The organism is Acinetobacter sp. V104_13 (genome assembly GCF_031798995.1).
GTDB lineage: Bacteria > Pseudomonadota > Gammaproteobacteria > Pseudomonadales > Moraxellaceae > Acinetobacter > Acinetobacter pittii.
The window spans coordinates 1-54,907 of record NZ_JAVQNP010000013.1; the positions used below are offsets into that span (position 1 = coordinate 1).

Annotated in this window: 52 protein-coding genes, 3 tRNA genes and 1 pseudogene; 17 read left to right on the forward strand and 39 right to left on the reverse strand. The window is 39.7% G+C overall.

All coding sequences use genetic code 11. The features are described 5' to 3' along the window. From RMB06_RS03160 to tpiA, 4 genes are all read right to left on the reverse strand, one after another. A tRNA-Met gene (locus RMB06_RS03160) sits at window positions 1–72 on the reverse strand. A 39-nt stretch (window positions 73–111) separates the two neighbouring features. Next, window positions 112–196, reverse strand: a tRNA-Leu gene (locus RMB06_RS03165). Between the two features lie 56 nt (window positions 197–252). Further along, window positions 253–582, reverse strand: a complete 330-nt coding sequence (gene secG / locus RMB06_RS03170; protein WP_016142373.1) for a preprotein translocase subunit SecG — start codon at window positions 580–582, stop codon at window positions 253–255. A 12-nt stretch (window positions 583–594) separates the two neighbouring features. After that, window positions 595–1,389, reverse strand: a complete 795-nt coding sequence (gene tpiA / locus RMB06_RS03175) for a triose-phosphate isomerase (protein ID WP_104080647.1) — start codon at window positions 1,387–1,389, stop codon at window positions 595–597. Window positions 1,390–1,680: 291 nt separating this feature from the next. Between tpiA and pilB the strand changes: the two genes are divergently transcribed. From pilB to coaE, 4 genes are read left to right on the forward strand one after another with little or no spacing between them, the layout of a single operon-like run. Further along, window positions 1,681–3,393: a type IV-A pilus assembly ATPase PilB gene (gene pilB, locus RMB06_RS03180; RefSeq protein ID WP_311078287.1), complete on the forward strand. Its 1,713-nt coding sequence runs from the start codon at window positions 1,681–1,683 to the stop codon at window positions 3,391–3,393. A gap of 26 nt (window positions 3,394–3,419) precedes the next feature. Then, entirely contained in the window at window positions 3,420–4,646 is a 1,227-nt protein-coding gene (locus RMB06_RS03185; protein WP_002114869.1) for a type II secretion system F family protein, read from the forward strand. Next, window positions 4,646–5,506, forward strand: a complete 861-nt coding sequence (locus RMB06_RS03190) for an A24 family peptidase (protein WP_311078290.1) — start codon at window positions 4,646–4,648, stop codon at window positions 5,504–5,506. Before RMB06_RS03185 ends, RMB06_RS03190 begins: the two co-directional genes overlap by 1 nt. A 1-nt stretch (window position 5,507) precedes the next feature. Then, on the forward strand, window positions 5,508–6,104 hold the full coding sequence (gene coaE / locus RMB06_RS03195) for a dephospho-CoA kinase (RefSeq protein ID WP_311078292.1): 597 nt from the start codon (window positions 5,508–5,510) through the stop codon (window positions 6,102–6,104). Here coaE and RMB06_RS03200 read toward each other — a convergent pair. From RMB06_RS03200 to RMB06_RS03215, 4 genes are all read right to left on the reverse strand, one after another. Then, window positions 6,101–7,015, reverse strand: a complete 915-nt coding sequence (locus RMB06_RS03200; protein WP_005079347.1) for a DMT family transporter — start codon at window positions 7,013–7,015, stop codon at window positions 6,101–6,103. The genes coaE and RMB06_RS03200 overlap by 4 nt on opposite strands. A gap of 35 nt (window positions 7,016–7,050) precedes the next feature. After that, a complete protein-coding gene (gene rlmB / locus RMB06_RS03205; RefSeq protein ID WP_005079348.1) occupies window positions 7,051–7,800 on the reverse strand; it encodes a 23S rRNA (guanosine(2251)-2'-O)-methyltransferase RlmB in 750 nt (249 codons plus the stop codon). A 102-nt stretch (window positions 7,801–7,902) separates the two neighbouring features. Next, window positions 7,903–8,229 carry a pyrimidine/purine nucleoside phosphorylase gene (locus RMB06_RS03210; RefSeq protein ID WP_002115102.1) on the reverse strand — a complete coding sequence of 109 codons (327 nt, stop codon included), beginning with the start codon at window positions 8,227–8,229 and terminating at the stop codon, window positions 7,903–7,905. A 76-nt stretch (window positions 8,230–8,305) separates the two neighbouring features. After that, window positions 8,306–9,616, reverse strand: a complete 1,311-nt coding sequence (locus RMB06_RS03215; protein WP_311078298.1) for a tetratricopeptide repeat protein — start codon at window positions 9,614–9,616, stop codon at window positions 8,306–8,308. A gap of 114 nt (window positions 9,617–9,730) precedes the next feature. On the opposite strand from RMB06_RS03215, the gene recN reads away from it, so the two are divergent. From recN to ruvX, 3 genes are all read left to right on the forward strand, one after another. Next, window positions 9,731–11,398 (forward strand): DNA repair protein RecN, encoded by a 1,668-nt coding sequence (gene recN / locus RMB06_RS03220; RefSeq protein ID WP_069122154.1) that lies wholly within the window; start codon window positions 9,731–9,733, stop codon window positions 11,396–11,398. Window positions 11,399–11,521: 123 nt separating this feature from the next. Beyond that, a complete protein-coding gene (locus RMB06_RS03225) occupies window positions 11,522–12,076 on the forward strand; it encodes a YqgE/AlgH family protein (RefSeq protein WP_002114753.1) in 555 nt (184 codons plus the stop codon). Continuing rightward, window positions 12,076–12,516, forward strand: a complete 441-nt coding sequence (gene ruvX, locus RMB06_RS03230; RefSeq protein WP_311078304.1) for a Holliday junction resolvase RuvX — start codon at window positions 12,076–12,078, stop codon at window positions 12,514–12,516. Before RMB06_RS03225 ends, ruvX begins: the two co-directional genes overlap by 1 nt. A 45-nt stretch (window positions 12,517–12,561) precedes the next feature. Here ruvX and RMB06_RS03235 read toward each other — a convergent pair whose 3' ends face one another. From RMB06_RS03235 to RMB06_RS03250, 4 genes are read right to left on the reverse strand one after another with little or no spacing between them, the layout of a single operon-like run. Then, window positions 12,562–13,563 carry an HlyD family secretion protein gene (locus RMB06_RS03235; protein WP_002114928.1) on the reverse strand — a complete coding sequence of 334 codons (1,002 nt, stop codon included), beginning with the start codon at window positions 13,561–13,563 and terminating at the stop codon, window positions 12,562–12,564. Window positions 13,564–13,602: 39 nt separating this feature from the next. Continuing rightward, complete coding sequence (locus RMB06_RS03240) at window positions 13,603–13,809, reverse strand: DUF1656 domain-containing protein (RefSeq protein ID WP_311078306.1); 207 nt, start codon at window positions 13,807–13,809, stop codon at window positions 13,603–13,605. After that, complete coding sequence (locus tag RMB06_RS03245) at window positions 13,802–15,901, reverse strand: FUSC family protein (RefSeq protein WP_311078308.1); 2,100 nt, start codon at window positions 15,899–15,901, stop codon at window positions 13,802–13,804. The genes RMB06_RS03240 and RMB06_RS03245 overlap by 8 nt, the downstream gene beginning before the upstream one ends. Then, window positions 15,892–16,023, reverse strand: a complete 132-nt coding sequence (locus RMB06_RS03250) for a hypothetical protein (RefSeq protein WP_014208220.1) — start codon at window positions 16,021–16,023, stop codon at window positions 15,892–15,894. Before RMB06_RS03250 ends, RMB06_RS03245 begins: the two co-directional genes overlap by 10 nt. 367 nt (window positions 16,024–16,390) lie before the next feature. Here RMB06_RS03250 and RMB06_RS03255 point away from each other — a divergent pair, with 367 nt between their 5' ends. Next, window positions 16,391–17,164 carry an IclR family transcriptional regulator gene (locus tag RMB06_RS03255; RefSeq protein ID WP_304396333.1) on the forward strand — a complete coding sequence of 258 codons (774 nt, stop codon included), beginning with the start codon at window positions 16,391–16,393 and terminating at the stop codon, window positions 17,162–17,164. Between the two features lie 194 nt (window positions 17,165–17,358). Here the strand turns inward: RMB06_RS03255 and RMB06_RS03260 are convergent, their stop codons facing one another. The 6 genes from RMB06_RS03260 to RMB06_RS03290 all read right to left on the reverse strand — a co-directional run bounded on the left by RMB06_RS03260 (window position 17,359) and on the right by RMB06_RS03290 (window position 23,033). Next, window positions 17,359–17,970: an alpha-ketoglutarate-dependent dioxygenase AlkB gene (locus RMB06_RS03260; RefSeq protein WP_017402599.1), complete on the reverse strand. Its 612-nt coding sequence runs from the start codon at window positions 17,968–17,970 to the stop codon at window positions 17,359–17,361. Further along, window positions 17,967–18,821, reverse strand: coding sequence for a methylated-DNA--[protein]-cysteine S-methyltransferase (locus RMB06_RS03265; protein WP_068527236.1), 855 nt, complete (start codon window positions 18,819–18,821; stop codon window positions 17,967–17,969). Before RMB06_RS03265 ends, RMB06_RS03260 begins: the two co-directional genes overlap by 4 nt. 126 nt (window positions 18,822–18,947) lie before the next feature. Next, window positions 18,948–19,535, reverse strand: a complete 588-nt coding sequence (gene pgsA, locus RMB06_RS03275; RefSeq protein ID WP_002114808.1) for a CDP-diacylglycerol--glycerol-3-phosphate 3-phosphatidyltransferase — start codon at window positions 19,533–19,535, stop codon at window positions 18,948–18,950. Between the two features lie 118 nt (window positions 19,536–19,653). Further along, entirely contained in the window at window positions 19,654–20,448 is a 795-nt protein-coding gene (locus RMB06_RS03280; RefSeq protein ID WP_311078314.1) for a thioesterase family protein, read from the reverse strand. A 121-nt stretch (window positions 20,449–20,569) separates the two neighbouring features. Then, window positions 20,570–22,369 carry an excinuclease ABC subunit UvrC gene (gene uvrC / locus RMB06_RS03285; RefSeq protein ID WP_304396453.1) on the reverse strand — a complete coding sequence of 600 codons (1,800 nt, stop codon included), beginning with the start codon at window positions 22,367–22,369 and terminating at the stop codon, window positions 20,570–20,572. Between the two features lie 133 nt (window positions 22,370–22,502). Continuing rightward, entirely contained in the window at window positions 22,503–23,033 is a 531-nt protein-coding gene (locus RMB06_RS03290) for a CHAP domain-containing protein (RefSeq protein WP_304396330.1), read from the reverse strand. Window positions 23,034–23,172: 139 nt separating this feature from the next. Between RMB06_RS03290 and RMB06_RS03295 the strand changes: the two genes are divergently transcribed. Continuing rightward, entirely contained in the window at window positions 23,173–23,544 is a 372-nt protein-coding gene (locus RMB06_RS03295; RefSeq protein ID WP_304396329.1) for a transposase, read from the forward strand. 347 nt (window positions 23,545–23,891) lie between these two features. On the opposite strand, the gene lpxO is transcribed toward RMB06_RS03295, so the two are convergent. Next, entirely contained in the window at window positions 23,892–24,806 is a 915-nt protein-coding gene (gene lpxO / locus RMB06_RS03300) for a lipid A hydroxylase LpxO (protein ID WP_101664196.1), read from the reverse strand. Between the two features lie 306 nt (window positions 24,807–25,112). Here lpxO and RMB06_RS03305 point away from each other — a divergent pair, with 306 nt between their 5' ends. From RMB06_RS03305 to fadA, 3 genes are all read left to right on the forward strand, one after another. Further along, window positions 25,113–25,229 carry a hypothetical protein gene (locus tag RMB06_RS03305; RefSeq protein ID WP_078210141.1) on the forward strand — a complete coding sequence of 39 codons (117 nt, stop codon included), beginning with the start codon at window positions 25,113–25,115 and terminating at the stop codon, window positions 25,227–25,229. Between the two features lie 150 nt (window positions 25,230–25,379). Further along, window positions 25,380–27,533: a fatty acid oxidation complex subunit alpha FadB gene (gene fadB, locus RMB06_RS03310; protein WP_017398716.1), complete on the forward strand. Its 2,154-nt coding sequence runs from the start codon at window positions 25,380–25,382 to the stop codon at window positions 27,531–27,533. Between the two features lie 12 nt (window positions 27,534–27,545). Then, on the forward strand, window positions 27,546–28,718 hold the full coding sequence (gene fadA, locus RMB06_RS03315) for an acetyl-CoA C-acyltransferase FadA (RefSeq protein WP_005065826.1): 1,173 nt from the start codon (window positions 27,546–27,548) through the stop codon (window positions 28,716–28,718). 47 nt (window positions 28,719–28,765) lie between these two features. Here fadA and RMB06_RS03320 read toward each other — a convergent pair whose 3' ends face one another. Both RMB06_RS03320 and RMB06_RS03325 read right to left on the reverse strand, forming a co-directional pair. Further along, entirely contained in the window at window positions 28,766–29,257 is a 492-nt protein-coding gene (locus tag RMB06_RS03320) for a hypothetical protein (RefSeq protein ID WP_311078322.1), read from the reverse strand. Window positions 29,258–29,507: 250 nt separating this feature from the next. Beyond that, a complete protein-coding gene (locus RMB06_RS03325; RefSeq protein ID WP_311078324.1) occupies window positions 29,508–30,155 on the reverse strand; it encodes an alpha/beta hydrolase in 648 nt (215 codons plus the stop codon). A 71-nt stretch (window positions 30,156–30,226) separates the two neighbouring features. Between RMB06_RS03325 and RMB06_RS03330 the strand changes: the two genes are divergently transcribed. Beyond that, the gene (locus RMB06_RS03330) at window positions 30,227–30,592 is read left to right on the forward strand and encodes a MerR family transcriptional regulator (RefSeq protein WP_044424736.1); all 366 of its coding nucleotides are present in this window, start codon (window positions 30,227–30,229) and stop codon (window positions 30,590–30,592) included. Window positions 30,593–30,613: 21 nt separating this feature from the next. Here the strand turns inward: RMB06_RS03330 and RMB06_RS03335 are convergent, their stop codons facing one another. Continuing rightward, window positions 30,614–31,372: a hypothetical protein gene (locus tag RMB06_RS03335; RefSeq protein ID WP_086354652.1), complete on the reverse strand. Its 759-nt coding sequence runs from the start codon at window positions 31,370–31,372 to the stop codon at window positions 30,614–30,616. Window positions 31,373–31,549: 177 nt separating this feature from the next. Here RMB06_RS03335 and RMB06_RS03340 point away from each other — a divergent pair, with 177 nt between their 5' ends. The 3 genes from RMB06_RS03340 (at window position 31,550) to RMB06_RS03350 (ending at window position 34,773) form a co-directional block, all read left to right on the forward strand. Further along, window positions 31,550–32,251: a DsbA family oxidoreductase gene (locus tag RMB06_RS03340; protein WP_005079385.1), complete on the forward strand. Its 702-nt coding sequence runs from the start codon at window positions 31,550–31,552 to the stop codon at window positions 32,249–32,251. A 358-nt stretch (window positions 32,252–32,609) separates the two neighbouring features. Continuing rightward, window positions 32,610–33,752, forward strand: coding sequence for a hypothetical protein (locus RMB06_RS03345; protein WP_032038100.1), 1,143 nt, complete (start codon window positions 32,610–32,612; stop codon window positions 33,750–33,752). Window positions 33,753–33,876: 124 nt separating this feature from the next. Beyond that, entirely contained in the window at window positions 33,877–34,773 is an 897-nt protein-coding gene (locus RMB06_RS03350; protein WP_311078330.1) for a selenocysteine synthase, read from the forward strand. Window positions 34,774–34,857: 84 nt separating this feature from the next. Here the strand turns inward: RMB06_RS03350 and htpG are convergent, their stop codons facing one another. From htpG to RMB06_RS03375, 5 genes are all read right to left on the reverse strand, one after another. Further along, on the reverse strand, window positions 34,858–36,777 hold the full coding sequence (gene htpG / locus RMB06_RS03355; protein WP_032005078.1) for a molecular chaperone HtpG: 1,920 nt from the start codon (window positions 36,775–36,777) through the stop codon (window positions 34,858–34,860). 101 nt (window positions 36,778–36,878) lie between these two features. Then, window positions 36,879–37,232 (reverse strand): lysozyme inhibitor LprI family protein, encoded by a 354-nt coding sequence (locus RMB06_RS03360; RefSeq protein ID WP_001060531.1) that lies wholly within the window; start codon window positions 37,230–37,232, stop codon window positions 36,879–36,881. Window positions 37,233–37,419: 187 nt separating this feature from the next. Beyond that, window positions 37,420–38,010: an OmpW family protein gene (locus RMB06_RS03365; protein WP_005065804.1), complete on the reverse strand. Its 591-nt coding sequence runs from the start codon at window positions 38,008–38,010 to the stop codon at window positions 37,420–37,422. A gap of 329 nt (window positions 38,011–38,339) precedes the next feature. Then, window positions 38,340–39,764, reverse strand: a complete 1,425-nt coding sequence (locus tag RMB06_RS03370) for a Na+/H+ antiporter family protein (protein ID WP_002114813.1) — start codon at window positions 39,762–39,764, stop codon at window positions 38,340–38,342. 101 nt (window positions 39,765–39,865) lie between these two features. Continuing rightward, complete coding sequence (locus RMB06_RS03375) at window positions 39,866–40,744, reverse strand: alpha/beta fold hydrolase (protein WP_284088175.1); 879 nt, start codon at window positions 40,742–40,744, stop codon at window positions 39,866–39,868. Between the two features lie 117 nt (window positions 40,745–40,861). On the opposite strand from RMB06_RS03375, the gene RMB06_RS03380 reads away from it, so the two are divergent. Further along, window positions 40,862–41,347 (forward strand): DUF4442 domain-containing protein, encoded by a 486-nt coding sequence (locus RMB06_RS03380; RefSeq protein WP_005079397.1) that lies wholly within the window; start codon window positions 40,862–40,864, stop codon window positions 41,345–41,347. 40 nt (window positions 41,348–41,387) lie between these two features. Here RMB06_RS03380 and RMB06_RS03385 read toward each other — a convergent pair whose 3' ends face one another. The 12 genes and pseudogenes from RMB06_RS03385 to RMB06_RS03440 all read right to left on the reverse strand — a co-directional run. Further along, complete coding sequence (locus RMB06_RS03385; protein ID WP_002115127.1) at window positions 41,388–41,744, reverse strand: hypothetical protein; 357 nt, start codon at window positions 41,742–41,744, stop codon at window positions 41,388–41,390. 206 nt (window positions 41,745–41,950) lie between these two features. Next, entirely contained in the window at window positions 41,951–42,316 is a 366-nt protein-coding gene (locus RMB06_RS03390; protein ID WP_005065793.1) for a hypothetical protein, read from the reverse strand. A gap of 180 nt (window positions 42,317–42,496) precedes the next feature. Beyond that, window positions 42,497–46,690, reverse strand: a complete 4,194-nt coding sequence (rpoC, locus tag RMB06_RS03395; protein WP_002114988.1) for a DNA-directed RNA polymerase subunit beta' — start codon at window positions 46,688–46,690, stop codon at window positions 42,497–42,499. 86 nt (window positions 46,691–46,776) lie between these two features. Then, the gene (rpoB, locus tag RMB06_RS03400) at window positions 46,777–50,865 is read right to left on the reverse strand and encodes a DNA-directed RNA polymerase subunit beta (protein ID WP_311078342.1); all 4,089 of its coding nucleotides are present in this window, start codon (window positions 50,863–50,865) and stop codon (window positions 46,777–46,779) included. A 304-nt stretch (window positions 50,866–51,169) separates the two neighbouring features. Beyond that, window positions 51,170–51,541, reverse strand: a complete 372-nt coding sequence (gene rplL, locus RMB06_RS03405; protein ID WP_001229360.1) for a 50S ribosomal protein L7/L12 — start codon at window positions 51,539–51,541, stop codon at window positions 51,170–51,172. A gap of 42 nt (window positions 51,542–51,583) precedes the next feature. Continuing rightward, the gene (gene rplJ / locus RMB06_RS03410; protein WP_002115099.1) at window positions 51,584–52,090 is read right to left on the reverse strand and encodes a 50S ribosomal protein L10; all 507 of its coding nucleotides are present in this window, start codon (window positions 52,088–52,090) and stop codon (window positions 51,584–51,586) included. A 310-nt stretch (window positions 52,091–52,400) separates the two neighbouring features. Then, window positions 52,401–53,096 (reverse strand): 50S ribosomal protein L1, encoded by a 696-nt coding sequence (rplA, locus tag RMB06_RS03415; protein ID WP_005065788.1) that lies wholly within the window; start codon window positions 53,094–53,096, stop codon window positions 52,401–52,403. Between the two features lie 3 nt (window positions 53,097–53,099). Further along, window positions 53,100–53,528 (reverse strand): 50S ribosomal protein L11, encoded by a 429-nt coding sequence (rplK, locus tag RMB06_RS03420; RefSeq protein WP_001074682.1) that lies wholly within the window; start codon window positions 53,526–53,528, stop codon window positions 53,100–53,102. 109 nt (window positions 53,529–53,637) lie between these two features. Beyond that, window positions 53,638–54,171 carry a transcription termination/antitermination protein NusG gene (gene nusG, locus RMB06_RS03425; protein ID WP_002115092.1) on the reverse strand — a complete coding sequence of 178 codons (534 nt, stop codon included), beginning with the start codon at window positions 54,169–54,171 and terminating at the stop codon, window positions 53,638–53,640. Window positions 54,172–54,178: 7 nt separating this feature from the next. After that, window positions 54,179–54,619, reverse strand: a complete 441-nt coding sequence (secE, locus tag RMB06_RS03430) for a preprotein translocase subunit SecE (protein WP_002114837.1) — start codon at window positions 54,617–54,619, stop codon at window positions 54,179–54,181. A gap of 75 nt (window positions 54,620–54,694) precedes the next feature. Continuing rightward, window positions 54,695–54,770: transfer RNA gene (locus tag RMB06_RS03435), tRNA-Trp, on the reverse strand. A gap of 60 nt (window positions 54,771–54,830) precedes the next feature. Then, window positions 54,831–54,907 (reverse strand): annotated as a pseudogene (locus RMB06_RS03440) (elongation factor Tu); the annotation flags it as partial.

Below are 54,907 nucleotides of genomic sequence, written 5' to 3' on the forward strand. Positions count from 1 at the left end.
AGCGGGAGCTGGATTTGAACCAACGACCTTCGGGTTATGAGCCCGACGAGCTACCAGACTGCTCCATCCCGCATCAATAAACTGCTTGCACTCAACTTTCTGGTTCAAAGTTGGTGCGGAAGGGGGGACTTGAACCCCCACGCCCGAAGGCACTACCACCTCAAGGTAGCGTGTCTACCAATTCCACCACCACCGCAGCTTGTGGGACGCATTCTAGTCCTTCCAACTGCAAAAGGAAAGCCTTATTTCGAATTATTGACTCGATTTTGGTGCATTTGGTGAAGTTTCAGGCGATGTCGTTTGAACAGGTGCTGTAGTTTGTACAGTTTTCAAGCTATATGCATCCGTAGTCTGTTTTTTTGCAAAAACAGCTAGAGTTAAACTCGTCACAAAAAACAAGGCTGTTAAAACTGCAGTAAGGCGAGTAAGGAAGTTACCTGAACCCGATGCACCGAATACAGTTGCTGCTCCGCCACCGCCGAAAGAAGCACCAGCATCAGCACCTTTACCGTGTTGCACTAGAATCAAGGCAATCATCAGTACCGCTAAAATAATATGTACGATCAGTACAAAAGAGTGCATACCCTATCCTCGTTATTTACTTTGTGCAAAGGCTTGTACAATTTGATAAAAAGATGCTGCATTTAGTGAAGCGCCACCTACCAACGCACCATTAATATCTGGACATGCTGCCAATTCGACTGCATTTTCAGCTTTTACACTACCGCCATATAAAATCGCAATGTCTGAACCCGCTGAGGTAATCTGACTTAAACCTTCACGAATCTTAGCATGCATTGCCTGTGCATCTTGTGGAGAAGCAGTTTTACCTGTCCCAATTGCCCAGATTGGCTCATAGGCAATTACAATTTGCTTTTGCCACTGCTCAGCAGTAACTACAGGAGCAATATCACAAATTTGTTGCAATACAACTTGCTCTGCCAAACCTTGTTCACGTTGTTCGAGGCTTTCACCAACACAATAAATGGCAGTCAAGCCTGCATTTAAAGCATTTTGGAGTTTAGCTTTCAAAATTTCAACGTTGTCACCAAAAATATCACGGCGTTCAGAATGACCCACCAATACAAAGTTAATTTGGCTATCTTTTAATAATTCTGCACTGACTTCGCCAGTATAAGCGCCAGTACCTGCTACACGTGATACGTCTTGTGCAACTGTATATACTGTTCTTGCAGCATCCTGCAATTGTGTTTGTACCATTGCAAGTGCAATAGAAACCGGAGCAACCCCTACATGACAGCTTTCATCTGCAATTTGGTCTTGTTGCAATAGTTGTTTAAATTCTTCTATAAGTTGTTTGGCATTGGCACGCATTGGGTTCATTTTCCAGTTGCCAACTACCCAAGGCGTAATCGTCGAACCCGACATACGGCTCACCTTTCATCAAAAATGCAGCACATTCTACACGCATTTATACAAATTTCAGATACTTTTCTTTAACAGCTTTGCCCATATCTTTTCTACTCATTGAAAACAGTTATAAAAGTTTATTGAATCTAAAGAATCATCTTTCAAAAATTAATGAATAAAAACTTCGACTAGTTCAAGCTTTGGCGAATGGATCAAGACCAGAGCATCATTTTCTCAGGTAGTAATTTTCGATAACAAAAGTATAATTTTTTATATACCAATTATAAACATATGACCACAGGTAGGCAGATGTCAGTCATACATACATCTCCAAAATTTTCGGGGTTTTTTCGACGATTAGTCGAAGAAAAACATGTGTCGGCAGCGACCATGCAAACAGCATTAGATGCAGCAAAAAGAGCTAAGCGGGATACGGTTGCGTACCTGATTGAAGAGGTTAATCTCTCCCCTTCTTTATTAGCTGAAACAATTTCTATTGAATTTGCTGAACCATATTTTGATCTGGATGTTTACGATACTAGCCAAATTCCCAAAGATTTGGTCGATCAGAAACTGATTTTAAAACATCGGGTCTTACCTCTTATACAAAGAGGGCAGATTTTATATGTCGCGACCAGCAATCCAAGTAATATTGAAGCGATCGATGCTATTCGCTTTAATAGCAAGCTGATGGTTGAGCCAGTTATTGTCGAGCACCATAAGCTTGAGAAAATTCTGACGCAGCAATTTACCGAAGAAAGCAGTTTCGAGTTTAGTGATGAAGAGTTTGATCTTGATGTAGACCTTGAAGCTCCACCCTCACAAGAGGATGAGGAAGAAACACCTCAAGGCGATGAAGCACCTATTGTTAAATATATTAATAAATTACTCATCGATGCGATTCGTATGGGAGCTTCAGACTTGCATTTTGAACCCTATGAAAAATCATATCGGGTCCGTTATCGAGTCGATGGTGTATTGCGTCAGATTGCAAATCCTCCTTTGCAATTGGCTAACCGTTTAGCTTCACGCTTAAAAGTCATGTCCCAAATGGATATTTCCGAAAAGCGAGTCCCTCAAGATGGTCGTATTAAGCTCAAGCTATCGAAATCTAAAGCAATTGATTTTCGTGTGAACTCTCTTCCGACCTTATTTGGTGAAAAACTGGTTCTGCGTATTCTCGATCCATCTAGCGCGATGCTCGGAATTGATGCTTTAGGATATGAAGAAGATCAGAAAGCTCTTTTTTTAGAAGCACTCGATAAACCACAAGGTATGCTTCTAATTACAGGCCCTACTGGCTCTGGTAAAACGGTATCTTTATATACAGGCTTAAATATTTTAAATACTGAAAGTTCGAATATTTCCACAGCCGAAGATCCAGTTGAAATTAACCTTGAAGGAATTAATCAGGTTAACGTCAACCCGAAAGTAGGTCTGACTTTTTCTGCTGCACTTAAATCATTTTTACGTCAAGATCCAGACATTATTATGGTCGGTGAGATTCGTGATTTAGAAACGGCTGAAATTGCGATTAAAGCTGCGCAAACTGGTCACATGGTCATGTCCACACTACATACCAATAGTGCTCCAGAAACACTGACTCGCCTACGCAATATGGGCGTTCCATCCTTTAATATCGCAACATCAGTCAACTTGGTTATTGCACAGCGTTTAGCACGTCGGCTATGCCCGCAGTGTAAAATACCTACTGACATTCCTAAACAGAGCCTATTAGAAATGGGCTTTACCGAACAAGATCTGACTCATCCCGATTTTCAAGTTTTCCAGCCTGTCGGTTGTACTGAGTGTCGTGAAGGCTACAAAGGCCGTGTCGGTATTTACGAGGTAATGAAAGTTACACCTGAAATTTCCAAGATTATTATGGAAGATGGCAATGCTTTAGAAATCGCTGCTGCTTCTGAAAAACTGGGGTTTAATAATCTGCGTCGTTCAGGATTAAAGAAAGTCATGCAAGGTGTAACTTCCTTACAAGAAGTTAACCGCGTGACCAGTGAATAAAAGACAATTTAAAATAAGGATAATTCATGACTGTCAAAAAGGCACAAATGATGCCGACTTTTGCTTATGAAGGGGTTGACCGTAAGGGCATAAAAATTAAGGGCGAACTTCCAGCTAAGAATATGGCCTTAGCCAAAGTCACCCTACGCAAACAAGGTGTAACTGTCCGTAATATTCGAGAAAAGCGTAAAAATATTCTTGAGGGTTTGTTCAAAAAGAAAGTATCAACGCTCGATATCACGATTTTCACGCGACAACTTGCAACCATGATGAAAGCTGGTGTCCCACTGGTACAAGGCTTTGAAATTGTAGCGGAGGGTCTAGAAAACCCAGCCATGCGCGAGGTGGTACTCGGGATTAAAGGTGAAGTTGAAGGCGGTAGTACCTTTGCTTCAGCTTTAAGGAAGTATCCTCAACACTTCGATAACTTGTTTTGTTCTCTTGTAGAGTCTGGTGAACAATCTGGTGCGCTTGAAACCATGTTGGACCGTGTGGCAATTTACAAAGAAAAAAGTGAATTACTTAAGCAGAAAATTAAGAAGGCTATGAAATATCCAGCAACGGTTATTGTAGTTGCTGTGGTTGTTACCATTATTTTGATGGTTAAAGTAGTGCCTGTTTTCCAAGACCTGTTTTCTTCTTTTGGTGCAGATTTACCTGCATTCACCCAAATGGTCGTAAATATGTCGAAATGGATGCAGGAATACTGGTTCATTATGATTATTGTGATTGGAGCAGTGATTGCTGCCTTTCTGGAAGCCAAGAAGCGCAGTAAAAAATTCCGTGATGGATTAGATAAACTTACACTGAAACTACCTATCTTTGGCGATCTGGTTTATAAGGCGATTATTGCCCGTTATAGCCGTACTTTAGCCACCACGTTTGCCGCTGGTGTTCCGCTCATTGATGCGCTTGAGTCAACGGCTGGTGCAACCAACAATGTCATTTATGAAGAAGCCGTCATGAAAATTCGTGAAGATGTTGCTACTGGTCAACAACTCCAATTTGCAATGCGTGTTTCAAATCGTTTTCCATCTATGGCTATACAAATGGTCGCAATTGGTGAAGAATCTGGTGCACTAGACAGCATGCTCGATAAAGTTGCCACTTATTATGAAAATGAAGTTGATAATGCCGTTGATGGTTTAACTTCAATGATGGAACCTTTAATCATGGCAATTTTAGGGGTGCTCGTAGGTGGTCTAGTGATTGCGATGTATCTTCCAATTTTCCAAATGGGCTCAGTCATATAATGCAAGAAATTATTGCTTATTTTATTCAGAACTTAACTGCACTTTATATTGTAGTCGCACTATTGAGCCTATGTATTGGTAGTTTTTTGAATGTGGTGATTTATCGCACCCCGAAAATGATGGAACAAGATTGGCAGCAGGAATGTCAAATGTTGCTTAATCCCGAACAACCCATCATTGAGCATGAAAAGCTGACATTAAGTAAACCTGCTTCATCATGTCCAGAGTGTCATCAACCGATCCGTTGGTATCAAAATATTCCAGTTATAAGCTGGTTAATGTTAAGAGGAAAATGTGGCCATTGCCAACATCCTATTAGCATTCGTTATCCAGCGATTGAATTACTCACGATGCTATGTTCATTAGTAGTCGTCATGGTTTTTGGTCCAACCCTACAAATGCTTTGGGGGCTAGTGCTCACTTGGATTTTGATTGCTTTAACATTTATAGACTTTGATACTCAGCTACTACCTGACCGTTTCACCCTACCTTTGGCTGCTCTCGGCTTAGGTATTAATACCTTTAGTATTTACACCTCGCCTAACTCAGCCATTTGGGGATATTTAATCGGCTTTTTATGTCTTTGGATTGTGTATTACTTATTTAAAGTGATTACAGGTAAAGAAGGTATGGGTTACGGCGACTTTAAACTGCTTGCCGCATTAGGCGCGTGGATGGGGCCATTAATGCTGCCATTAATTGTGCTATTGTCATCTTTACTAGGTGCAATTATTGGCATCATTTTACTAAAATTGCGCAATAATAATCAGCCCTTTGCGTTTGGGCCCTATATTGCCATTGCGGGTTGGGTTGCCTTTTTATGGGGTGACCAGATTATGAAAATTTATTTGGGAGGTTAAGATGGCTTTTATTCTGGGAGTCACAGGTGGTATTGGCAGTGGAAAATCTGCTGCAACACAATGGTTTGAATCCCAAGGAATCCAAGTCGTCGATGCCGATATTGTTGCTCGCGAAGTGGTTGAAAAAGGCCAACCTGCCCTTCAAAAAATCCAACAAACTTTTGGAGATTGGGTACTTCAACCCGACGGCAATCTAGACCGCCGTGCACTACGTGAATATATTTTTCAAAACCCTGAAGCAAGACAAACGCTTGAGAAAATCACGCATCCAGTCATTCGCCAATCTATTATTCAACAGCTACAAAACCCAAAAAGTCCTTATGTGATTTTAGTTTCACCCCTACTTTTTGAAACCAACCAGCATGAATTGGTTAATCACACTCTATTAGTTGATGCGAGTGAACAAACTCAAATTCAGCGTGCAAGCCAGCGAGATGGGCAAAACCAAGAACAAATCCAGAAAATTATTGCAGCACAAATGCCACGCGAGCGTAAACGTGAACTTGCCAATGACATTGTGTTTAATGACGGATTACTCGAACATTTATATCAGCAATTAGAACCTTTACATCAAAGCTATTTGAAGCGCGCTAACTAATCTTGCTTATTTTGCTGCTGAATCTTTTGTGCCAAGCTATCTTGTCGAAACCAGCGCCAAGGTTGTAAGGCACCGATTCCCATTCCCACCAAGCCCACAACAATCGATGGACTTAATGACTCATCAAGTAAAGGTACAGCTAAAATGGCAGCAATAAACGGTGCCAAAGTAACAATACTTCCTGTTTTAAAAGCACCAAGTCGCTGAATCGCTGCTACATAAGTCAAAGTTGCGATAATAACAACAAACACACCGTGGAAAATGCCCTGTATCGCTAGATGAACAGGACTAACTTCCATGAAGTGTTTAGGTAAGAATAAAGCATAGATGGGTAAGTAAATAATTGCAGACCAAATCGCAACACTCGCCATAGAGTGCCATGCGGAAAGTTTCCACTGTTTAAGTAATACAGTGAAAATGCCCCACCAAATCGCACTAATAAAAAGAAGTAAATCCCCCATGCCAAAAGCAGAAGCATTACCTTGCAACATCAACACACTCATGAGAGCCAAGGCAGTGATCATAATTGCAAGACTCACCCATGTATGCTTATCAAATGGTTGTCTAAATAAAATGTATGCTGCAATTGCAGTACAAATAGGAATACAACCATTTAAAAAAATGGCAGCATGTGCAGCGGGAGCATAGAGAAATGCGGTGTAGACGGTAAGACAATAAATGACTCCGCCAATGAGCGCCAAAATAACAGCGTGCTTACTCCATAAAAAAGCGAGATCTTTCTTATAGATCAAAATCGGCATTAAAATTAAGAAGGCGATAGCAAAGCGCAGTGCAGCGATGTCCCAAGCACTGATGTGCCACTGTGCATTTAAACGGGCAAAAAGTGTAAACCCGCCCCAAATGCACATGGTCACCAATACAAAAAAATAACCTTGCTTACGGGGAGACATATCAAGACTGCTTACAAACTAGAAAGGCAGCTAGATTATACCTCAGAACGCTGACGGCAAGCCTCATAAAGTGCCATACCTGTTGCCACACTCACATTTAGACTCTGTAAATTTCCAGACATCGGAATATAAACTTTATGATCACACTGTGCCTGTGTAATTGGGCGTAAACCCGTATCTTCTGCTCCCATCACGATCACGACTGGGCCAGAGAAATCACATTTTTGAATTGGCATTGCACTTTCATCAAGCATAGTGCCAATCACACGTGTATGAGTCGTCTCTTTGAGATGGGCTAATGTACGAGCCAAGTTTGTGACTTGAATAAATTTAACTTTTTCAGCTCCACCCGCTGCAACTTTACGAGCTGTTGGGGTTAAACTTGCTGAACGATCACGAGGTACAATTACTGCTTGCACGCCCATTGCAGCAGCGGTACGGATGCAAGCCCCTAAGTTATGCGGATCTGTCACCTGATCTAATGCCAGCAATAAAGCATCTGGGGTTTCAGCTAAGATCTGATCTAGATCTTTTTCATTTAAAGTCGGATGCGGACGTACTGCTGCAACCACGCCTTGATGAAACGGTAGACCTGCAAGCTTTTCGAGACTATCACGGCTTGCTTTTTGTACACTAATTCCAAAAGGCTCTGCCAATTGCAAAATCTTTTGCAAACGCTGGTCATCCCGTCCTTTTAAAGTAAACAGGGTTAGCACACGTTCCGGTTCAAGTTCTAACAATGACTCCACTGAATGAACGCCATAATAATATTCCGGTTTTGCCATGCATGACCTCTAACAACGTTTGAGCAAAAAAATAAAAATCCTGCAAAGCCAACTTCACAGGATTTCTTTGGGCATAGTGTACCCGATTTGAATAGGAATTTCTTAGCCTTCTAAATGGCACACGTAATCGAGCACTTCATCAGTTTCGATTTTAAAAAGACTATTACCAGGCACATAAAATGATTGGCCTGCACGGAACAACTCACTTTCATTACTGTCCGCAATTGTTACGCGGCATTCACCTGAAATAATTTCCATACGCTCAGGAACATGGGTTTCAAAAGTTAAAGCTTGCTCAGTCGGCAAAATAACACCTAGTGTTTTTTTTGTTCCATCTTCAAATTGCACGGTATGGCTGATACATGCTCCACCAAAATAAACGTTTGATTTTTTGATGACCGTTACATGATCAAATTGGGTTGAACTCATGCACACTCTCCAGATAATGCCGTATTTATATAAATTATGATGAATGTAGTTTAATTGTGCCTAAATAACTAATCAATCAGTTTTCATACGGATAGACTTGTAATTTCCACTGCTGTGCCTGAATTTTTTTGGCAAAAGCATAAGGTAAGTTAATCTCAATATTTCGACTATTCGACACAATTGCATCGTATCTGCAAACTTCGACCTGATTTTCATCTAGAAGTACCCAACACACTCTCTGTGCAGTTGGATGGGCAACTGCTGTAGCAACTACCGGTGAACCGTCATTCATTCCTACATGAAAATTTTCGCTGTCGTTTTGCATTAACGCCAGATCATAAGCTGGAAAATCGATAGCATCTGAATCGAATTGCTGGCTATCGTGTATAAGCACACTTTGTTTTAAAGTCGGCCAAATACAGTAGCGCAAATAATGCTGATCCATCACCCGATTATCCAGATAACGTCCGGTGGCAACATAATCCCTGATATGTGCTTCAATATTATGAAAAATCCCCGTACATCCACCCCACATTCCCGCCAAAATTAACTCGGTATGAGAATAATTGTCTCGCATTAAGTGAAACCATTTATCACTCTTGAGCCAAGCATCTACAGCTACTTTTTCGCGGTGCGAGACAATGGAGTCGGCATCACGTATCAGAAAACGCTTAATTGTCGGATCATCCATTACAAAAAAGCGCCAAAACAAACCAGATAGCTGTTTTTGAGAATCTGTAACTTGAATAACTTGCGCGCCCTTCTCTTTTAAACGCTGTTGCACCAGTACTGGCACAGTATCATCGACATAAAAGCGACACGTCCATTCTGGATAAATTTGTTTGGCTAGCTGAATATTTAAAATAGAGGTTTCACAATAGCGAGGATTTGCCCCAAACAATGAAAAAGCAATAATATTTTCTTGAGGGTTTGCACTAAATGCCGATGGTACCTGATCTGGAATCGCCAAAACAGGTTCGCTCTTCGCTAGTTCTTTTTTGGTTGCAATTGCCAAACGCCCAAATTTGATTGTTTCTTCTTTTTTCTTTAAGTGATGACAAACTTCTGTGAGTCCATCATATAAGTTTGTATTTACGTTAGCTCCACTTGCTTGAATCGCTTGTAAATAATGTTGATAGGCATCGTTATAACGGCCTAAGCGTAATTCGGTATAAGCTAAATCTGATAAGGCACCAGCATGCTTGGGAACCAAATTAACAGCTTGTTTAACATATTGATAAGCTTTGGCATAATCCCCTTGTGCTGCTGCCTGTTTAAATGCATTAAAATGCTGATTTAAAATTTTATTCATTTCCGCAGGATTATTTTTTTTATGGCGGTTGATCATCCCTATTGGTGGTTTCGGTAAGCTTAATGTTTTTTTCATTGTAAATATCCGCAATCTTGCTGTTCTATAATTTCAGTTAGAATAATAGATCACTTGTAGCAAATTCAAAACTTCTCTATCTTTAACCCATAATTTGGCGCGTTGGATGCGTTTATGCTCACACATTTAACTTTAATTAATTTTGCATTAGCTGATCATTTGGCTATTGATATAGAACAAGGATTTAATGTTCTAACAGGCGAAACAGGTGCCGGAAAATCATTATTACTGGATGCACTCTCTGCCTGCCTAGGGGAACGTACAGATACAAATTATGTCCGTTATGGTTCGGACAAAGCGGATATTACCGCTGTTTTTACCTATCAAAATAATAGTCCTGAAGCAAAATGGCTCCAAGACCACGAGCTAGATGATGATTCTGGGGAAATTCATTTACGTCGTGTTATTTTTGCAACTGGCCGTAGTAAAGCATGGGTCAATGGACGCCCAAGTAGTCTATCTGAACTCAAAGAATTAGGCCGTTTGCTCGTTCAGCTCTATAGTCAGCACAGCCAGCAGCAGCTGCTTGAACCACCTTATCCAAAGCATTGGTTAGATCGTTATAACAATTTTTATGCTGAAGCAAATGATGTACGTGAAGCCTATAGCACATGGCAACGTACTATTCGTTTGCATCAAGCAGCCTTAGATGCACAAGCAACCCGACTGCAACGTATTGGTACTTTAGAGCATCAAATTGAAGAGCTCGAAGAGGTCATTCAAACTGACTATAAAGAAATTGAGCAAGAGTTCGATCGCCTTAGTCATCATGAACATATCATGCAAGATTGTAGCTATAGCCTAAATGTGCTTGATGAAGCTGAGCAAAACATTACTCAAGAAATGTCTTCGATTATTCGTAGATTAGAATCCCACGCGGGCCGCAGCGAACAACTTTCCGAGATTTATAATTCTTTACTCAATGCTCAAAGTGAAATAGATGATGCAACGGCAAACTTGCGTCAATTTATTGATCGTCAAAGTTTTGATCCAGAGCGAATGGAAGAGCTCAACTCTAAACTTGAAGTTTTCCATCGTTTAGCACGTAAATACCGCACTCAACCAGAAACGCTTAAAGAAGAATACGAAGCTTGGCAAAGCGAGCTTGAGCAATTGCATCAACTTGAAGACCCAGAGACTCTGGCAGAACAAGTTGAAAAGTCACATGAGGAGTTCTTAGAGAAAGCTCAGCATTTAGACCATATTCGCCGTGAAGCTGCTGCCCCACTTGCTAAACAATTAACCGAACAAGTTAAACCTTTAGCGCTGCCAGAGGCACATTTTGAGTTTAAGTTTGAACCACTAGAGCAACCTACCGCTGAAGGCTTGAGTTTTATTCAACTATTATTTACTGCCAATAAGGGTATTCCTCCACAACCATTAGCACGAGTAGCTTCAGGTGGTGAACTTTCACGTATTGCACTTGTCATGCAAGTTATGAACGCTGAAAAAACCGAAGCAGAAGTGTTAGTGTTTGATGAAATTGATGTTGGTATTAGTGGTGGTACAGCAGAAGTTGTGGGACGTTTACTTGCTGACTTAGCCCAACATGTTCAACTTTTATGTATTACTCACCAAGCACAAGTTGCTGCTCAGTCAGATCAGCATTTATTAGTGAAGAAACAGCAAACTGATCCAGCAAGCAGTACCATTGTACAACTTGATGAAAATCAAATTATTTCTGAGTTAGCACGCATGTCAGGCGGTGTTGAAATTAATGAAACAACCTTGCAACACGCAAAACAATTACGCCAACTTAAATTTCAGGCTTCTTCAAATTAATAAAAAATGAGAGAAAAAGATTGGCGAAATCCGATTAACTCTTGTATGTTGATAAAAAGAACCTATATAGATAAAAGGGTCGAGAGACCCTCTAGTGACATTTTTTGAGGGAGAACCGCTTAGGTGACCAAACAATATCTGACTCACCGTTGTCTGATTGCCCCGCCAGAAATGGCAGATGACTTTTTCGCAAACACTGTAATTTATCTTGCCCGTCATGATGAAGAAGGTGCTCAAGGCATTATTATTAACCGCCCTTCCGGCATTCAAATTAAAGAATTACTCAATGATCTCGACATTGAAGCAGACAATGTAAATCCACATGTGGTTTTACAAGGTGGGCCATTACGTCCCGAGGCTGGATTCGTTCTTCATACTGGACAACCGACATGGCATTCATCTATCGCTGTAGGTGAAAATGTTTGTATTACCACCAGTAAAGATATTCTTGATGCGATTGCCCACAATGAAGGTGTTGGTCGATATCAAATTGCTTTAGGTTATGCGAGCTGGGGTAAAAACCAGCTAGAAGATGAAATTACACGCGGTGACTGGCTCATTTGTGATGCCGATATGGACCTAATTTTTAACCTGCCTTATGACGATCGTTGGGATGCAGCTTATAAAAAAATCGGTGTAGATCGTGCTTGGTTAGCATCTGAAATCGGACATGCTTAATGACCGAAACACAAACAAAATCGATTATGGCTTTTGACTTTGGCACTCAAAAAATGGGAATGGCGATTGGCCAGTCTTCAATTGAAAGTGCCAATCCCCTCCCTCTATTTGTGATGAAAGATGGTATTCCAAACTGGGATCAGCTCTTAAAAATCGTGAAAGAATGGCAACCTGATCTATTTTTGGTTGGTTTGCCTTTGAATATGGATGATAGCGAGTCAGAACTTTCTACACGTGCTCGCAAATTTGCGAGACGTTTACGCCATCAAACCAATATTGAAACATTAATGGTAGATGAGCGTTTAACTACACGTGAAGCACGAGAAGAACTCGGTTTCTACCAAGAGCAAGGTCGAGCAAAAAAGCTTTCGGCAGATAGTTTTGCAGCCGCCTTACTCATTCAGAGTTGGTATCGAAATCCAGTCGGTTTAACACCGTAAGAACTAAAAAAGGAAGGCTAAAGCCTTCCTTTTTTAGTTCTCGTTTTATTTCTCGATAATATGCACAGTTGCCGTACGTCCAGAGACAAAAGCAAGCTGGTTCTTTGGTGTTTCATCCAATACAATTTTCACAGGCACACGCTGCGCTAAACGAACCCAACTGAACGTTGGATTTACATTGGCAAGAAGTTTAGAGCTGCTTGAGCGTTCACGATCTTCAATACCTGATGCAATACCTTGTACATGGCCTTTAATTTTTTGGCTATCACCCATTAACTGTACACTGGCCTGATCGCCGACATGAATACGGTTTAATTTAGTCTCTTCAAAATAGCCCACAACATAGAGTTGTTTACGGTCAAGTAATGCTGCAACAGCCTGCCCAACTTGAACATAGTTACCTGGGCGCATATCAAAGTTAGATAAAGTACCATCAGCTGGAGCAATCACCGCAGCACGATGCATATTAAGCTCGGCCAAATGCAAGTTGCTCGTTGCCGCCTCAATCAGAGCCTGTTGTTGCTTAACAGTTGCTTCCGCTTGTTGAATAGCAGCTTGGAGTTGCTCATGTTCAGCATGAGATTGATCACGTGTTGCGAAAACTTGATCTTGTTCTTGTTTAGAGATAGCGCCATCCATAAGATTTGAGTAGCGGCTTGCGTTTTTCTCGGCTAACTTAATATTCGTATCCGATTTAATCAGGTTCGCTTTTGCTTGTGCTAAACCCGCCTGCGCTTGGGCAAAGGCTGCATTTGCTTTTGCTAAATCAGATTTTGCCTGCTCTACATCTAAAGCTCGGCGGGAAACATCAATTTTAAAGAGCACCTGACCTTTTTTCACAGTCTGGTTATCTTGAACCAATACTTCTGTCACAAGCCCCGCGACATCCGAAGATACTTGAATAACGTCACCACGAACTCGACCATCACGCGTCCACGGCGCTGCATTATAGTAATTCCATAAATGCACAATGGTATAGACCGCCACCATTAATGCGACAATCAAAATTACTGGACGGATGACTTTTTTCAAATCCACCTGATTCATTTCACTCACCTAACTCAATCTTTAATTTCGCAAACATCTCTACGCACCGACCCCAACAAAAATTTGATGTATTACCAAAAGTAATAAGAGGTAAAAACACAAATTAAAAATACTAGGTAATGCAACCCAGCCTTGTGCAATCAACTTATTTGTTAAAGGACTTAACCCACGGAAACAGATATATGCCAAGAGTGCTTGAACGAGCAAAGAAGGCACATAAATACCATAAACATTAAACTCACCCATTTGCTGTGGCTCCTCTCAGGGTGCTATTTTCATTCATTTGCTCTGATGAAACGTGGCACATGCTATAAGCAATATTGTTCAGTGAAATGAGTAGTCTTTGTCGCATAGTCATATCTTCAACATTTGAAGCAAGCTGTTTTAATTCAAATAACGCTCGGTAGATCCGCTCTACTAAAGCTGTCGTATCATTTTCATCGTTTTCTTTAGCTCTAAACAGCTCATCCAGATTTTGTTGCAAATCGCCAATATGCTGAGTGAGTTCAGATGCTTGAGGAAACTGATTGGCTAACTCTTGCAATCGGCTTAAATCAACAATACTACTCGACTCAATCAGGGCCTGATGAATTGAAGTTTTAATCTCGTCTGATTGCACCATTTTGCTGTTTAGAATCCCAATCCGATCTAGCATACTGCGTAGATGAACTTTAAAATCAAGACCATATGGCAGATAGATCGCTTGTCGCATGGCACGGTAATGCAAGGCTAAAATACGGCTTGCACTCGTGTCTGGTGACATGGCGCGAACAACATCAATGACAATCAAAGACACTAAAACACCTAAGATCATGGCAAATGAACTATCAAGATAAGACACTGCATCCATGCTATAAGCATTGTGCAGGTTTAGTCCCATCATGGTATTAATACCCAACACCATACCTACTGGCATCAGCATCTGGTTAGCCATCATAGACACTGCGAATAAGAACATCGGTAATAAAACCAGTCCAAGTTCCCAAAAAGTGGTGACATGCGGGAAAATACCAAATGCATAAACAAAGACTAAAACTGCTGAAGCTATACTGCCCCAGATAAAAATACGCAGAACTGGAACCGGGTTATCTAAGGCTGTTAAAATACAGGCGGTTACTGCGCCCATCTGTGCCATCATAAATCCAGCTTTCCACCCCGAAATAATCCAGACCCCAGTCACAATAAATGTAATAAGGACTGCACTGATACCGCCTCGTATTGCCACACCATGGTCACGGTGCAAACTTGGATATTTGGTCGTCATTGGGGTAATGTTGTCAGGAATTTCTTTATTACCTTGCTGAATTCGCTGCCACAAGACTTTAACGGCTAACACATTGCTAATGAAATGGCGCACATCCATTTTCATGGCTGCAACCAAAACTTGTTGGTGTGTAGAAGCCGACTCCATCAAACTTGCAAAATCACTTTCAAACTCATCAGGCAACTGCAAAATATTTTCATTAATAATCAGGTCTTTTTGCTCTAAAAACTGTACAACATGAGTTGAAAGCTGTTGCAGTTTTTCTGCATGAGTCTCGATAAATCGAAGTTCTTTAAGCTGCTTAATACGCTCAGATAAAGCGACTAGATTAGCGACCACCATTGAGATTTGATGAAGCATTTCCTGCAAGGGTTTGGTCATACCATGCAGCTCACCCTTTTCATAGCTCAAATGTACTGCCAAAGCATGAATATCTGTGGTGTCGCGAGTAATGGCAGCCAAGAGCTGAGTATTGTTCTGCTGCGAATCTATATTTAATAAATTAGCAAACAGATTCTCTGTATCTTTTAGGGTTTTGATCACCCGCTGTTTAATTGCTGAGCCAATATGCATTGGAAGAATCGTGGCAGAAACCACTGCACTTGAAATCACGCCAATCGAGATTTCTATAACCCGAGCTAAAGCAATATCGAATATATTATATTGATCAATATACGTAATCGCATTGAAGACAATCATGGCTGTCGAGTAACCCGCCAGCATAAAAGCGTAACTACGTGGAGTACGATCTAGTAACGACACATAAAGCGCAAAACCCACCCACAACGACAACACCACGGTAAATATCCAAGGTGTATTAATTAAATGTGGTGTTAGAGTTAAGGCAATCACAGCTCCGCCCATTGTCCCTACCACTCGATAGACACATTTAGAGGACACCATTCCTGAATATGGATTGGCAATAATCAGGACCGTACCAATCGACCACATCGGGTTAATCAGATCTAATTCAAACGAAACAAATAGTGCCAACATTCCGGCAATAAATGTTTTTAAGGCAAAGATCAGATCAAGCCTACTCGGGCGGAACGCCAGTATTTGCTTTAATAACATGAACTCATCTCAAATACAGATTTGAACTGATGAGCATGCCCTTCAATATTTGATCGTCTTTCTAAAGACAACACAACTTTGCCATTTGCCTCAAAGCAAATGATATGAGGAGCATCCTTCAATACAATGATTTTTCCACATCTCGCCTGATTGGCAGAGATGATTTCAGTTTGGGCGCCATTTAAACGGCCAAGCTTTGGAAAGAAGAGGTATCAAGAAATCAATCTGGAACCGACCAATTTCTCGATTAGATATTTTGTTTGGCAATTTTTTCAAAATAAAGCGATTTAGTCAACTAAAATATCTCTATTTGATAATTTGATATATTTTTTAATTATCGTATATGATGTATAAGCCCAGAGAAGTTTTCTCTTTGTCAGAGTAAAATACTCAAATCAGGCATTTATTTTAGAATTGAGACAAATCTTCTTTTTTTCTGTTATAAAAACTCAAAGATGACTCGTTGTTAAAGGATACGAACAAGACATTATGGCAATTTCAAGTTTTGGCAAAATTTTAACCGTACTGGACCTATTTTCAGTTTCGCGTCCAATCATTAATGTCGATATTATTTGCGAAGAACTTGGCTTGTCCAAACCAACGAGTTACCGTTACCTCAAAGAGCTAGTCTCAGCTGATCTATTAAAACGCATTAATGGAACCTCTGGCGATTATACCTTAGGCTCAAAAATTGCAGTTCTTGACTATATATCTAGAACAACCGACCCACTGGTTCAAATCAGCACACCGTTTATGCGAAATATTGTAGAGCGCACTGAACTGTGCTGTTTGCTTACCTATTTAAATGATGACTATTGCATTGACATACATCATGAAATATTTAAAGACACTGAGCTACTTTCATATGGGCGAGGCTGCCCAAGACCAATTTATGTTGGATCATCTCCAAAAACAATGGTTTCGCATTTAAGTAAACAACGCATGCAAGACTACTACCACCGTTACCAGCAAGAATTAAAACAATCAGGTTTTGCTGAAGATGAACCGAGCTTTATTCAACGTATGCGTAAAATTAAAAAACAAGGGTTCTATTTCTCACAAGGTGAGATTGACCCAAATGTTTCAGGTCTAGCGGTTCCTATTCGTTTTTCAAACAAAGAAGTACCTTTAGCTTTGACTTTAGTTGCCTCTAAAAATCGTTTTGATTTTTTAAATGTTGAAAAGCTCATCGAAATTTTGCAAGAAAATGCAGCACTTATTGAACAACGTTTTATGGAATTATCTGAAAAAGGTGAAATCTAAAACTCCACCTTATGATAATTTAAACTTTTCTTACACTTTAAAACATTGAATATATCACAATATTCTCATATTATGATTTTAGCTCCTATTGATGATTCTTTTCATCAGCAGCTCATCAGTAGAAGCATCCCCCTCAGAGGAATAAGCTCATGCTGCCATCATGGGCTTTTTTCTTGCCCGCTTTTTAATGAAGGTTATAAAAACTTAAATTGCCGAAAAGTAAGATTAATACGTGGTTGTAAAATCTTTGTTGAGCGATTTAAACGGTGTTGCCAATATTGTTGAGTCTCACCACGCATCACAATGAGTTGGCCTGGCTGTAGCCACAATTCAACTTTCTCTTTACTTTGAATATGTCTAAAAGAAAATTTACGGGTAGCACCAAAGCTTAAAGAAGCGATTGTTGTCGTTCTTGCCAAAGAAACATCCGAGTCACTGTGCCAAGCCATTCCTTGGGTTCCATCTTCATAAAGATTTGCCAAACAAGAATTAAATTTTTCTGAAAGTATTTGTTCTACCTGTTGTTTTAGTTTGGCGAGTGCTTTGTCCCACGGCAAAGAATCACGTGCGACACCCGAATATTTATATTGATAGTAGTCATCTCCATACCATGCAACTTTTCGAGCTGTAATAAAGTGCTTGCCATACAACTTAGCCTCGTCATGTTTCCATGCGAGGTGTTGATAAAGGTAGTGAAAATATTGTTCAGCTTCTTCAGGGCTTAAAATACAACCATAGTCCTGAACTTCACCATCATAGGGTAATAAATTCTCACAAGGCTCTGGAGAAAATAAATCCAAGGTCATACGGTCTCTCCGTGTTGCTTTGACATCTCCCAAGCTAACAATGCCAATTTACGCCCTTTTTGCCAATGATATTCTCCGACCATCCCTGTGGCACGAATCACTCGATGACAGGGAATCAGATATGCAATCGGATTTTGTCCAATTGCTGTAGCAACGGCTCTAACTGCTTTAGGCTTCCCAATTTGCTCTGCAATATCTTGATAAGTACGCAATTGGCCTTCTGGAATGGTGAGTAATGCTTCCCATACTTGTAGCTGAAATGGAGTTCCAGCCAAATTAAGTGGAAGTTTTTGCTGTAAGTGTTCTGAAAAATCCTGTTCAAACCACTTTGCAATTTGTTGATGCCAAATCGGTGACTGATTTTTCAATTGAGCTTTCGGAAAGTACTGTTTAATTAGTTGTTCAATATTGTCGTGAGTTTCGATAAACCGTATAGAACATATTCCTTTTTCACTACTGACCACCAACAACTCACCGAAGGGACTTGTCTCAACCGAATAATTAAGAATAACGCCTTCGCCTTTTTGTTTATATTCCCCAGGCGTCATCCCTTCAAGCTGAATAAACAGATCGTGTAAACGTCCTGTGCCAGATAAACCCGTATTTAAAGCGGTTTCCAATAAACTCCGTTGTTGCAACAGATGATATTTGGCCTGTTGCAAGCTCATATATTGCACAAATTTTTTCGGGCTAATCCCTACCCATTCTTGAAACTGGCGTTGAATATAGCTTGGGCTTAAATTCATATGACTCGCAACATCGTCCAGACTGGGTTGCTGGTCTAGATGTTCATATAAATATTCAATCACAGTGGCAATTACAGCAAATTGCCGAGAAGAAAGCATTTGCATGTGTCACCTCCTTAGCACTTATATCTTACATTAAAGTAGCCAAAGCCCTATGACGACCCGATTCTTGCACTCTTCAAAAATAAAAAAGCCTTTCATTGTAGAAAGGCTTAATCTTTCAATATGCACTTAAGGCTGCTTTAAATAAGGCCAAGCTGCTTTGAGGTAAATAAACATTGACCATAGAGTTAAAATGACCGCTGTATATAACAAAGCATAGGCAAGCATTTCTAAAGGCTGCCAATTAAGTAAGAACACACTAATGGCAATCATCTGAAAGGCTGTTTTATATTTACCTACAGTCGATACTGCCACACTGGTTCGTGCGCCAAGTTCTGCCATCCATTCACGTAAAGCAGAAACTGTAATTTCACGTGAAATAATCACAATTGCTGCAAAAGCCATTGAGATCGTTGGATTCCACTGTACTAAAACAATCAGTGCAGCCGCCACCATGAGCTTATCTGCAACTGGATCTAAAAAACGGCCAAATGCTGAAGTCTGGTTTAAAGTTCGTGCCAAATAGCCATCAAACCAATCGGTAATAGCAGCAAACACAAAAATAGCCGTCAAGATAATATGACGACTCATACTTCCTTCGTGCTCACCAATACCCATTGCAGGCGGCCAATACGCGATCACCAAAAATACAGGAATAAGCGCAATACGCGCTAATGTTAGGATATTTGGGATATTCAGGATTCGCCCTGTGGTCATAAACACCGCCAATTAAGTCTTCATGCATCTTGTAACAGACAAAAATACTTTCTTCAATATTGTATCTATCTGTAACAGCCACTTTATACGAAATATATGAATCGAGGAAGTGGACTGCTTAGGTAAATACCGTAACAGTTTGCCGTAAAATTGCAATTAAATGATCATTTTGGTCCCAAAGATAGGCATATTCTGTGGAATAACCTTCACCTGCATATTCAGTTACCACTTTATATTTAAACCAATCACACAATTGATGTTGGAACGGATGGACATAGGTAATGTGCCAAGTTAAAGAACTTGCAGGAGCAACTTGCTTAAACATCGGCAATACACCAGGTGGCCAAATATCCATCAAGACAATTAAATTTGGCAAAGTCATTTGACGATTTTCATACTTATCGGGATTAAACCTTGACCATCCTCCAAAGTCAGCATACTGACTTCCTGTAACAGGATAATGACCTTCTGCCCAGCATACATCAAAATGTTGATAGCATTCTGGCATTTGTCTAGCAAAAGGAATAGGTTGTAACTCTTCAGGTTGCCTATAAACTGGAACGATAGGCTCATGTCGCACTTCAATATTCGACGCACGCGGCACACCAAAGCTCGCAACCAAAATCGTTTGTACCGCACCATCTTGCCATAAACGGGTTTCAAGCGTAGTGACCGACTTTCCTTCCCTTAAAATTTCAATAGTCAATTGGGCAGCTCCCTGCTGTACAGGGCCCACGAAAGTAACACTACAACTTAATAATCTTTTATTTGGATCTTGAATATTGCAGCAGGCTTTTTGCATGAGTAGGCCAGCAACAAGACCACCAAAAACAGTTCGCCCCTGCAACCACCCTTCAGGTATTTCAATCCATTCCTTTTGTTTTATTTCTTCAAATAATTGCAGTAATGACATTCACTTCCCTAAAGCACTCTGACTTTTGATGAAACATTTTTCATCATTTTAAAGGGAAAGTGAATGATCATTCTTGTACTTATATCCCAACTATTTGGTCACTCGGCATAGAAACCTATCTTTATTCATGCAGAATTTTATAAATCGTTCTTGCCATCATTTCACCAAAACCAGGCACAAGAGTAAGCTCTTTTTCAGATGCTTTTAAAACACCTTGAATCCCACCAAAATGGGTTAATAAATCTCGACGGCGCTTTGGCCCTAACCCTGGAATTGCTTCTAAAACTGAGGTACTTCGGCGTTTATCACGTTTAGCACGATGCTTGGTAATCGCAAAACGATGGGCCTCATCACGCACCTGCTGAATTAAATGCAATGCCTTATGGTCTTCTGGTAACTGGATTTTTGTGCCGTCGGTAAAATGCAGGGTTTCAAGTCCGGGTTTACGCCCTTCACCTTTAGATACACCCACCATAAAAGCGTCTAGCCCAAGCTCTTGCATGACCTCCATTGCCATATGGAGCTGGCCTTTACCACCATCAATCAACAGTAAATCAGGCAATATGGCTTTTTTATAACGACGTGTTAAAGCTTGACGCATAGCAGCATAATCATCGCCTGCTGTAATGTCTTGAATGGCAAATTGGCGGTAGTCACGTTTACGCGCCCCGCCTTGGTCAAACACGACACATGAAGCAATTGGAGCTTCACCCATGGTGTGACTAATATCAAAACACTCAATACGATCGATAGGTCTTCCTACCACTTGTTCTAATTGATGGAAACGTTCATTAAGTTCTAAATGATTACTCAATTGCCCTTTAATGGCATGTTGAACATTCATTTCAGCTAACTCTAGCCACTCGGCACGAGTTTCTCGAACATTACTCTTAATCTGAACTTTTTTGCCAAACTGCTGTGCCAGCGCTTCCTCTAATTCTTTACAGTCAGGCAAAGCAATATTTACGATAAGCTCATTGGGAACTTCATCTGCAACTTGAAAGTAAAAGTTCGCCATAAAGTCACTAAGCATTTGCCCAAGATCATCACCGAGCATGTCTGGGAAATAACTTTTTCCACCCAGCATTCGCCCATTGCGTACATACATAATTTGCACGCATGTAACGCCTGCCTGATATGCAATTGCCAGAATATCCGCTTCGCCTTTGACTTTAAATACGGCTTGTTGGGCTTGTACTTCACGCAATAAAGATAAACGATCACGGTAAAAAACAGCTTTTTCAAATTCAAGCTCAGCCGCTGCTTGTTCCATTTTGGCAATGAGCTCTTGATTAAGCTCTTTGGTATCACCTTGCAAAAAGCGAATACTATTATTAACGTCTTCTTTATAATCTTCGGGTGAAATTAAACCTACACACGGGGCCGAACAACGCTTGATTTGATACTGCAAACATGGACGTTTACGCTGTGAGAAATAGCTATTTTCACACTGACGCACATTAAAAAGTTTTTGTAAAACCAGTAATGTATCACGTGCACTATAGGCACTTGGGTACGGGCCAAAAAACTTACCAATTTGGTGTTTTCCTTTGCCACGCCCGCTCGCAAGCCGAGGATAAGGCTTATCAGCCGAAACAAAAATATAGACATAAGACTTATCGTCCCGCAGCATAATGTTATACGGCGGACGATGTTGTTTAATTAAATTTTGTTCTAAGAGTAAAGCTTCAGTTTCTGAACGAGTAACCAAAGTTTCAATATCATAAATTCGTGCAACTAAAGCTTGTGTTTTAGGATGCTCAATCGTTTTAACAAAATAACTCGACACCCGATTTTTTAGGTTTTTTGCTTTGCCGACATATAACAATTCACCCTCCTTCCCTAGCATTTTATAAACACCTGGAAGCTGGGTCATGTTGGCTAAAATTTTTTCAATATGAGGACGAGCGTTTTGATTCACTATTGGCATGCATGGCTTAATACTGAATACCTAATGTGATGTTTTCACCCCTAATTTTCAAGTGCTTTACTGTGCTAGAACATAAATTTGGAAAGCAATTTAAATATGGTCCGACAGATTGTGTCGTACTCGCTTAAGAATCTAGACGATAGTAACTATATTTAACGTCTTTTTCTTTGTAGACCGCATAGGTTTTTTGACGAAAATCCGAGAACCAACCATTGCCCGTATAGCCTGCAATATGACCATAGGTGTGACCACTAGTCCGCTCAATAATGTAAATGTCACCTTCTTGTGGACGGTTAAAAGCAGGTTTAATTTTCTTATAACCATTCTTTTCTAGCGTTTGCCCCCAATCAGAAGCAGCTACAGGATGCTTTGACACATCTGCTCCAGCCGCTTGTAGAGCAATGCGAATATTTTTGGCGCATTTCTCTTTACTATGGTTGGCAGAGATACTTTCAAGCTTACTGGAGAACTTATGCAAATTAATATTTTGGTCTTCAGTTTTATGATTTTTAGTTCTAGATCGCTTAGATTTTTCAGTTGTCGAAGCTGCTTGTCTTAACATCACTTTTGTTTTTAAATCGCCTTGAGAACTTTCTTCTTTTCTCTCTTCGATATGATGAACATGTGCATGAGCTGCGTGATGAGCATGAGCCATTTTAAAACCTACTTCCGCTGACCAGTCTTCGAAAAAACCGCGCCATTGTAGAATCAAAATTGCTTATTGGCTCTTAATAGTTGTAACAAATTACCAGCACTGTGAAATAGGTCACAAAATTTAATAAAGGTTAATTTCTATGAATAATAAAGAATTTGTCAAAGAAATTATAAATACTGTTTCAGATAAATATATCGATACTTATCAACAGATTTATTCATCTACCTTAATCGATAATAAAATTAAAAAAGATCCCTACTGGTTTGATGCTCTCACTTTTTATCAATCTTTATCTCAAAAAGATAAGGAAACCTTATTTAAAATCATTAAACAGACTACTATTGATACTACAAGTACAATTTTAGGGATTATTGATGGTCCTGTGAGCTTAAATCAGATCTCTGGTGACTTTACACTGACATATACAGAAAATGAGAAGACAGTAATTTTAAATGGAGATCTACAAGATGAATTCCTTACCCAAATAACAGAAAGAGACATATCACAATGATATATAAGGAATTATAACAAGGGGAATATAGTTATGAGATTAAAAACAAAAGATTATTTATAAAAACTCAAAAAACGAGAAAATCAAATTAATACTAGAATTTTGGGCAGAAGAATATAATATTGAATCAAATTCTGAAGTAGAGATTATTTTTGAAGGCGATATAGAAAAAGGATATTTAATGATTGAATCAGAGATAAATCGTGTTGTCATCTATGGTTGGTAAGGAAGTCTTATTCAAGTTTTCAAAAATGGTAAACTTATTGACTAATCATTTTATTAAGAATCTATTCCTTATAACAGGCTATTTTAGCTCAAAATAAAAAACGCCCTTTCGGGCGCTTTAATTAAAATACATATGGTCGAACAAAAATCAGGAAGAAAATCCCAAGCATCAAGAACCATTTTAAGAAGTAATACAACTTACGGTTCTTAGCTTTTAAAGCCTTAGCTTTAATACGAATTTGATAGACATAACCAAAAGCTTTATTTAGGCCACCTGTTTGGTCGCCTGTTTCATTCGGTGAACTTGCCGCAGTCATCACATTACGACCAAACCAATGGTTGAAACGCTCCATCCATTTTACTTTCATTGGACGTTCAACGTCTGCAAAGAAAATAATACGGTTTTGATCAGTCTTATTTTCAGCATAGTGAATATAAGTTTCATCAAACACAACACTTTGACCATCACGCCAAGAATATCTTTCGCCATCGACGTCAATAAAACAACGATCATCATTTGGTGTAATTAGACCTAAGTGATAACGCAATGAACCTGCATACGGATCACGGTGTCTTACCAAACGGCTGTCAGGTGCAAGTTCGGTAAACATTGCTGCTTTAATTGTCGGCAATGTTTTAAGAAGTGCTGTAGTTTTTGGGCAAAGCTCAGCAGCAGATGGATGACTCGATTCATACCATTTAAGGTAAAAACGCTTCCAACCTGTTTTAAAGAATGAGTTAAAACCTAAGTCATTATAGGTACTTGAAGCTTTAATTCCGCCTTGGTTATATAATGCCTTCGCTTCATCACGAATCATTTCCCAATTTTCATCCAGCACTTTTAAATCTTTAAAATGCTGTGTGTCGATATAAGGCTGATTCGGCACCTTTGAAAAGATGTACATTAAAAAGTTAATCGGTGCGAGCAAGGTTGAATGGTCAAAAAATTGACGATAAAACGAGTGACGCACTTTGCCGCGATGTTGGATATACAATGCTGATATCACAAAAATCGCTAATATGATCCACTTAATCATATTGCTACTCTTTCAAAAGATTAGGGGCAACTTCACCTTATATTTAAGGAGAGAGAAACCGGAAGTTTATTTAATTGGCGCAAATTTTAACAAAATTGACTTAGAAAAAGCGAATGTAAAAAAATTAAGTCAAATAATAGACAGCGCTGTTGTAATAAAAATTTTAAATATAGTGTATTTTTCCATAAATTTAAGGAAGTTAAAATTTATTACTATTATTACTGTTATTTACAGATGATCCCACTAACAATTGACATTTTTGACAAAAAATTAACTTTTAAAACTTATTCGTTTTTATATAAAAATTTGATAATTCCAATGCTTTATCAAGAAAAAGTTAAATTAAAACAAATGTCTTTCGTTATTAGCTATCTTTATGATTTCTTTTATGCATTTCATATAGATGAATTGAATAATAAATAAGATGACCCTTGCGTCACGGCTTGATACAACTTGTCAGGTTTTTTTTAGATATAGTTATCGTAAGATTAGCGAAGCATAAATGTGTACCTAAGATGTGCACACGCTTCATAACATCAACTTAGAAGTCCTCCAAAACTAAGGAGATCAGGCATGATCCACGCTGGCAATGCCATTACCGTCCAAATGCTTTCGGACGGAATTGCAGAATTCCGCTTTGACTTACAAGGTGAGTCGGTCAATAAATTTAACCGTGCAACAATTGAAGATTTCCAAGCTGCTATTGCTGCGGTAAAAGCAAATAATGATATTAAAGGCTTAGTTGTTACCTCGGGCAAATCGACATTTATTGTTGGGGCAGACATTACCGAATTTGGTGAAAACTTCGCACAAGGCGAAAAAGCAATTGTTGACTGGCTTATGCCTGTTCACGAAATCTTCAATAGCTTTGAAGATTTAGAAATTCCAAAAGTTGTTGCTATTAACGGTATGGCGTTAGGTGGCGGTTTTGAAATGTGTTTAGTTTGTGACTATCGTGTGATGTCAGAAGCTGCACAAGTGGGCTTACCGGAAATTAAACTTGGTATTTACCCAGGTTTCGGCGGTAGCGTACGTTTAAGCCGTCTGATCGGTATCGACAACGCGGTTGAATGGATGGCGATGGCTGCTCCTAAAAAACCGGCTGCTGCCCTAAAAGATGGTGCGGTAGATGCGGTTGTAGCTGCTGATAAATTACTTGAAGCTGCAACTGACTTAGTTAAGCAAGCAATTTCTGGTCGTTTAAACTGGAAAGCAAAACGTCAAGAAAAGCTTGAAGCTGTAAAATTGAACCCACTTGAACAAATGATGGCGTTCAATACTGCAAAAGGTGCAGTACTTGCTAAAGCAAATCCTGCTCAATACCCTGCTCCAAAATTATTACTTGATTCATTACAAGCAGGTGCAAGCCTTGCGCGTGACGAAGCATTAAAAGCTGAAGCGGAAGGTTTTGCAAAAGCTGCGATTACGCCACAAGCTGGTGCATTGATTGGTTTATTCCTCAATGACCAAGTTGTTAAGAAAACTGCTAAAAAATATGAAAAAGGTGCACACCCTGTAAACCAAGCAGCTGTACTTGGTGCTGGTATCATGGGTGGTGGTATTGCTTACCAAGCGGCAAGCAAAGGTACACCAATTATCATGAAAGATATTGGTAATCCACAACTTGCTTTAGGTATGAAAGAAGCGAACAGCTTGTTAACCAAACAAGTTGAACGTAAGAAAATGAAACCTGCGCAAATGGGTGAAACGCTTGCACGTATCCGTCCTACTTTAAGCTACGATGAGTTTAAAGAAGTTGACATCGTGATCGAAGCAGTTACAGAAAATCCAAAAGTAAAAGAAATGGTACTTGCGGATACTGAGAAGAATGTTCGTGAAAATACGATTATTGCTTCTAATACTTCTACGATTTCAATCACGCGTTTAGCAAAAGCATTACAACGTCCTGAAAACTTCGTTGGTATGCACTTCTTCAACCCAGTTCACATGATGCCGCTTGTAGAAGTTATTCGTGGTGAAAAGACTTCTGAAGAAGCGATTGCAACTACTGTTGTTCTTGCTCAAAAAATGGGTAAAACACCGATCGTTGTAAACGACTGCCCAGGATTCTTGGTTAACCGTGTATTGTTCCCTTACTTTGGTGCGTTCGACCTTCTTGTAAAAGATGGCGCAGACTTCCAACAAGTTGACAATGTAATGTCTAAGTTTGGCTGGCCAATGGGTCCTGCTTACCTCATCGATGTTGTTGGTATCGACACAGGTGTACATGGGGCAGAAGTCATGGCTGAAGGTTTCCCAGACCGTATGAAGCCAGACTTTAAAGGTTCAATCCAAGCAATGTACGAAGCTAAACGCCTTGGTCAAAAGAATGACGTTGGTTTCTACAAATACGAACTCGATAAGAAAGGCAAAAAAGCAAAAACTGTTGATCCAACAGCGTATGAAATCATTGCTCCTTTCGTAACGGGTGAGAAACGCGAGTTTGATAACCAAGAAATCATTGACCGCATGATGCTTGCTTTCTGTAACGAAACAGTTCGTTGCTTAGAAGACAACATCGTTGCAACTGCTGCTGAAGCAGACATGGCAATGATTATGGGTGTAGGTTTCCCTCCATTCCGTGGTGGTCCATGTCGTTATATCGACCAGACTGGTGTTGCTGAATACGTTGCACTTTGCGACAAATATGCACACTTAGGTAAGGCTTATGAAGCGCCACAAATGTTGCGCGACATGGCTGCTAACAACAAAAAATTCTACGGTTAAGGAGCAACGTGAATGGCTACTTTAAATCCACGTGACGTTGTCATCGTTGATGGCGTACGTTCTGCAATGGGTAAAACCAAAAACGGTATGTTCCGTAATGTACGTGCTGACAGCTTATCTGCTGAATTGGTTCGTGCACTCGTTGCCCGTAACCAGTTTGATGTAAACGAAGTTGAAGACCTGATCTGGGGCTGTGTAAACCAGACTCTAGAACAAGGTATGAACATTGGCCGTAACATCGGCTTATTGGCTGACTTGCCAAAAACTGTTGCTGGTCAAACAGTAAACCGTCTTTGTGGTTCTTCTATGCAAGCGCTTCATACTGCTGCTGCACAGATTGCAACAAACCAAGGTGATATTTTCATTATTGGTGGTGTAGAGCACATGGGCCACGTAGGTATGATGCATGGCATCGACCTAAACCCAGAAGCATCTAAACACTATGCAAAAGCATCTAACATGATGGGCTTAACTGCTGAAATGTTAGGTCGCATGAATGGCATTAGCCGTGAAGAGCAAGACGCTTTTGGTGTTGAATCTCACCGCCGTGCTTGGGCTGCAACTCAAGAAGGTCGTTTCAAAAATGAAATCGTTGGTGTTGAAGGCCACGATGCTAATGGCTTTAAAATCCTTTGCGACATCGACGAAGTAATTCGTCCAGATGCAAACCTTGAAGCGTTCAAAGCATTACGTCCTGTATTTGACCCGAAAGGCGGTACTGTAACTGCGGCTACATCTTCAGCTTTGTCTGATGGTGCTTCTGCAATGTTACTTATGTCTGCTGAACGTGCCCAAGCGTTAGGTTTAAAACCACGCGCTGTAATTCGCTCTATGGCAGTTGCAGGCTGTGACGCAGCAATCATGGGTTACGGTCCAGTTCCAGCAACTCAAAAAGCGCTTAAACGTGCTGGTTTAACGATGGCTGATATTCAAACTATCGAGTTAAACGAAGCATTTGCTGCTCAAGGCTTATCAGTAATGAAAGGCTTAGGTATTTATGACAAGCAAGACATCATTAACTTAAATGGTGGCGCGATTGCTTTGGGTCACCCACTAGGTTGTTCTGGTGCGCGTATCACCACTACGTTGTTAAACGTAATGGAACAACAAGATACTCAAATCGGTCTTGCGACCATGTGTATCGGCCTTGGTCAAGGTATTGCAACAGTGATCGAACGTGTTTAATTAACACCAAGATAAAAAAATCCCCGCTCAATGCGGGGATTTTTATTTTAACGTCCTTTTAAACCATCTTGAATTTGCTGTTGTAATTTTATGAGGTCGCTAAGGTTAACTTTCATCGTACCCTCACGATAAGCATCGACATTACTTCGATTAATATTCAAATCTTTTAACATTACAAAAATGCCGTTCGTTGGATCAGAAGACTGTATTCCACCCGCTACCGCTAAAATGTATTGTTGTAAGAATGGAGAAAGCTGGGACAAATCGGGCTGTGCCATAACTGGCTGATAATCTACTGTCGTCATGCCTTCAGGGACTAAAGCATTTTGTATATCATAATGCGTTTTATACTCATGATGTTGAAGAGCCTGACGCACTTTTTTATCTTCTTGGAAGGGTACAAATCCTACCTCTTCACGTAGCTCAGATTCAGCCATAACGCGAATTGTTGGTAAAGTCGCTACTTCCTCTGCTTGAACAGTCGGTAAACCCATAAAAGCAAATGCAGCAATGAAGGCTGATTGTTTTAGAAAGTTCATAACTTGCTCCAAAAATCACTCACCTTATTTCAACTAAAAGATGATGATTAAATTAAAAGTATCTATAAATAGGCTACAACAAAGTCGAATTTGATTCAGTAATGCTCAGATAAACGGTAAATATAATTAAAATTTTTAATGTAATAGTAAAAGACTTTATTTATTCAAGAATGAAATTTATATAAAACACTCTATAACTTGGACAAAAGAAAAGTGTTCAGATTATAGAGTGCAATTTAACTTATTGGTTTTATTTGCTCTCTAACATCTCTTTTAAAGAATTCACGACTTGCGGAAATTTCGTATAACCTTCTCTACCCAAAAAATGCCCACCATTAGGAACAGTAATGTACGGTGCATCAATTTCTTTCGCCAATTCAATAGTCAGTTTTGGGGGAACTAAATCATCATTATCGGACAAATACACCAGCTTTTTCTTTATGCCCTTAAAGTAATTTGTATCGACCTTACTCTTCGTTATATAACTATTAAGAACAGAAGAATCTGAAATTAGACCAGAAAATCCGGATACTAAAATCATCCCTCCAATATTTTGATAATCATGTCTTTGCAAAAAGTGCAGTAACGTAATCACCCCTAAACTGTGCGCAACAAAATAGGTATTCTCATCCACCTTAGGGATCTGTTGATCTAAAACTTTCTGCCATGCATCTACGTCCGGATTCTCAGAATCTGGAAATGGAATTAAAGTAACCGTTGTATGATCATCTTCTATTTGATGTTTTAAATCTAGAAACCAATGATCATCTATAGAAGCAGAGTAACCGTGAAGCACAAATATTTGACGCATGTTCTTCTCCTGAAGTTCAAGTGTTTTGGCATTTGCAACAAATGACATTAATCCGAATAACACCAATAAAATGAGTTTTCTGATCATTGAACAAGTACCATTTTGAAAGATAAAAACATGCTAAACTATGACATCACTGTTAAGGTCAACCCCATTTTATGAACTTAGCTAAAGTTGCCGAGCTCACAAAAGTAAGCCCTCGTATGCTGCGTTATTACGAGAGCTTAGGGCTTATACGGCCTCTTCGAGCGAGTAATAATTATCGAAGTTATACGCAAAAAGATATTGAAAATATTAAGAAAATTAAAATATTAAATGATGCAGGGATGCACTTAAAAGATATTCAGGTCTTGCTACCTTGTTTTGATTTAGATGAACGTGTATTTACACTGTGTTCAGTGGTTCGAGAAAAACTGCAAACCGAGCTCATGCATGTCTCTGAGCAGTTAAACAAACTGCAAACTTCTCAAAGTTTATTACAATCTTTTTTAACCAAAGGAAAAGCCGAGAGCACCAAATCATAATATTTGATGCTCATACTCTGCTTATTCTTTTAAATCTCCTTCGAGTGAAGCTACATTCCTTTTCTTAATTTTTTCAATTTTTGCATTTAGCTTTAGAACATCTTGATAAAGCCCATTAAACTTTTTGACCTGAGCATTTTCATGAAAAAGAATCATCTGATCTTTCTTCTGCCATTCATAATTTTTTAAAAGTTTAAACATTTCTTCTGCTTTATCTAAAATTTGTAGCTCAATCATAAAAATTGCATGGTCTTGATCTGCTTTTTGCTGAGTTCCCAATTTCATTTCAAGAAGTTGCCTCATCTCTGCATCAACCGATAGTTCTTGAACCTTTGCTAAGAAAGTCTTATGAATCTTTTCATATTCACTCTGATACTGATCTGATGCTTTACGGACATCGGCTAGCATCTTTTCGGTTTCTGCATACTTCTGTTTTTTATCAATATCTAAACGGTCCACATTTAAGAAAGTATCCCATTTGGCTGCTTTGAGTTCTCTTAAGTATGCATTACGTGCATTAATATTTTGAATCCAATAACTTAAAAGGAATTCTGAAATTTGCTTATAGTGTCCTGCCAAACGCTTATCGTGAATATCAAGCTGGACGGGTTTAGACCAGTCTTGTGCTTGTTCGTAAAGCTGATTCATTTTTTCAGTCATGACGACATCAAACATTTGACTACTGTCTTTGGCTTGCTGCTGTTTGATGTGCTGATAGGTGAAAAAAACAATGCTTGTGATAACAATCAGACTTGCAATCGCAATCAAAACTCGGCGCATACACACCTCCTATTTCCCTTCTTATAGTTTTGCTCTTTATAGTTATAAAATAGAGCTTATTCTTCTTTATATGCCATTTATTTCACAATACGCAACACTGTATTCGCTACTCAAAGCTTTAAATCCTTATCCATCATCCCTATTATGATGGGTAATTAAAATTTATGAGATTCTCCCATGCGTGTTGATGTCTGGTCTGATGTAGTTTGCCCTTTCTGTTATATCGGCAAAAAACGCCTTGAACATGTAGCTGCTGAAGCAGGTATTGATCTTGAAATTCACTGGCATAGTTTTGAATTAGATCCTGATGCGCCAGCAAAACATGACACTTCAAATACTGAGCGTCTGGCTAAAAAATATGGCCGTACCTATGAAGAGATGGAAGAAATGGAGCGCAACATTGCGGCCATGGCTGCTTCTGAAGGTATTGATTTCCAATGGCAAAAGGCGAACTCAGGCAATAGTTTCAATGCACACCGTATTATTCACCTTGCGCAAAGCAAAGGTTTAGGTAATGAAGCTAAAGAAGCTTTTTTCCATGCTTATATGACCGAAGGTCTCGCAATTGGCGAACGTGAAGTTGTAGAAGAAATTGCATCTCGTATTGGTTTAGACAATGCTGAAGTTGAATACGTACTAGATACCAACGAACTATCTGACTTTGTCCGCCATGATGAAAAAATTGCACGTGAGCAGCTTAATGTAACTGGCGTGCCATTTTTTGTATTCGACCAAAGAATTGCGCTTGCTGGCGCTCAACCTCGTGAAGTCTTTTTACAAGTTTTGGAAAAAGCACAAATCAAAGCAAATACTGAAGAAGTCGAGCAAGATGATGCGGCTGTTTGTACCGATGAAACTTGTGATGTTCCAAAGAAATAAATGAACACAATTAAAACGTGATCAAATCGCATGTTTTATCATCATTTTAGCAATAGAGCGTTCTAAAAAAAGAACTATCTAATTGCTAAAAATCAGTTTATTATTGCCGCTTAGAATATTCGCGCTGTAATGTTCTGTTTTTTATGTGTTTAATGATCGGAATTTGAAGTTTCCTTGATCTATCATCCCCCTTCACTGGGGGATTTTTTTGGCTAAAAATAATCGCTAATAGCTTAAACTTTTTCATTTATTTCAAATATGTAAAAAAAGTTAAATTTACTTAACTTTTGTGTCCCCCTCTTGATTTTATTAGAAAAATCAACAAAAGTGGAAACAACAACAAAACATAAAGATAGATATGAAAACATTTCATGTAATGCCGTACCGGCAGCTTTTTGCACTTTTAACGATTGGATTTGGTTCAGTATGCATCGCTCATGCAGAGACCGCCTCTTCTTCTGCAAACCAACAAGTAGGAAGTACATCATCTGGAGTACAAACTGAAGTCACCACGGACGAAAATCTCTTAGATCAAATTCCGCGTTGGGTAGACGCAACCCCAACCATTTTTCCAGAGCAGTCTAATGAGCCTATTGTTCCGCCTACCGAACAAACCGAAGATCAAACCTGGGTTGATCGTAAGCAAAAGAAAATTCGTAATTGGGCCGATCGTACTTCTGAAAAAATTGATAATTGGTTTGGTGAAGTTGATCCACAAAAACCAGCTACTGCAACCATTCGGGTTATGGTTGACAACTATTGGAATGAATACGACAACTTTGAAATTAAGCCCAGAATTCGCGGTAAGATTAAGCTCCCTACGCTAGAAAAACGTTTAAGCGTGGTATTTGGTGATGACTCTTTAGATAATGAATTTAATAACAGCCCAGCCAATATTAACCAAAACCCAAATCAAGACTCTAATAAGAAGTTAGATGGTAAGCAAACTCGAGATGACAACAGCTCAATTGCTTTGCGTTGGTCAAATTTCTCGAAAAAACTGCCTTTTGAAACCGATGCAGACTTAGGTATTCGTTCTGGAGACGATATTTATGTTCGTTTAAAAGCATCGAGAGATTGGCAACTTCGTAATGATTTTAAGTTTTATGCTGAACAAATTTATCGTTACGGCATAGATAGCGAAAACTATTTACGTACTAATCTTGAACTTACCCATGCTAGACCGAATCAACCGATTTTATCCAATCAGTTCAGCCTTACCTATGCCGATGATCAGGATGATGATCTAGCTTGGGAAAACCGAACATTCCGCGAACACAGTTTCTTTGCAAATAACCGTTTTAATTATGGGATTTATACAAGTGGTTATTACAACGACAATGACTTACGTTTAAACAGTTGGGGACCGTTTGTTTCATGGCGCCAGCCCGTTTTACGTGAATGGTTCTTTGTACAAGGCGATGTAAATTACTTTAATGACCACCGCGAAGACCGTAATCATTTTGTCAGCACCTTCTTGCGTTTAGAAGCACTTTTCTAAGCTAGCCAACGTCACCTTGGACCTCATCCAAGGTGATAAATAACAAAATATTTTTAAATAAAATTTTAAGATTAGCCTACTAAAGTACTGTTCTAATTTTATTTTTGATTCCTTATCTTTAAAAATGAATCAATTTTCTTCTTCTCCATTTCAAAATAAATCGGCAGTCTTCATTTGTATTTATAGTTTAGGTCTATTAGCTTTACTTCCCCATTCTCAATTTTTTTATCACTCTCTAAAATATAAAAGGTCACGGCGTTATCCCTACTCTTCTACGAGTTTCGCTCAAGTAAAAGGACAATCGCTTTCACTCTCTCCTTGTGAAGTAGAGACAAACAATACTTTATCTGATGCAGCTTTAATTCAAGAACTTATGGCTGTGTTCGGAAATGATACTTTATGGAAACGTGCGACTCAGCCTGAACATCCTTATAAAGCATTTGGTAAGAAAAAGAAGAAGACCTCATCGGCACAGATTTCGGCTACTAATCCACTGAGTGCAAGCTGGGCCACCATTTCAACTTGGATGCCTTTTGAAAATGACCTTGATTTAGGCTCTAACTCTGAGAGTGATGTGTATGTCCAGTTTCTGGCTAAAAAGAAATGGAATTTGAGACATAACATTAGCTTTGATACAGAGCAGATATTTCGCTACGGATCTACTAGCCGAAATTACACTGAAACCACGCTAAACCTAACGCAAAAAATGCAAGATAACACATTATTTTCTAATAAATTTAATGTAAACAAGAGCGAAAATGAAGATTACAACTGGGGCAATTGGACTTTTCAACAATTTGAGTTTGTAAAAGATAATAGTCTGACTTACGGTATTTATAGCGGTGGCGTATATACCAAAAATGATATTCGACTAAATAGCTGGGGTCCTTATATTTCATGGCGTCAACCGATATGGAGAGATTGGATTTTTATGCAAAATGATCTTAATTTTTTTAACCATATTGATGATGATCCGAAACACCAACTCAGCGTTCAAATAAATCTAGAAGCTAATTTTTAATCAAAAATCATCAAGTTGTGGATAACTCTTTCTTTATCCACAAAAAAAAGCCCCTGATAGTTCAGGGGCTTTTTTAAAGCTAAATTACTTGAGTAATAAACTATTAATACGTTTCACATAAGCTGCTGGGTCTTCAGGTAAACCTCCTTCAGCAATCACAGCCTGATCGAAAATCACGTTTGCCAAATCATCAAACTGTTCTGAACCTTCAAGTTTTTTCACTAAAGGATGCTCAGGGTTAATTTCTAAAATCGGTTTGATTTCTGGCACTGCTTGTCCAGCTTGTTTTAGCATGCGAATAAGTTGAGGAGACAACTCACCTTCACTTGTCACTAAACACGCTGGAGAATCAACTAGACGTGTAGTTACACGTACTTCTTTAGTTTTAGCCTTTAATGAGTCACTTAGTTTCTCAACAACAGGCTTAAACTGTTCAGCTGCTTGCTCAAGTGCTTTCTTCTCTTCAGCATCTTGCAAATCGCCTAAATCAACAGCCCCTTTCGACACATTCTTTAATGGCGTACCGTCAAACTCTTGAACAAAATTCATTGCCCATTCGTCAACACGCTCTGCCATTAATAACACTTCAATGCCTTTTTTCTTAAACAACTCAAGCTGCGGCGAGTTTTTCGCTGCTGCTAGACTGTCAGCAGTCACATAATAGATGGCTTTTTGGCCCTCTTTCATACGTGCCTTATAGTCAGCAAAAGAAGTCGTTACTTCATCATTTGTTGAAGTCGCATAACGTAATAATTTTAAAATACGTTCACGGTTACCAAAGTCTTCGCCCAAGCCTTCTTTAAGTACTGAACCAAACTCACTGTAGAAGGTTTTGAATTTTTCTTGGTCTTTTTCATCTTCCGATTTAGCCAAACCATCAAGTACAGTTAATACACGGCGTGCATTACCTTCACGAATCGTTTTGACATCACGGCTTTCTTGCAACAACTCACGGCTAACATTAAGCGGTAAATCAGCACTATCCACTACACCTTGGACAAAGCGCAAATAGTTTGGAATTAAGTTATCTGCATCGTCCATAATAAAGACGCGTTTTACATATAGCTTAATTCCCGCTTTTGCTTCACGAGTAAAAATGTCATGTGGTGCTTTACTTGGAATATAGAGTAATTGGGTATATTCCGTACTACCTTCAACACGGTTATGTGCCCAAGCCAATGGTGCTTCAAAGTCATGAGTTAAGTTTTTATAGAACTCAATATATTGTTCTTCAGTCACTTCGCTTTTATTACGTGTCCATAAAGCACTTGCCGAGTTAATCGCTTCCCACTCGTCAGTTTTGACCATTTGGCCGCCTTTAGGCTCTTCACCTTCAGCAACCTCTTCTTCTTGCCAAACTTCTTTTTGCATTTCAATTGGCAAGCTAATGTGGTCAGAGTATTTATTAACAATTTGCTTAACTTTATAAGATTCTAAATAATCAAGCGCATCATCACGTAAGTGAAGAATAATGTCGGTACCACGTGAAGTTTTATCAATTTGCTGAACTTCAAACTCGCCTGTGCCACCACTAATCCAGCGCACCCCTTCAGATGCCTCTAGACCCGCACGGCGTGATTCAACCGTAATCTTGTCTGCAACAATAAAACCTGAATAAAAACCAACACCAAATTGACCAATCAACTGAGCATCTGCTTTTTGATCGCCAGTCAATTTTGACATGAAATCTTTAGTGCCTGACTTAGCAATTGTACCTAAGTTATCAATTGCTTCTTGTTGGCTTAAACCAATACCGTTATCAGAAATCGTTAAGGTTTTATCTTCTTTATTTAAGCTGATTCGTACATGTAAGTCTGGATCATTTTCATAATATTCAGGATGATTAATTCCTTCAAAACGTAACTTATCACATGCATCTGATGCATTAGAGATAAGCTCACGTAAGAAAATCTCAGGGTTAGAATAGAGAGAATGCGTCACTAAATGTAAAAGCTGGGCAACTTCTGCTTGGAAACTATAATTTTGTGATGCTTGTTCACTCATAAATCACTCCTTAAATTTTGAAGCTGTTTGTTCTCGAATGCTTTATGAATGGAGTACTTCTAGAATTTTTCAATCCTGAATATTAAAAATTTTTACTCTAATTAAAATGGGCCGTGGCTTAACACCCTATCTTGCAATATCGTATCTAACTGCTTTTGACGTTGTTGGTAAGCTTTGCTAATACAACTGACATTGGCAGCACAAGCATTTCTTTTTTTCAGCCATTGCTGCTGGGTATCTTTCTGGTTATCTCGCCCACCCATAGGTAAAGCATGCAGAACGATTTGATATGTCGTTGCCATTTTTACATCTGCATCATTTAAAGAACGGTTCTTACAAATACTTTTTTCCGTTTTCGTTTTTGCAGCATCGCAAGAAAAACTTGCAGCTTGTAAATTTTGAGTAAAAGCAATACCGCTCAAAAGTGCTAAACAAATCGCTAATTTGTTATTCATGTTTTTATTCCCATGCTTGTAATGAATAGAAATTAGTTTAGAAAAAAACTTGCAGAAAATATGTGTAAAACTGTCTGTTTTATGCTTTTTTTAGTGCAAATAAAATCCATAAAAAAACCTCACATAAAATATATGTGAGGTGCCTGAGTCTAGGTTTATTATTATATTTTTCTATTTATTATTATGCTTAAAATTTATAGCTATAACCCAAAGTATAAACAAAAGGATTAATATCTAAATCAAACTTGTAGTTAGCAATTGATGGATCAATTGTTACTTCCGGACTAATATCAGCATAACGTACATCTACAAATACACCCCAGTTTTTAGCATCAGCAGGTTGGAAATTAAAACCAACTTGACCTGCCAAACCAAAATCTTCTTTAACCTTTACCGCTGCACCTTCTTCATCCCAAGGAATAAATGCTGTAGCACCAATACCAATATACGGTGTGAAACGTGTAGAGTTTTTAAAATGATATTTTGCAGTAATTGTTGGTGGTAATTGTTTTATACGTGCTGCATTTTTACCATCTAGCAATACATCATGATTAATAGGTGTTGCTAATAATAATTCTGCCGAAAATGGAGACTGACCAAAAAAGTATTCTACTGATGGTGTAAATGCATATTCATGATCTGCTTTTACCACGCCTAAAGGTGTTGTTGTATCTTCAGATGGAGCAATAACACTACCACCAAATTTCACTTGCCAGTTACCAGCAAAAGTAAAAGAAGACATCCCCATTAATGCAATAACCAAAGCTTTTTTGAACACTTTAATATCTCCAACCTTATTTATATTTATAATAAACATTTATTTTAAAACCATGCAATACTCATTATAAAATTATTTTATAGTTTATTTTTAAACTACTGTTTTAAATAAAATTATATATTATCCAACTATTTTAATAGGTTTTTATTCCAACCTTATTAATCAAGATTATTTTATATTACCAACTATTTTAATATACTTTTAAATTCCGAGCATTTTAATATAATTTATTTTAAATACATGTTTTATTTAGATAATAAAAAACCTTCTTAATTTAAATCTAAAGATCATGATTAAGAAGGTTTACACTTTAATATTTTATAAAAACTTTATAAAACCATTGCAGCGATCCAGCCAAAAATTAATAGCGGAATATTAAAGTGAATAAAGGTAGGTACGACTGTATCCCAAATATGATCGTGTTGCCCATCCACACCTAAACCAGCTGTTGGCCCTAAGGTTGAGTCAGAGGCTGGCGATCCAGCATCACCTAATGCTGCTGCTGTACCAATAAGTGCAATCGTTGCTAATGGTGAGAAACCAAACTGCACACATAAAGGCACATAAATAACAGCTAATACAGGAACACTTGAGAAAGATGAACCAATACCAATTGTCACAAATAAGCCAATACAAAGCATTAAGAATGCTGCAAGTGCGCGGTTATCTCCAATAATCTCGACTACACCATTTACTAACTGATTAATATCACCAGTATGAGTCATTACTGAGGCGAAACCGGCAGCAGAAATCATGATAAAGCCCACTAAAGCCATCATTCGCATGCCTTGTACAAAAACATCATCTGCATCTTGCCATTTAAAAATTCCGGCAGTAGATAGAACAGCAAAACCGACTAAACCACCCAAAATCATCGAACCTGAATACAGCTGCGCAGCAAGTGTCAAGCCAATCGCGAGTAGTGCCATCAAGATCGTTTTCTTTGCAATAACTGGTGCTTGCTCTGCTTCATGCTTTAACTCTTCAGCATCTGCTTTTAAGTCGGCTGTTTCAACTTGAGTAGTTGCACGAATAGGTTTATCTAAATCAATCGTGGTCACAGGTGTAATCGCACGATCAGCATAAATTCTTGGTTTACGGTAGCTAATAAATACAGCAACCAAGGTGCCTAACACCATACCTAAAACAGGAATGGCCATGCCAATTGGCATCATTGCCCGATCAACATGCAAGCCATACGCTGCCCCAATTTTGTTGATATTTCCCATCAGAATCTGTTCAAGGAAAATTGCACCAAATCCAACCGGAAGAAAAATATAAGTACCAACCAAACCTAGCGTAAGTACACAGGCTGCGGCGCGGCGGTCTAATTTTAAATGGTTCATTACCCGTAGTAGTGGCGGAACTAGTACAGGAATAAAGGCAATATGAACTGGAATAAGGTTTTGAGAGAAAATAGCAGAAATTAATAAAATACCTAAGAGGAGATACTTCACTTTAGTCTGACGGCTTTTCCCAGCTTCCATTCCCAATAGACCAATCAGCTTATGAGCAAGTAAATCAGGTAAACCAGATTTTGATAGAGCCAGAGCAAATGCCCCTAACACTGCATAGGCAAGTGCAACTTCAGCACCATCACCAAGACCAGCGTTAAAAGCTTCAACGGTTTGAGAAAGGCTTAAACCTGCTACGAGGCCTCCCACAATGGCAGAAACCACTAAAGTCAGTACGACAGAAACGCGCGCCAGTGATAATAAGAACATCACTGCAATCGCAATAACGACAGCATTCATGAATAAGTTCAGAGCAAAACAAAAGGCGATATTCTAGCAGATTCATATCTATGAAGCCGAAAATATCGCCGAATTAACAGTTTTATGCAGTTATTTCACTGTTACGCTTGAGCTTTAATAAACTCACGAATATGAGTTGCTATTTTCTCTGGCTCACTCAGAATGGCCCAGTGATTTGCGTTAAGCTCTACATATTCAAATTTTTCAACCCACTTTGGCATAGCTTCAGTGATGTATTCTGGGCTTACAAAAGTATCATATTTTAAAATAACCGCTTTTACTGGGCACTGTGCATAACGTTGACGTGGGCTAGTTAAGCGAGGAATAAAATTGGCACGATATAAATTAATGCCATATTTTCCATCGGCATTAATATTATTATTTAAAGGTAAATTACTTTTCCTCTCTAGTTGAGTAAGAACTTTACCCCATTTTTCTGGGCTAAAAAGAGACCAGACAGTTGGTGCTAATAACGGAAGATGGAATGCCCCGATATACCAAGATTTGGTTAATATTTTTAAGATTTGAGCTGGTGAAGATTTAAATTTATCACGTAAAAATAAAGCGGCATGATCAAGACATGGTCCAGAAATGGTAGTGTATGATAATAAACGACCTTTGAACTTAGGCTCGGTGACAGACTCCCAAGACTGAATTGATCCCCAATCATGTGCAGCCATATGGAATTGACGATTTGGTAATAACTCATCAACAACTTCTTGGAGATCTAGAGATAAACGCTCTAAACGATAATCACGTATACGTTTTGGTATAGATGACAAACCAGCTCCACGTACATCGTAAGTAACAATGTAGAAGTCATTAATCAAATGCTCAATGATTGATTCCCATACTTCTTGATTGTCTGGATAGCCATGTACTAAAACCAAGGGAGTATTTTTTTCGTCACCCCATGTTTTAGCACAAAGCGTTTGTTGATCACTTGTTGTTACTGTATGAACTTTTGGCTGCATAATCATTTCCTATCTTGTTTTTCAATCGATCATGTCGTTAGTCGGATAGAGCATTGCCATCAATATAAAAAAGATGATACTTATCTAGTATGAATACTGTTGCAATAAAAAAAATTGACTATTATGGCTATTTTAAGAAGACTTCAGAACAATCCTACGATTTCAAAATTTCTATTTAATCACTATCCCCCTTATCGTGGCGCAGGGATTTATATTGAAATCATGAATTTAGAACTTTGCCATGTGCGTGTAAAAATGCCGCTGACTTGGAAAAACCAAAATTTAGTCGGTACACATTTTGGTGGAAGCCTTTATTCAATGGTGGACCCATTTTATATGATGATTCTTATGCATCATCTCGGATCAAAATATATTGTTTGGGACAAAGCTGCCGAAATCAATTTTCTTTCTCCAGGACGCAGTACTGTACATGCAGATATTCGAGTTGATTTAGCTGAAATAGAACAAATTCGTGAACTTGCCGAGAACTATGAACCTGTTTTAAGAACTTATCATCTAAACATTTTTGATGAATCTGGAGTAAGAATTGCAGAGGTTCAGAAAACGCTTTATATCAGACGTAAAAAGGCGAAACCTTTCCCTCAATAAAAATAAGCGCTAAAAGCGCTTATTTTTATTTGTTAATTTTTTATCTTTTCTCTTCAATCGCAGCACCAGCACCACCACCGATTGCACCGCCAATTGCAGCACCAGAGTCACCACCAATCAGTGCTTTACCTACGACTGAACCGATACCAGCACCAATCGCACTCTTAGTCGTTGTCTGTTTACTGCCGCCTTGGGTATTAGAACCTACGCCTGCACCTACCGCTGCGCCTAAGCCTGCACCAATACCACCACCTACATGGTTACCTAAACCACCACCAAGTGCTCCACCTGCTGCTGCTGCACCAATACGTTGGTCAGATGGGCTCATATTTTGGCAGCCTGTGAACATAAGTGTAGACAACATTAAAGCAGAAACTAATCCAATTGTTTTTTTCATGACCGTTCTCACAATGATCTGTTCTAGAGAAAAGAATAATCCCCTTTTATGAGGAATTTGATCAGATTGTGTTATCCGTCTGTCCTAATCGATTGATATTTTGTAAAGCTCGGCCTTTTATATTTATTAAGCAAAATTTTAATTATAAAAAAGAAGTCTTTAATGACATAAAGACTTCTATAGTTTAACAATTATTAAGGATACTTTTAGTACTTCCCTTTCTTCTCTTCATAGGCTGCACCGGCACTACCACCCAATGCTCCACCTGTAGCAGCACCAGCGTCACCACCAATAATTGCTCCACCTAATACAGCGCCGACACCAGCACCAATTGCACTATTACGTACGGTTTTACTGCTAGACCCTTTTGCATTAGCCGCAACACCTGCACCGAGTGCCGCTCCTAGACCTGCACCTATATTACCGCCCACGTGTTTTCCTACTGCACCACCTGCACCACCACCAATAGCAGCTGAACCAATACGTTGACTTTCTGGGCTTGCATTCTGACAACCAACAAACAAAGTTGTAGACATCAGGCCAACACTAACAATCATCATCATTTTTTTCATTAGATTTACTCCAGTCTTCATAAGCAGGTAGCCTAGTGTGTTTTTGTGGAGTATTTATCCCGCTTAAGTAATAAAATAATGGCTCTTTAATATGTTTATGTAATTACAATTTAAAATTGTTATAAATAAATATAAATAAAAAAGGCACCCTAAGGTGCCTTTTTTAGTGCCAGTCTAAACTTAGAATTGTTCAGAGTTTAATGCTTGGCTAAATGCTTGGTCTACTTCGCTGAAGTCATTATGAAGCTCATGCTCTGCAGCTTCTGCTTCTTGACGACGACGCTCTAAGTGGTACGCGAGACCAGTACCTGCCGGAATCAAACGACCTACTACAACGTTTTCTTTCAAGCCACGTAAATCATCTTCTTTACCTGTTACAGCCGCTTCAGTTAACACACGAGTTGTTTCCTGGAACGATGCAGCAGAGATGAACGAGTCAGTAGAAAGCGATGCTTTCGTAATACCCATCAATTGACGTTCAAACTTCGCAGGGAACTTGTTCTGAGCCAAGACAGCTTGGTTCTCTTGAACAACGCGGATGTAATCCACTTGCTCGCCTTTAATGAAGCTTGTATCACCGCCATCAGTGATATCAACTTTACGCAACATTTGACGTACGATAACTTCAATGTGCTTATCGTTGATTTTTACACCTTGGAGACGGTAAACGTCTTGAACTTCGTTCACGATGTAGTTAGTTAATGCAACTTCACCTTTCAAACGCAAGATGTCATGTGGGTTTTGTGGACCATCAGAAATAGTCTCACCACGGTTCACATGCTCGCCTTCGAATACGTTGATTTGACGCCATTTTGGAATCAATTCTTCGTAAATCTCAGAACCATCATCAGGAGTAATTACCAAACGGTTTTTACCCTTAGTCTCTTTACCGAAGCTTACAACACCTGATACTTCAGCAAGAATTGCATGCTCTTTTGGCTTACGCGCTTCGAACAAGTCAGCTACACGCGGAAGACCACCGGTAATATCACGAGTACGTGATGTTTCTTGTGGTACACGACCAATAACGTCACCCACACCAATCGTTTCGCCATCACGGACAGTTACGATTGTATTTTGTGGCAAGAAGTAGAACTGTTCGCCGCCATCTGTTGTATCCAACACGATTGCAGGACGTAAATCCTTACCAGAAGCAGGACGAGCTGTTACAGGCAAGATTTCAACAGTAGTCATACCAGTTGCATCATCAGTTTTCGATGTTGCAGTTACGCCATCAGCGATTTGGCTGAAGCGCGCTTTACCAGCAACTTCTGTTACTAATGGATGTGTATGCGGATCCCAAGTCGCTACGATACCGCCAGCTTCTACAGCTTCACCATCTTTCAACAAGATGCTTGCACCGTAAGGAAGTTTATAACGCTCGCGCTCACGACCTAAATCATCGGCAATACCAATTTCACCTGAACGTGAAACTGAAACCAAGTGGCCTTTTGCATGTTGTACAGTTTTCACGTTATGGAAACGTACAGTACCTTTGTTACGTACTTGAACACTGTTCGCAGCAGAAGTTCGGCTCGCAGCACCACCAACGTGGAACGTACGCATCGTTAACTGTGTACCTGGCTCACCGATTGACTGTGCAGCCATTACACCAACTGATTCACCTGGGTTCACCAAGTGACCACGTGCAAGGTCACGACCATAACAACGAGCACATACACCGAATGTTGATTCACATGCGATTACTGAGCGTACTTTAACTTCATCGACACCAGCTTCTTCAAGCTGAGCTGCGATTTTCTCGTCAATTAACGTACCGCGAGGTAATACAACTTCATCATCAGATGCACGACGTACATCTTCAGCAGTTACACGACCTAATACGCGGTCACGTAATGGCTCGATGACATCACCACCCTGAATGAATGGAGTCATTACTAAACCACCCGCTGTACCACAGTCAGGTTCAGTAATTACCAAGTCTTGCGCTACGTCTACAAGACGACGAGTCAAGTAACCAGAGTTCGCAGTTTTCAATGCTGTATCGGCCAAACCTTTACGCGCACCGTGTGTTGAAATAAAGTACTGAAGTACTGTTAAACCTTCACGGAAGTTCGCTTTAATCGGAGTCTCAATAATCGAGCCATCCGGTTTTGCCATCAAACCACGCATACCAGCAAGCTGACGAATCTGCGCCGCACTACCACGGGCACCAGAGTCAGACATCATATAGATGCTGTTGAATGATTTTTGTTTCTCATCTTCACCTTGTTTGTTTTTAACAAGTGTATAAGACAAGTTATCCATCATTGCTTTAGCAACTTGGTCGTTTGTACGCGCCCAGATATCGACAACTTTGTTATAACGCTCACCAGCAGTTACGAAACCTTGTTCGAACTGTTGTTCGATTTCACGAACTTCTGTTTCTGCTTTATCAATAATTGTGTGCTTAGTAGGTGGAATGAGCATGTCTTCCATACCTACAGATACACCTGAACGAGTCGCTTGACGGAAGCCCAAGTACATTAATTGGTCAGCAAAGATAACTGTATCTTTCAAACCAAGTTTACGGTAGCAAGAGTTGATCAATTTAGAGATGTTCTTTTTAGTCATCTCAAGGTTGATCATGTCAAAGCTTAAGCCTTGTGGAACAATTTCCCAAAGCAAACAACGACCAGGTGTTGTATCAACAATAATAGTTTGGTGTTCACGTTCACCATTTTCATTGATAACAGTTTGGTGTACACGTACTTTAACACGCGCATGGATAGCAACCTGTCCAGTAGCAAGTGCACGGTTTACCTCATGAGTATCCGCAAACACCATGCCTTCACCTTTGGCATTTACAGCATCACGTGTGATGTAGTAAAGACCCAAGACAACGTCCTGAGAAGGAACAATGATTGGCTCACCGTTTGCTGGTGACAAGATGTTGTTTGTTGACATCATCAATGCACGAGCTTCTAACTGTGCTTCAAGTGTCAATGGAACGTGTACCGCCATTTGGTCACCATCGAAGTCGGCGTTAAACGCAGCACAAACGAGTGGGTGAAGACGGATTGCCTTACCTTCAATAAGAATAGGTTCAAATGCTTGAAGACCTAAACGGTGAAGTGTTGGCGCACGGTTCAACATTACTGGGTGTTGACGAATTACAGAAGCAAGAACGTCCCAAACTTCCGGAGTCTCACGCTCAACCATTTTCTTCGCAGCTTTAATGGTAGTTGCCTGACCTGAAGCTTGTAGTTTCGCGAAAATGAATGGCTTGAATAATTCAAGTGCCATTTTCTTCGGAAGACCACATTGGTGAAGACGTAAAGTAGGACCCACAGTAATTACCGAACGACCAGAATAGTCAACACGCTTACCTAATAAGTTCTGACGGAAACGACCTTGTTTACCTTTGATCATATCTGCCAAAGATTTTAATGGACGCTTGTTAGAGCCAGTAATTGCACGACCACGACGACCGTTATCAAGCAATGCATCTACAGACTCTTGTAACATACGTTTTTCGTTACGTACGATGATATCTGGAGCAGCAAGGTCAAGAAGACGCTTCAAACGGTTGTTACGGTTAATGACACGACGGTATAAATCGTTCAAGTCAGAAGTCGCGAAACGACCACCTTCAAGTGGAACTAATGGACGTAGATCAGGTGGAAGTACCGGAAGTACATTCATCACCATCCATTCTGGCTTGTTGTTTGAATCTTTGAATGCTTCCATCAATTTCAAGCGTTTAGACGCTTTTTTCAACTTCGTTTCAGAAGTTGTTTGAGGAATTTCTTCACGTAAACGTGCGATTTCAGCTTCAAGATCGATATCTTTCAACAAGTCCTGAACCGCTTCTGCACCCATTTTCGCAGTGAATTCATCACCGTGTTCTTCAAGTGCATTGAAGTATTCTTCGTCTGTTAAAAGTTGATACTTTTCAAACGGAGTCATACCTGGGTCAGTTACAACGTATGATTCGAAATACAATACACGTTCGATATCACGAAGTGTCATATCTAATAATAAACCGATACGGCTCGGTAACGATTTTAAGAACCAGATATGTGCAACTGGAGAAGCAAGTTCAATGTGACCCATACGTTCACGACGAACTTTCGCTGTAGTTACTTCAACGCCACATTTTTCACAAATGACGCCTTTGTATTTCATACGCTTGTATTTACCACACAAGCATTCGTAATCTTTTACTGGACCAAAAATTTTGGCACAGAACAAACCGTCACGTTCAGGTTTAAAAGTACGGTAGTTAATTGTCTCAGGTTTTTTAACTTCACCATGAGACCATGACTTAATCATTTCTGGTGACGCAAGACCAATACGGATACGGTCAAACTCAATTGGTGCATGACCATCTGAGTCCGTTTTCTTACGCATGATATCGAGCAAGTCTTTCAATTTTTTTCTCCGTGTGTCGGGAAGCAACGCTTACCCGACTGGGTCACAAATATTGTTTTTACCTAAAAAATCGTGAGTCTTACGACTTAATCACCATTTTTCAGTTCAATGTTGATACCTAAAGAACGGATCTCTTTGGTCAATACGTTGAACGATTCAGGCATACCCGGATCCATATAATGGTTACCATCTACAATATTCTTATAGATGCGTGTACGACCTTCAACGTCATCCGACTTAACAGTTAACATCTCTTGGAGAGTATATGCTGCGCCGTAAGCTTCGAGTGCCCAGACCTCCATCTCACCGAAACGCTGACCACCGAATTGTGCTTTACCACCAAGCGGTTGCTGTGTAACAAGAGAGTAAGAACCAGTTGAACGCGCATGCATCTTGTCATCAACCAAGTGGTTCAATTTGAGCATGTACATGTAACCTACAGTTACAGGACGATCAAACTGTTCACCAGTACGGCCATCAAACAATACTGTTTGGCCTGTACGAGAGATACCAGCTAACTCAAGCAAGTCTTTAATTTGGCTTTCTTCAGCACCATCGAATACAGGAGTAGCCAAAGGTACACCTGCACGTAAGTTGCCTGAAAGTGCCAAGACTTCAGCATCAGTTAAGCTATCAAGATCTTCTTGCTCACCACCGACTTTGTTATAAATCTTGTCTAAGAATTCACGCAGTTCTAAAACTGTACGCTGTTCTTTCAACATTTTCTCGATTTTATCACCAAGCCCTTTAGCCGCCATACCTAAGTGAGTCTCAAGAATCTGACCCACGTTCATACGAGATGGTACGCCCAACGGGTTCAATACGATATCTACCGGTACACCGTTAGCATCGTGTGGCATGTCTTCAACAGGTAAGATGTTAGATACAACACCCTTGTTACCGTGACGACCAGCCATCTTATCACCAGGCTGAATACGACGTTTAACAGCTAAGTAAACTTTAACAACTTTCAATACGCCAGTTGTTAGTTCATCACCTGTTGCAAGCTTACGTTTCTTCTCAGCGAATTTCTCATCAATTTCTGCGCTCTTTTCTTTTAAGAACACTTGAATTTGAGTTAAACGCTCAGCGATTGCTTCATCTGCCGGTTGAATTTCAAGTAAATCAACAAGCTCTAAACCAGATAACACTTCTTCAACGAGTTTGTCACCACGTTTAGTTGAACCACCGCCATTAGACTCTTGGCCTTTAAGCAAACGAATTACACGCTCACGAGCTGCTTCTTCAAAGATCTTGTATTCTTCTTTCAAGTCTTTACGGTAAGCATCAAGTTGTGCTTTTTCGATCGCCAATGCACGGTCATCTTTCTCTAAGCCATCACGAGTGAAGACTTGAACATCGATAACTGTACCTTTTGTACCAGATGGAACACGTAAAGATGAATCTTTAACGTCAGCTGCTTTCTCACCAAAGATTGCACGAAGCAATTTTTCTTCAGGAGTTAACTGAGTTTCACCTTTAGGCGTTACTTTACCAACAAGGATGTCACCTGCTGTAACTTCAGCACCGATATAAACGATACCTGATTCATCAAGTTTAGAAAGTGCAGCTTCACCAACGTTAGGAATATCGGCAGTAATTTCTTCTGCACCTAACTTAGTATCACGCGCTACACAAGATAATTCTTGAATATGAATAGAAGTTAAACGGTCTTCTTGAAGTACGCGCTCAGATAATAAGATCGAGTCTTCATAGTTGTAACCATTCCAAGTCATGAACGCAACGCGCATGTTTTGACCAAGCGCAAGCTCACCCATATCTGTAGACGGACCGTCTGCCAAGATATCACCGCGAGCAACTTTGTCGCCCAAATTCACGATAATATTTTGGTTGATACAAGTGTTTTGGTTAGAACGCGTATATTTAATGAGGTTGTAGATATCTACACCCGCCTCACCAGCAATCATTTCATCTTCGTTTACACGAATAACGATACGAGAAGCATCTACGTATTCAATTGCACCACCACGGTTTGCGATCACACACACACCTGAGTCACGTGCAACGTTCGCTTCCATACCTGTACCTACAAGCGGTTTATCCGCACGTAGAGTAGGAACTGCCTGACGTTGCATGTTTGAACCCATAAGCGCACGGTTCGCGTCATCGTGTTCAAGGAATGGAATAAGTGATGCAGCAACAGATACAACTTGCTGAGCAGAAACGTCCATATGCGTCACTTTTTCAGGTGGCATACGTACGAATTCACCTTGATGACGAACAGAAACAAATTCTTCTGTTAAGTTGCCATCTTTATCTACTGCAGAATCGGCCTGTGCAATAACAGTACCTACTTCTTCAATCGCAGAAAGATATTCAACTGCATCAGTTACTCGACCATCTACCACTTTACGGTAAGGTGTTTCCAAGAAACCGAAGTCATTTGCTTTTGCATATACTGAAAGCGAGTTAATCAAACCAATGTTTGGACCTTCCGGCGTTTCAATTGGACATACACGACCATAGTGAGTTTGATGTACGTCACGTACTTCAAAGCCCGCACGTTCACGTGTTAAACCACCAGGCCCAAGCGCTGATACACGACGCTTATGCGTAATCTCAGATAATGGGTTGTTTTGGTCCATGAACTGAGATAATTGGCTTGAACCAAAGAATTCTTTGATTGCAGCTGCAACTGGTTTAGCGTTAATTAGATCTTGTGGAGACAAGTTATCTGTTTCTGCTTGGCTTAAACGTTCTTTAACAGCACGTTCAACACGAACTAAACCAACACGGAATTGGTTTTCAGTCATTTCACCAACAGAACGTACACGACGGTTACCCAAGTGATCGATATCGTCGACTTCACCTTTACCGTTACGGATTTCAACTAATGTACGTAATACATCAATGATATCTTCGTGCGATAAAATACCTTCTACTTCACGTGACTTCTGGTCAGTACCAACTTCGTATGGACGACCCAAACGACGGTTGAACTTCATACGACCTACTGGAGATAAGTCATAACGCTCAGAAGAGAAGAATAAGTTATTGAATAAGTTTTCAGCAGCTTCTTTTGTTGGCGGCTCGCCTGGACGCATTACTTTATAAATTTCAACTAATGCTTCTTCACGGCCAACTGTTGTATCTGCACGTAATGTGTCAGCAACAAACGAACCACGGTCAATATCGTTCGTAAACAAGATATTGAACTGTTTAACACCACCTTCTGCTAGTTTCACCATAACTTCATGGCTTAACAAAGTATTCGCAGCAATTACTTCACCATCACGCAAAGTAATATTTTCAGCAGTGATACGCTCATATAAGTATTCATCAGGAACTGAAAGTTTTGTTAAACCAGCAGCTTCCATTTGACGTACGTGACGAGCATTAATACGCTTACCTTGCTCAACAATAACTTTACCGTCATTATCAGCAATATCAAATTGAGCCATTTCCCCACGTAAACGTTCAGGTACTAGATCAATCTGGTAGCTACCCATATCAAGATACACAGGTACTTTTTCATAGAACAAATTCAAGATTTGTTCGTTGTTATAACCTAGTGCACGTAACACAACAGTAGCAAGTAATTTACGACGACGGTCAATACGTACGTAAACTAAGTCTTTTGCATCAAATTCAAAGTCTAACCATGAACCACGGTAAGGAATGATACGTGCTGAATACAACACTTTACCACTTGAGTGGGTTTTACCTTTATCGTGATCAAAGAAAACGCCTGGTGAACGATGTAATTGAGATACGATTACACGTTCAGTACCATTAATGACGAATGTACCGTTTTCAGTCATGAGTGGAATTTCACCCATATAGACTTCTTGTTCTCTTACGTCTTTAATTGATTTAGTTTCGCGATCTTTAATAATCAAACGAATTTTAACGCGCATTGGTGCCGCATAAGTCGAACCACGAAGAATACATTCGCGTACATCGAACTCAGGTTTACCAAGGCTATACTCAACAAATTCTAAAGCAGCATTGCCAGAATAACTTTCGATAGGAAAAACTGAACGAAATGCGGCTTGGAGACCGATATCTTCGCGGTTTTTTGGAGTTTTGCCATCTTGCAAGAATGTTCTGTACGAATCGACCTGAATCGATAGTAAGTACGGTGCATCCATTACTTGGGGCAATTTACCAAAATTCTTACGGATCCGTTTCTTTTCGGTATATGAGTATGCCATCTGGAGTCCTCGGAAAGTAAACCAAGCCCGCCTGCAGAACGGGCTCAGAAGGAATTACGCAGGCCGATATGGCCACCACTGTTTACAAATGCTGCAATTTTTAGTGGTATAAAAACGCTTAACAATATTTTTAAAAAAGAAAAATATTGGTAAACATTTGAAATTACTTGTTTTATTTGATTTTTTCTAAAAAACAAACAAAACTAACAAAAATCGAGCCGATTATTGTAACGCAAAAAGGCTGATGACCCAAGAGCCATCAGCCATTTTATGGAGCCGATTTAAAAACCGACTCCTTTTACAATTACTTAAGTGTAACTGTAGCACCAGCTTCTTCAAGTTTCTTCTTAAGTTCTTCGCCTTCTTCTTTAGAAACGCCTTCTTTAAGAACTTGAGGAGCACCTTCAACTAGGTCTTTAGCTTCTTTAAGACCAAGGCCAGTTGCTTCACGAACTGCTTTAATTACAGCCACTTTGTTAGCACCGAAAGAAGTCAACTCAACGTTGAATTCAGATTGTTCTTCAGCAGCAGCAGCAGCGCCACCAGCTGGAGCAGCAACAGCAACAGCTGCAGCTGAAACGTTGAATTTCTCTTCGAAAGCAGAAATTAATTCAACAAGTTCAAGAACAGTTTTTTCAGCAACTGCGTTTAAGATTTCTTCGTTAGTTAAAGCCATGAGAATAACTCCAAATGGATATTGAATGGTGTGTAAAATTGATTAAGCAGCTTCTGACTCGTTTTTCTCTTTGAGCGCTGTAATAAGGCGACCCAATTTCGAAATAGGAGCTTGAAGGACAGAGGCAAGCATAGTAAGAGCTTTCTCTTGGTTCGGAAGGTTTGCAATTACGCTAACGTCAGCACCTTGATAAACTTTGCCGTCAAATGCAGCAGCTTTTAACTCAAATGCTTTGTTAGTTTTAGCAAAATCTTCGAACAAACGTGCAGCTGCACCCATGTCATCTTCAGAAGTTGAAAAACCTAGAATTGTTGGACCAACAAGGTTGTCGTTCAAGATATTGAATTGAGTATCTTGAAGTGCGCGTTTAGCCAAAGTGTTACGTACAATACGTGTAGAAACACCTAACTTACGAGCTTCAACACGAAGTGTTGTTAATTGCTCTACGCTTAAGCCTTGGTAGTCAGCAACAACGGCTGCAAACGCCTTAGAAGCAACTTCACTTACTTCCGCAACGATCTGTTTTTTGTCTTCAATAAGAAGAGCCATTGTAAAACCTCCTAAGGTGATTTATGTACCCAATGGGCACACTCCCAATTCGTAAGCCTTTCGACTTACACGCGGAGGAGGAACAAATCACACCACCGCGTCTACGCAGGCTGGTTTATTAAGAAAAGTGCTATTCGAAAATGACAACTCTTCGCCTGAGGTCTTTGACGCTGATAAATTCTCATTTATCAATTCAAAGTCCGCCTGACGGGTAAGGGATAAAGCTTCGCTCCACCCAACTAAATAGAAAACATTTCTATTTAAGTTCTGTCCCCAATCAGGACTTTAAAATTCTTTACTAAGTCTAAACTTAGTTAGAAACGTTGTTTACATCAACTGTAAGACCAGGACCCATAGTTGAGCTCAAAGTGATCTTTTTGATATATACACCTTTAGAAGTTGCAGGTTTTAACTTTTTCAAGTCAGCAACTAAGGTTTCAACGTTTTGACGGATAGCAGCAGCATCAAAGCCTAATTGACCGATCGCAGCATGGATAATACCCGCTTTGTCTACACGGTAACGAGCCTGACCAGATTTAGCGTTTTTAACAGCATTCGCTACGTCAGGAGTTACAGTACCAACTTTAGGGTTTGGCATTAAACCACGTGGACCAAGAATTGTACCGAGCTTACCAACAACACGCATAGCGTCAGGAGCAGCGATTACAACATCAAAGTCAAGATTTCCACCTTGGATGCTTTCAGCAAGGTCATCAAAACCTACAACATCAGCACCAGCTTCTTTAGCAGCTTCTGCTTGCGCGCCTTGAGCAAATACAGCTACACGTACAGTTTTACCAGTACCTGCAGGTAATGTAGTTGCGCCACGAACAACCTGATCAGATTTACGTGGGTCTACACCAAGATTTACAGCTACATCCAAAGATTCTTTGAACTTTGCAGCAGGTAGGCTGTTAAGAACTTGTACTGCTTCTTCCAAAGTGTAAACTTTGTTTGCTTCAACAGCAGCAGCAATGGCTTTTTGACGTTTAGTTAACTTTGCCATGTCTTATAGCTCCACTTCCAAGCCCATAGAACGTGCAGAACCAGCGATGGTACGAACACGTGCGTCTAAATCAGCACCAGTTAAATCCGGTTCTTTAGTAGTCGCAATTTCTTCTAACTGAGCACGAGTCAACTTACCAACTTTAGTTTTGTTTGGTACAGATGAACCCTTTTGAATACCAGCAGCTTTCTTAAGAAGAATAGAAGCTGGAGGAGTTTTCATGATGAATGTGAACGACTTGTCGTTGTACACAGTAATCACTACAGGAATTGGAAGACCTGGTTCAACTTTTTGTGTAGCAGCATTGAATTCTTTACAGAATGCCATGATGTTTACACCACGTTGACCTAATGCAGGACCAATTGGTGGAGATGGATTTGCTTTACCAGCTGGAACTTGCAGCTTGATATAGCCGTCAATCTTCTTAGCCATTTTAAAATACCTCTGGGTACAAACGCCGCTAGGCTCCCCAATCTTTACGCAACACTACTGTTACAACAACAATGCCCGATAAAATCGGGCGCTTTTCAACCAATTGAGATTAAATCGTTTTTTCGACTTGGCGAAACTCGAGTTCAACCTGAGTTGGTCGATTAAATACATTAATCGTCAACGTTAAACGTGACTTATCGTATTGAACTTCTTCCACCACACCTTTAAAGTCTGTGAATGGACCGTCAATAACAAGTAATTCTTCACCTGGCTCAAACATCGTTTTAGGACGTGGCGCTTCACCAGTATTACGTACACGCGCAAGAATCGCATCTGCTTCACGTTGAGTGATTGGTGCTGGTTTTTCAGGTGTACCACCGATAAAACCTAGAACCTTTGGACATTCTTTAACGATATGCCAAGTATCATCATTCATTTCCATTTCGACTAACACATAGCCAGGAAAGAATTTACGCTCAGATTTACGTTTCTTACCATCCTTCATTTCTACCACTTCTTCGGTAGGAACAAGGACATCACCAAAGCTATCGGCAACAGCGCTACGCTGGATTCGTTCTGTAAGTGAACGCATCACTTGTTTTTCATAGCCAGAGTAGGCATGAATAATGTACCAACGTTTCATAGCTCTTTTACCCGATAATCAACTTAATTAACCAACCCAAACCATAGTCAAAGCACCATAAAACCAATGATGCAACAACTACAACCAATAGAACCTGCCACGATGTAGTGACTGTTTCTTGTTTTGTTGGCCAAGTTACTCGACGCAATTCGACTCGTGCATCTTTTAGCAAGCGAACGAAGCCTTTACCTTGATGGGTGGCGTATAATAAACCTAAAGCCACAACGATACAAGCAAAAATTGCCCCAACGCGCACCCAAACATTATTTGCAGGTGCCCAATACGCTGGCAAATGCTGATTCACCATGGTAGCTAAAAGCAACAATGCTATTGCTATCACCCATAGAACAATATCTAAAGGCGAACCAGAACGAACAACTTCAGCAGAATTATTTCTTTGAGGAATTGGCGCGTCGCTCAATGCGTCACGCGATTTATCATTCGACATTTTTGTACTCGTCGTAGAACTCGCGACTTATTATATGAACAACTAAGCCAGCATCAAGCTTTTTATTTCAAAATATGGCAGGTCAGGAGGGACTCGAACCCCCAACATTCGGTTTTGGAGACCGACGCTCTACCAATTGAACTACTGACCTATAATGCAGGGTGAGAGCCAAAGCCCTCAACCTGAGACGTAATCCGTCACTATAATATGCTTATGCAGTTACTTTCGCAACAACACCAGCACCTACAGTACGACCACCTTCACGGATCGCAAAACGTAGACCTGGGT

Bases quoted from the DNA above. Each gene is read 5' to 3' on its own strand.
- secG (WP_016142373.1), bottom strand. From the start codon at position 582: ATGCACTCTTTTGTACTGATCGTACATATTATTTTAGCGGTACTGATG.
- tpiA (WP_104080647.1), bottom strand. From the start codon at position 1,389: ATGTCGGGTTCGACGATTACGCCTTGGGTAGTTGGCAACTGGAAAATG.
- pilB (WP_311078287.1), top strand. From the start codon at position 1,681: ATGTCAGTCATACATACATCTCCAAAATTTTCGGGGTTTTTTCGACGA.
- RMB06_RS03185 (WP_002114869.1), top strand. From the start codon at position 3,420: ATGACTGTCAAAAAGGCACAAATGATGCCGACTTTTGCTTATGAAGGG.
- RMB06_RS03190 (WP_311078290.1), top strand. From the start codon at position 4,646: ATGCAAGAAATTATTGCTTATTTTATTCAGAACTTAACTGCACTTTAT.
- coaE (WP_311078292.1), top strand. From the start codon at position 5,508: ATGGCTTTTATTCTGGGAGTCACAGGTGGTATTGGCAGTGGAAAATCT.
- RMB06_RS03200 (WP_005079347.1), bottom strand. From the start codon at position 7,015: ATGTCTCCCCGTAAGCAAGGTTATTTTTTTGTATTGGTGACCATGTGC.
- rlmB (WP_005079348.1), bottom strand. From the start codon at position 7,800: ATGGCAAAACCGGAATATTATTATGGCGTTCATTCAGTGGAGTCATTG.
- RMB06_RS03210 (WP_002115102.1), bottom strand. From the start codon at position 8,229: ATGAGTTCAACCCAATTTGATCATGTAACGGTCATCAAAAAATCAAAC.
- RMB06_RS03215 (WP_311078298.1), bottom strand. From the start codon at position 9,616: ATGAAAAAAACATTAAGCTTACCGAAACCACCAATAGGGATGATCAAC.
- recN (WP_069122154.1), top strand. From the start codon at position 9,731: ATGCTCACACATTTAACTTTAATTAATTTTGCATTAGCTGATCATTTG.
- ruvX (WP_311078304.1), top strand. From the start codon at position 12,076: ATGACCGAAACACAAACAAAATCGATTATGGCTTTTGACTTTGGCACT.
- RMB06_RS03235 (WP_002114928.1), bottom strand. From the start codon at position 13,563: ATGAATCAGGTGGATTTGAAAAAAGTCATCCGTCCAGTAATTTTGATT.
- RMB06_RS03240 (WP_311078306.1), bottom strand. From the start codon at position 13,809: ATGGGTGAGTTTAATGTTTATGGTATTTATGTGCCTTCTTTGCTCGTT.
- RMB06_RS03245 (WP_311078308.1), bottom strand. From the start codon at position 15,901: ATGTTATTAAAGCAAATACTGGCGTTCCGCCCGAGTAGGCTTGATCTG.
- RMB06_RS03255 (WP_304396333.1), top strand. From the start codon at position 16,391: ATGGCAATTTCAAGTTTTGGCAAAATTTTAACCGTACTGGACCTATTT.
- RMB06_RS03260 (WP_017402599.1), bottom strand. From the start codon at position 17,970: ATGACCTTGGATTTATTTTCTCCAGAGCCTTGTGAGAATTTATTACCC.
- RMB06_RS03265 (WP_068527236.1), bottom strand. From the start codon at position 18,821: ATGCAAATGCTTTCTTCTCGGCAATTTGCTGTAATTGCCACTGTGATT.
- pgsA (WP_002114808.1), bottom strand. From the start codon at position 19,535: ATGACCACAGGGCGAATCCTGAATATCCCAAATATCCTAACATTAGCG.
- RMB06_RS03280 (WP_311078314.1), bottom strand. From the start codon at position 20,448: ATGTCATTACTGCAATTATTTGAAGAAATAAAACAAAAGGAATGGATT.
- RMB06_RS03290 (WP_304396330.1), bottom strand. From the start codon at position 23,033: ATGGCTCATGCTCATCACGCAGCTCATGCACATGTTCATCATATCGAA.
- RMB06_RS03295 (WP_304396329.1), top strand. From the start codon at position 23,173: ATGAATAATAAAGAATTTGTCAAAGAAATTATAAATACTGTTTCAGAT.
- lpxO (WP_101664196.1), bottom strand. From the start codon at position 24,806: ATGATTAAGTGGATCATATTAGCGATTTTTGTGATATCAGCATTGTAT.
- fadB (WP_017398716.1), top strand. From the start codon at position 25,380: ATGATCCACGCTGGCAATGCCATTACCGTCCAAATGCTTTCGGACGGA.
- fadA (WP_005065826.1), top strand. From the start codon at position 27,546: ATGGCTACTTTAAATCCACGTGACGTTGTCATCGTTGATGGCGTACGT.
- RMB06_RS03320 (WP_311078322.1), bottom strand. From the start codon at position 29,257: ATGAACTTTCTAAAACAATCAGCCTTCATTGCTGCATTTGCTTTTATG.
- RMB06_RS03325 (WP_311078324.1), bottom strand. From the start codon at position 30,155: ATGATCAGAAAACTCATTTTATTGGTGTTATTCGGATTAATGTCATTT.
- RMB06_RS03330 (WP_044424736.1), top strand. From the start codon at position 30,227: ATGAACTTAGCTAAAGTTGCCGAGCTCACAAAAGTAAGCCCTCGTATG.
- RMB06_RS03335 (WP_086354652.1), bottom strand. From the start codon at position 31,372: ATGCGCCGAGTTTTGATTGCGATTGCAAGTCTGATTGTTATCACAAGC.
- RMB06_RS03340 (WP_005079385.1), top strand. From the start codon at position 31,550: ATGCGTGTTGATGTCTGGTCTGATGTAGTTTGCCCTTTCTGTTATATC.
- RMB06_RS03345 (WP_032038100.1), top strand. From the start codon at position 32,610: ATGAAAACATTTCATGTAATGCCGTACCGGCAGCTTTTTGCACTTTTA.
- RMB06_RS03350 (WP_311078330.1), top strand. From the start codon at position 33,877: ATGAATCAATTTTCTTCTTCTCCATTTCAAAATAAATCGGCAGTCTTC.
- htpG (WP_032005078.1), bottom strand. From the start codon at position 36,777: ATGAGTGAACAAGCATCACAAAATTATAGTTTCCAAGCAGAAGTTGCC.
- RMB06_RS03360 (WP_001060531.1), bottom strand. From the start codon at position 37,232: ATGAATAACAAATTAGCGATTTGTTTAGCACTTTTGAGCGGTATTGCT.
- RMB06_RS03370 (WP_002114813.1), bottom strand. From the start codon at position 39,764: ATGAATGCTGTCGTTATTGCGATTGCAGTGATGTTCTTATTATCACTG.
- RMB06_RS03375 (WP_284088175.1), bottom strand. From the start codon at position 40,744: ATGATTATGCAGCCAAAAGTTCATACAGTAACAACAAGTGATCAACAA.
- RMB06_RS03380 (WP_005079397.1), top strand. From the start codon at position 40,862: ATGGCTATTTTAAGAAGACTTCAGAACAATCCTACGATTTCAAAATTT.
- RMB06_RS03385 (WP_002115127.1), bottom strand. From the start codon at position 41,744: ATGAAAAAAACAATTGGATTAGTTTCTGCTTTAATGTTGTCTACACTT.
- RMB06_RS03390 (WP_005065793.1), bottom strand. From the start codon at position 42,316: ATGAAAAAAATGATGATGATTGTTAGTGTTGGCCTGATGTCTACAACT.
- rpoB (WP_311078342.1), bottom strand. From the start codon at position 50,865: ATGGCATACTCATATACCGAAAAGAAACGGATCCGTAAGAATTTTGGT.
- rplL (WP_001229360.1), bottom strand. From the start codon at position 51,541: ATGGCTTTAACTAACGAAGAAATCTTAAACGCAGTTGCTGAAAAAACT.
- rplJ (WP_002115099.1), bottom strand. From the start codon at position 52,090: ATGGCTCTTCTTATTGAAGACAAAAAACAGATCGTTGCGGAAGTAAGT.
- rplA (WP_005065788.1), bottom strand. From the start codon at position 53,096: ATGGCAAAGTTAACTAAACGTCAAAAAGCCATTGCTGCTGCTGTTGAA.
- rplK (WP_001074682.1), bottom strand. From the start codon at position 53,528: ATGGCTAAGAAGATTGACGGCTATATCAAGCTGCAAGTTCCAGCTGGT.
- nusG (WP_002115092.1), bottom strand. From the start codon at position 54,171: ATGAAACGTTGGTACATTATTCATGCCTACTCTGGCTATGAAAAACAA.
- secE (WP_002114837.1), bottom strand. From the start codon at position 54,619: ATGTCGAATGATAAATCGCGTGACGCATTGAGCGACGCGCCAATTCCT.